The following is a 55,523-nucleotide window of genomic DNA, read 5'->3' on the forward strand; positions in this document are numbered from 1 at the left end:
ACTTCACCGCCAACGGCCGGTACAACGACGCGGTCTATTCCAGCCCGGCGATCCTCACCAACGGCGACTTCTGGCCCGGCTACTACAGCCGTACGCACGTCGGCGCGACCCGTCCGTCGTACGCCGCGGTCATGGCGGGGCTGCGGGCCGGTCGGGTCTGGGTGGACCACGGCGGCCTGATCGACGGCATCGACGTCCGCGTCGGCACGGCGACCCTCGGCGGCACGTACGCCGTGCGTACCGGCCGGGACGTCCAGGTGAAGATCAAGATCAAGCTGGCGAGCAGCTCGAACTGGGCGCAGTTCGTGCCGAAGCTGGCCCGGGTCGACCTCATCGCGGGCGAGGTCACCGGACCGTCCGTCGACAAGGACGTCTTCAACACCCCGAAGACGAAGGTCGTCAAGTCGTTCGACGTCTCGTCGTCGACCGGCACGGTCACCCTGACCTACACCTTCCCCGACGTCGAGAAGGCGTTCTACCTGCGGCTTCGTGGCACCGACGGGAAGCGTACGGCGGTCGGCCTCAACGGGACCACCGTGGACCCGGTCGGTCCGGCGATGGACGTCGTCGGGTCCGCCGACCCGTGGCAGGACCTCTGGTTCTACACGAACCCGATCTTCGTCCTCCCGCTGGGCCGATGATCTCGGGCCTCGACCTGGGGCACGCGAGCGTCGTGGAGGCCGAGCACTGGCTGCGGGAGACCGCGGCCGGGCTCGGCCTCGCCGACCTCGTCGCCTGCACCCACCTCGTCCACGGCGACCAGCCCCGCGTCGCCGTCTCGTTGTCGGCCGCCGGTTCCTGGCCGGACCCGGTCGACGCCGAGGTCGCCGCCCGGGTGGCCGCGCTGCACGAGTCCGGTCACGGCGGCCGGGCCGTCCGCTATCCCGGGGTGGACGATTTGGTGGGGACGCTGCCGGTCGCGGAGTTGCTGGCGATCAGCGCGATTCAGGAGGTACGCGTACTGGGCGCGCCGTCGCCGGAACCCGATCCGCAGACGCTGATCGACACCCGCGACTTCGTCCGCCCCCAGTACGCCGACGGCCGCCTGGTGCTGATGGCGATGCCGGCCCCGGGCGGGCGGATCGCGCCGTTCGAGGTGCCGAATCCGACGCCCTGCTGCGCGTTCCACTGATCCCCGGACGGTTGCCGAGTCGGCGTCGTGATCGAGCAGGTGCCGCGCGACGTGATCCTCGACCTGCGCTGGTCGGTGCCGGCCGCGGAGATTCCCCGGTGCAACGGCCGGACCGGAGCACGGACGTTCTAGGAGCGCCACGGCTTCGTCGCGCGGGACCGGAGTTCGTGCGGGCGTCGGGCCAGCACTACCTGTTCGTCCGCGACCTTGCGGCGGATCCGCTCAGTCGGTGAGGGTCAGCGCGGGCTGCGGGGCGCGTTCCGGCTCTCCCGGATCGCCGGCGGAGTCAGGAAGAACCGGTCATGCGGCCTGGTCGTGGATGCCGGCGAGGACGGTGTCGAGCATCCGGTCGAATTCGGCCGCCGATCCGAAGTCGGCGAACCTCGGAGCGAGTGCCGCCAGTGTCGGATGGGCGGCGGCGTCGAAGTCGGGCACCGGGCTCGGCCCGTCCGGTCCGGCGCTGGTGCGGGCGAGCAGGTGGCCGTTGAGGAAGCCGAACAGCACCGCCGGGGCGTCGGCGACGGCTTGATCGGGCAGTCCTGATCGGCGCATCGCGGCGACCAGCCGCTCCAGCGTCGTCAACGCCACCGGCGAGAGCTGGGCGCGCGTCGCCAGCAGTGGGAACACCCGCGGATGCCGGTACGCCACGTCCCGGTAGCCGTGCGCGATCCGCCGGGCGACGGCCTGCCAGTTCCCGGACGGGTCACCGGCGTCGGCGGTCGCCTCGGCGAGCACGGCTTCGGACACCGCGTCCAGCAGCGCCGCCTTGCCTTTGATGTGGTGGTAGATCGACATCGGATCGACGCCGAGGTCGTCGGCCAGCCGCCGCACGCTGAACCGGTCCAGGCCGTCCCGGTCGACCAGGGCGACGGCGGCGGCCGCGATGTGCTCGCGGTCGAGTCCCGCCGAGGTGCCGCGTGTGCGGTTGGCCACGTCTCACTCCTCCGATTGCCAAACCTACGCCGTAGAATATAGCGTGGCCGAGGAAACCTACGGCGTAGATTTGGAGGAAGTCATGCAGCACAAGCGATGGGCCGTCCGAGCCATGTACGCGGGACTGGGCCTGACCGTCCTCGCGACGGCGATCCCGTACGCCACGAAGGATCTGCTGGCCGACCACATCCGGGCCGGCTATCCGGCGTACGCCCCAGCGCAGGTGAACACGGCGGTCAGTACGTACCTGATCCTGGTGTCCGTGATCGGGGCGCTCGGCGTACTGGCCTGGATCGGGACGGCCTGGGCGGTCCGGGCGGGCAAGCGATGGGCGCGTCCCGCCGCGACGGTGGTGTTCGTGCTCGGCCTGACGATCGGGCTGACCGCGTTGCTCACAAAGGACACCTCGGGCGACACCGGGCTGCCGGCCACGCTCGGCCTGCTCGGGATGGTGCCGACGCTGGCCGGGCTCGTCGCGGTCGGTCTGCTGTGGAGCCGGAGTTCCGGCCCGACCGCGACGCTCAGCGATCCGCGGTAGCCAGCGCGAGATCGCGAACGGGCTCGACGACCGCGCGAGCGGATTCCGGCGTACGCAGTGTGCGGATGCGTCGGGCGAACATCGGCACCGCCGACGCGGCCAGCCCGGCGGCGCCGATCGCCACGCCCCAGCGTGCGCCGACCAGCTGCCCGAGCACTCCGGCGAGCGCCGACCCGACCGGCAGGACGCCGAACGTGATCAGCCGGTAGCCGCCGTTGGTCCGGGCGATTGTCCCGTGTGGAGCGACGATCTGGCGCAGGGTCACCGACAGCACGTTGGCGCTGCCGAGCCCCACGCCGGAGATGAGTTCGACGGCGGCGAGTGCTGCGGCGAACGGCGTACCCGTGCCCGGGAGGACGGCGATGAGCAGGGGAGCGCCGGTCGACAGGACGAGCGAGAGGGCGAACGCGCGGCCGTAGCCGAACCGGGCGGCCAGGCGCAGCGCCAGCATCGTGCCGGCGAACGCGCCGACCCCGGCCGCGCTGATGGCCAGCCCGTACGCGCCGGCGCTGAGCCCGCGGTCGGTCACCGCGAAGATGACGAGGTTGACCACGAGAATCTGGGCCGCGCCGTTGTAGATGGCGGCGTGCGCGGTCAGCGCCCGCAGGAACGGGTTCGCGCCCAGTTGGCGAAGGCCGTCGAAGACGCTGGTAGCGGGGGTCGGCTCGGGGTCGGGCTCGGGCTGCTTCGCGGCCGCCACCCCGTACGCGCTGGCCAGATAACTGATCGCGTCGAGGAGCATGGCGAACGGGGCGCCGACGATCTGCACGAGGAGTCCGGCCAGGCCGGGCCCGGCGACCTGGGCGGCGGTGGTCGAGCCCTGCATCGCCCGGTTCGCCTTGGGCAGGTACGCCTGCGGCACCAGCGTCGGCAGGTACGCGAAGCCGCCGATGTCGAAGACGACGCTGGCCGCCCCGACGACGAGGGCTATGCCGACGAGGAACGGCACGGACAGCCAGCCCAGGGCGTACGAGATGGGAATGAGCAGGAGCGCCGCGAACCGCACGAGGTCGGCGGTGATCATGGCGCGACGGCGCTTGCGGGTCTGGAGCCAATGCCCGGCGAGCAGGGGGAGCACGACGTTGGGCAGGTACGCGGCGGTGGCCACGGCGGAGACGCCGGCCGCGCCCGCGCCGAGGGTGAGGGCCGCGATGAGCGGCAGGGCGACGGCGGAGACGTGGCTGCCGACGACCGAGACGGTGTGCCCGGCCCAGAACCGCCGGAAGTCCGTTACTACTTGAGGGGATGCATCTGGTAACACGTTACCGATACTAGGGGGATAGCTGGTAACATGGCAAGCGTGATTCAGCCGGGCGACCGAGCGCCCGCGCCGCCGGGGTTGGCGCTGGTGCAGGACTTGATCAACACCGTGGACCTGGAGATGGACCGGGACGCGCTGCGCACCGTGGACGGACTGGCGGAGTTCTGTGCCGACCACGACGTGCCGCTGTCCGGCCTGGCCGAGTCCGACCTGCGCGCGGTGCTGGAGCTACGCGAGGCGCTGCGCGACGTCTGTCAGGCGCACGCGGGCGTGGACGTGCCGGCGGCCACCTTGTCTAGATTGGACAAACAGCTCGCCCAGGCTCACCTGGTCCTCGCGATCGACGACTCCGGCGCGGCCCTCGTACGCCCAGCCGCCGGGCTGACCGGCGCGGTCGGCCTGACCGCTCACATCGCGTCGTCCATCGCCGGCGCGGTCGCCGACGACACGTGGCGACGGCTCAAGGCGTGCGCCGCCGACACCTGCCGGTGGGCCTACTACGACCACAGCCCGGCTGGTCGCAGCCGGTGGTGCACGATGAGCATCTGCGGCGCCCGCAACAAGATGCGCCGCCTGCGGTCCCGCGCTTCCGCGCCCGCGGGATGAGTCCGCTCGGGTGCTCGGCAGCGGATTCCGACGTGACCGGCGTCAGGGCTGTTCGGCGAGCAGCCGGGTCAGCGAGAGCCGGAAGTGATGGCTGCTCGTCGCGCCCTCGACGATGACGACCCAGCTGTCCAGGCCGTGCTCGAAGATCCGGCGGCCACGGTCCGACCACGGATGCCTGGGCTTGTAGGTCCGAGCCAGCTGCAGGGCGCCGGCGACGGCCGCCTCCCGCTCGAGGCCGAGATCGAAGAGGTTGGTCAGCTTCCAGTTGGCGTACTGGCCCTTGCCGCCGGTGCTCTCCTCCAGCAGCGCGAAGTACCTGCCGACCTCCATCAGGACACCGCCTCGAGGACGGCCAGTGTGACCCGGAAGTGGTAGGCGCCCGACCCGCCGTCGACCACGACGATCCAGGTGTCCTCACCCTGCCGGAACACCTGCCGCCCCTGCTCCTGCCCCGGGTGCACCGGCCGATGCGTGGCCGCCGTCTCGGCCGCCACCTCCAGCGCGACGGCACGATCCGGACCCAGCGCCCGGGTCTTCGTCGGCCGCCACGCGGCGGAGTTGCCACCGCCCGCGAGTTCCTCGACGATCGCGTACCAGTTGCCCGGGGTCCCATGCATGCGACCGATGATCGCATCGACCCGCAAGTCAGTCGATCAGTGCCGTCGCGACGGCCCGGGCGAACGCGTCCACGTTGTCGATCATGATGTTGTGGCCGCAATCCGGAATCGGCACCACACCGATGCCCGCTGCTGTCAGCCGGTCGGCGTCCGGACGTGGTCCGTCGCTTTCCGGATACAGCAGGGTCCGCGGGATGGTCACCGACTCCAGGTGTTCCCGTGCGGTCGGATCGCCGCCGAGCAAGGCGTTCATCGCGGTCCGGTAGAGCGCACGCGGTTCGGCCAACCGCATGGTGGCGGCCCAGTGCGGGCCCACGTGCACCATCGTCTCCGTCCAGCCGTGGTCGAGGAACTCCGCCTCGGTCCGGTAGACGCCGATGCCTGAGCTGCCCGGCCGCTTGACCGTCGGCAGGCTCTCCGCCGGGTCCAAGACCGGATCGATCAGCACCAGACGGCGTACCAGCTGAGGATGGCGGGCCGCGAGCACGCAGGCGACCGCGCCGCCCAGGCTGTGCGCCACCACGTCGGCCCGGCCCGCCGCCGCCTGCTCCAGCGCGCGGGCCAGCAGGTCCGCGTGCATTTCCAAGGTGTACGCCTGATCGGCGGGCCGATCGCTGATGCCGAAGCCGAGCAGGTCGATCAGCAGCGAGCGATGACCGGCCAGGGCCGGGTGGGCGACCGCCTCGGCGTAGTAGGGCGCGGAACTGGCGCCGAGGCCGTGCAGGTAGACGCGAGTCGGCTGGACGCCGGGCAGTTCGGCCCAGCGCAGCTGGGAGCCGTCGGGAAGTACGGAAGCGCTATGCATAGCCAAGAAGATATCTCGAAGCCGAGGTATCTTGGCAAGGGGGTATGATGCTGATCATGCTCGAACTGGCGATCCTGGGTTTCCTCTACGACGAGCCGTTGCACGGGTACGACCTGCGCAAGCGGGTCGGCGCGCTGACCGGGCACGTCCGCCCGATCGCCGACGGCACCCTGTATCCGCTGCTCAAGCGGATGGAAGCGGCCGGACTCCTGAGCCGTGAGCTGCAACCCGGCTCGGTGGCGGCGCCCCGGCACATGCTCTCGCTGACCCCCGCCGGGCGAAAAGCGCTGCTCGACCGGCTCCGCGAACCGGACGAGCTGTTCATCACCGACGAGAACCGGTGGTTCACCCTGCTGGCCTTCCTGCGGTTGCTGGACGACGCGGCCGCGCAGGCGGTCGTGCTGCGGCGGCGCCTGGAGTTCCTGACGCAGCCGGCGAGCTTCCTCTGGGACGGCGAACGGCCGTTGCGCGCCGCAGACTTCGACGATCCGTTCCGGCGCGGGCTGTTCACGATCGCGACGGCCACCTCGCGGACCGAACTCACCTGGCTGCGGCAGACCCTGACCGAGCTGGAACCGGCTACCTGACGGCTCGCCTTCTTCGGGGCTGCGGGCTTGTCGGCCGGCTGGGCATTTTTCGGGGCGGCTCCGCATTTGGGGCGGCTGGTCTTATCGGGGGCGGCTCCGTTTATCGGGCGGCGGCTCCGTTTATCGGGCGGCGGTGGTGAGGTCGCGGTCGGGGAGCGGTTCGGCCGTGTCCGGCGGCCGGGGCGGATACACCCATGCGACCATCACGACCGAGATGATCATCAGGAGGAACCAGGAGCCGAGCTTGCTCGGCGAGACCAGGTGCCAACCGCCGGCCTGACTCGGGTAGGACCAGGCGTGCGACCAGGTCGCGATGTTCTCGGCCAGCCAGATGAACACGGCGACGAGCCCGAACCCGACCAGCAGCGGCATCCGCAGCCGTCGGCGGAAGATCCGGAAATACATCACGCACCGCCCGAACACGACCGCCACCACGGCGGTGATCACCCAGCGCAGATCGGCGATGTAGTGGTGGCTGAAGAAGTTGACGTAGATCGCGACCGCCACCGCGACCGTCGCCCACTGCCGCGGATAGCGTACGAACCGCAGGTCGAACAGCCGGTAGACGCGGACCAGGTAGGAGCCGACGGCGGCGTACATGAAGCCGGAGAACAACGGGACGTGGCCCAGCCGCAGCACACCCGTCTCCTCGTACGCCCACGACCCGACCGCGGTCTTGAACAGCTCCATGCCGGTTCCGACGACATGGAAGAGGATGACCACTCGCAACTCGCGCAGCGTCTCCAGGCGAGCCGCGACCATGATGATCTGGATGAGCACGGCGGCGAGAGTGAGCGCGTCGTTGCGTACCAGCGGAGCGGAGTCCGGCCACCAGAGCCGGGCTGCGAAGATCACCGCCAGCATCGCCGCGCCGAAGACGCACGCCCACGCCTGCTTCGCGGTGAACGCTGCGAACTCGACCAGCCAACTGCGCCAACCGGTACGCGGAGCGCGGTCGAGCCAGCCGTGAACCCGCCGATCGAGTGCGCTTTCGGTGCTGGTCAAGGGGCTTTCGGGCACCCGACGCAGTGTACTTGCCGGCCTCTTTCGCGGTCTGCTCGCGGCCCGTTGGTGGCTTTGGCGGCGGATCAGGGATATGCATGCGATCTTGGGCGGCTGTAGCGGGCATATCCGTGATCTGCCGCCAACGCGCGCGAAGCGCCGCAGCCGGCCGAGCGCGGCGCGAAAACGCGACGGATAGGTCGGGGAGAGCTGGGCGTCTGTAGGGGTGGAGGGAGGTCGTATGGACGAGCACGAACGGTTCGCCGAGTTCGCCCGGGTGCGTACGCCCGCGCTGATTCGAGCGGCGTACCTGCTCACCGGCGATCAGCATGCCGCCGAGGATCTGGTGCAGTCGGCACTGACCAAGACGTACGCCCACTGGCGCCGGGTCCGGCACGAGGATCCGGAGGCTTATGTGCGTACGGCGATGTATCGCGAGCAGGTCAGCTGGTGGCGGCGGCGGTCACGGCAGCGGCAGGTCGCCCCGACCTGGGCACTGCCCGAGCGGCAAGCGGACCCGGCCGATCACGCCGGGTTGCGGCTGGCGATGCGGGAGGCGTTGCTGCGGCTGCCGCAGCCGCAGCGGGCGGTCGTGGTCCTGCGCTACTACGAGGACCTCTCGGAGACCCAGGTCGCCGAGATCCTGGGCTGCTCGATCGGGACCGTCCGCAGCCGAGCGAACCGGGCGGTCCAACGGTTGCGGGAGACGCTGCCGACGGCCGAACCACTTGTGGAGGTGCGGGCATGAACCAGTTCGACGACTTCCTCCGGTCCACCCTGTCCGAGATCGCCGAGGAGGCAGTTCCAGTGAATCTCACCCAGCGGGCCGTGGTCGCGGCCCGGCGTAAGCGCGCCACCACTCTCGCGGTCGCGGGGGTCGCGGTCGCCACGATTCTCATCGGTACGCCGATAGCCGTGGCCGCCGCCGGTGGCGGGCAGACGCCCGCGACGCCGTCCCCATCGCCGTCCGCACCTGTCCCCTCGCCGTCGTCGACGCTCCCGCCGACGACCGTGCCGACTCCGTCCGGCTCGGTTCCGACGGCCGAGCCGTCGCCGTCTGAATCGGGTCCGGTGGTCGTGCCGTCGCCGTCGAAGACGAAGCCGGCCAAGCAGCCGACGCCGTCCCCCTCGGCCGAGGCGCCGACGGCCTCCCCGTCGCCGTCCCGGCCGTCGAACTACCCGAGTCCGTCCCCGACGCGGTAGCGCCACCCCGCCCGCCTCCCATGCCGTTGCGCGGGGGCGGGCGGAAACGAGTATGACGTGGCGCAGGTATCGCACGCCGGGATGCCTGCGCCACGTCACGGTCGTCAGAGGCCGGTCCGTCCCAGGTACGCCAGCAGCCGCCGATGCGGCACGGCATCCGCCGCGATCGGCTGCTCCGGACCGAACGCGCCCATCCGCCGGAACGGCTCTATGTCCATGCCCCGCATCGTGGCGAGCAGCTGCGCGCACGCGTCGTCGTCGACGAGGTCGGGACGGCCGATCACCACGGCGAGGTCGGCTCCGTGCACGAGTATCTCGGTGAGATGGATCAACGCAGCGACTGGTGCGGGCATCGGCCCGAACGACAGCTGCACCGTCCTGTTCAGAGCGTCGGGCTGACACCAAGCGGCCTGGTCGAGCGCGTACGCGAGTGCGTACGCGGTCTGATGGTTGTCGCCCAGCCAGTCGTCGTGGTGATCGCCGCCGGCTGGTACGCCGGTCAGCTCGGCGGCGAAGATCCGCATCCCGCCGACGAGGTGGTTCAGCTCGAAGCGCACGTCCCAGCCGGCGCACGGGGACGGGGCGCCGAGCTGGCCGGGGGACACGCTGCGCACGATGCCGCTGGTCATGCCGAGGGCGGCGTCGATCTGGTCGATCACGGTCACGACGACTCCTAACGCAGTTATTCGCTGCGTTAAGACGCTAGTGTCGGCAGGTCACTAACGCAAGTGTGAGCTGCGTTAAGCTGAAGCCATGGTGGACAAGCCCAAACGGCCCGGCGGGCGCAGTGCCCGCGTACGCGCGGCGGTGCATCAGGCCGTCACCGAGCTGGCGGCCGAACGTGGCTATGGCGCGTTCACCATCGGCGACGTGGCGGCTCGGGCGCAGGTCGCCGATACGAGCATCTACCGCCGATGGGGCAGCCTGGAGGCACTCAGCGCCGACGTGGCGCTCGACTGGCTCACGACGTCGTCGCCGATGCCCGACACGGGCAGCCTGCGCGACGACCTCCGGGCGTACGCGGCGGGCGTCGCGCGTGACGTCAGCGGGCCGTCGGGGCTCGCCGTACTGCGGCTCGTCATCGCGTTGGCGGCGGCCGGTGAACCGGGACTCGCCGCCCGCGACCGGTTCATCGCCGAGCGGGGCGGCCAGTTGCAGCAGCTGCTGGACCGTGCGACGGCGCGCGGCGAACCAGCACCGTCCACACTAGACATCGTGGATCACGTGCTCGCGCCGTTGTACGTACGCGTCCTCTTCGGTCTCGGCCCGCTGACGCCGGAGTACGTCGACGACCTGGTAGAGCGGCTGCTGACAGCGTGAGGTTCAGAGGCAGACGTCCACGCCGAGCGTCCCCGCGGTCACCCGCTTGCGGAACGTCTGCGAATCCTGAGCTTTCAGGTCGAAGCCGAGCACCCGCCCGCTGACGGAGCTGCCGGTGACCTGAATCCCGTCCGGGTCGCCGGCCAGCCCGCCGACGGTACGCACCGCCGCCGCCCGCCCCTCCCGATTCGCCGCCGCGGCGCGCTCGTCGGCGAACGTCATTCCCGCGTACGCCGTGGTCGCCGATGTCACCGCGATGAGCTGCGCCTGCGGGGCGGTGAACGGGCCGCTGAACAGCCCGCGTACCGCTTGCATCTGCTCGGGAGTGGCGCGGCCCTTGCTCACCAGGCGGTCGAGTTTTCTGCAGGCGGCGGAGCCGACGGACATCGCGGCGGTGAGCACGGGGCGGGCGGCGACCGCGGACAGGAGCGGCTTCAGCGCGTCCAGCCGGCCGAGCGGGTGCGGCGGGGCCGCGAGGACGGAACGGACCGTGGTCGCGTCCGGGCCCGCGACGAGCAGCCGCCGGTCGAGGTCGACCCCGATGGTCCGCGCCGGAATCGTCCACATGTGACGTTGGTCCATGGTTCCGGTGTAGACGGCGCCGTCGGCGTGATAGCCCAGCCCGGTGAGCTTGCCCGGGAGCGCGGCCAGATCGGCTTCGGCGTAGTGCAGGATCGCCGTCGTGGCCGTGCCCGGCTGCCACAGGTCCAGCTCCCAGTCGGCGTCGATCGACCGGATGCCGAGATCACGTCGCAGCGCGTCGTCGTCACGGAGCAGCGCAGCGGCGAAGGCTCCCGAGTCCTTGTGCCCCAGCGCGTCCCAGTCGGTGAACAGGGCGTTCGCGTCGGCCAGCTCGGGGACGACGTCCAGCGCGGCGGCCAGCGTCGAGTCGGGCCGGCTGCCGGCCGTCGTCGAGCCGGGGGAGCAGGCACCGGCAGCGAGTGCGATGCCGACAGCGACGGCTTGGAAGAGGCGTACGGAAGCCACGCTGGGACCCTAGTCGATGCGACAATGCCACGGTGCATCCGCTGAAGCTGGTCGAGACGACCCCCGGTAAGTACTCGCTGCTGCTCAACGCGGGATCGACCGCGGTGGACGAGCTGATCGAGGAACTCGGCCACGAACCCAACGGCTACTTCTGGGAAGGCGTCGCACAGCTCGTCGTGCGAAACGACGCGCCCGACCTGGCGGGGCGGCTCGCGTACGACCCGGAAGGCGGCATGTTCTGCGCCTACGGCACGGACCGGGCCGCGCTGGAACACCTCGGCGCGCGGATGAGCGCGCTGGCGAACGATCCCGACAGCATGCGTGAGCTGGTCGCGCGGGGCGAGGAAAGCGGGTTCGAGTTCGACGATTGAGGATAGGTTGAGGCCATGGCTATCTATCCGGATCTGGCGGGCAAGACGGTCGTGGTCACCGGCGGTTCGCGTGGCATCGGCGCGCAGACCGCGCGGGCGTTCGCCGAACAGGGCGCGCGGGTCGCGGTGATCGGCCGCGACCAGGCCGCGCTGGACGAGGTCGCGTCCACATTGCCCGCCGGGCTCGCGCTCCGCGCGGATGTCACGGACTTCGCCCAGATCGATCAGGCGATGGTACGCATAGAGCAGGAACTGGGTCCCGTCGAGGTGCTCGCGGCATTCGCGGGTGGGCAGGGCGCTCCGGCGCCGAGCTGGCAGCTGGACCCGGCCCGGTGGCGTGAGGTGCTCGAGTCCGACCTGACGTCGACGTTCCTGACGGTCCGGGCGTTCCTGCCCGGCATGGTCGACCGGGGCCGGGGCGCGATCGTCACGATGTCCTCGGCGGCGGGCCGTCAGCCGAGCCGGGCCAACGTCGCGTACGCGGCCGCCAACGCCGGGGTGGTGATGCTGACCCGGCAGCTGGCCGACGAGGTCGGGCCGCACGGCGTACGCGTGAACTGCATCGCGCCGTCGTCGATCCGCACCGAACGCGTCGAGCGGATGATGCCGCCGGAGATGGCCGAGCGCATCGCCGAGGCGCATCCGCTGCGCCGCATGGGCACCCCCGACGACGTCGCCTCGGCCGCCGTGTTCCTGGCATCGGACGCGTCCGGCTGGATCACCGGAGTGACCGTCGACGTGGCAGGCGGCAAGATCACCAACTGAGGCCGCCACGCGTCGTTCTCGGGCTGGATCAGGGTTTCAGGTCGAATCTTGGGCTGACTGCACTCCTGGCGGCTCGCCCGAGAGGCTCCCCGGCGAGATTCGACCTGAAACCCTGATCCAGTGGCACTTTCAGGCCGCCAGTTCGGTACGCGTCCAGCGGGGAGACTCGGCGTCGATCGGATGGACCGGGCCGACCAGCTCGGTGCGTACCTGGGTCTGCCGGTCGGCGCTGGTGCCCACCCACAGGTCGACCGCGCCGGGTTCGACGACGCGCCGGTAGGACCGGTCGGTGAAGGCCAGCCGGGTGGTCGGCACGACGAACCGGATCGTCTTCGACTGCCCCGGCCGCAGGTGTACGCGCTGGTAGCCGAGCAGCTGCGCGACCGGGCGGGTGACCGAGCCGGCGAGATCGCGGCCGTACAACTGAACCACGTCGTCGCCCGGGATCGATCCAGTGTTGGTCACGCGGACGACGACCGGCAGGTAGCCGTCGGTCGGCACCTGTTCCGGCGCGCTCAGCTCGTCGTATGCGTACGTCGTGTACGACAGACCGAACCCGAACGGCGCGGCCGGGGTCGACGACAGGTTGGTGACCTCGTCGCCTTCACCCAGCGCCACGTGCAGATAGGAGTAGGGCTGCGCGCCGGCCGAGCGAGGGATGCTGACCGGCAGTCGGCCGGACGGGTTGACGGTTCCGGCCAGGACCCCCGCGACCGCGGCGGAGCCTTCCTCTCCAGGGAAGAACGCCTGGACGACCGCGGCGCACCGTTGCATCGCCCAGTCCACGGCGTACGGGCGGCCGGTGATCAGCACCAGGACCGTCGGGGTGCCGGTGGCGAGCACCGCCTCGACGAGTTCCCGCTGGACGCCGGGCAACTCCAGATCGTCGCGATCGCAGCCTTCGCCGACGGTGCCACGCCCGAACAGTCCGGCGTGGTCGCCCATGACGAGCACCGCCACGTCGGCGCTGGTGGCCGCGGCGACGGCCGCCTCGAAACCGGAGCGGTCGTCATCGTCGACCGCGCAGGCGGGGGTGTAGGTCACCTGAGCGAACTCGTCGCGCAGGGCGTCGAGCACCGTCGGGGCCTCGATGCCGGGGTCGATCCCCGGGTGCTGTGGCAGCACGTGGTTGACGAACGAGTAGCAGCCGAACAACGCACCCATCCGATCGGCGTTCGGCCCCATGACCGCGAGCCGGCGTCCGGCCGGCAGCGGCAGCGTACCGTCGTTGTGCAGCAGCACCACCGACTCCTCGGCGAGCTTGCGGGCCAGCGCGCGATGCCGGGGAGAGTCGAGGTCCACACCGGTCGGCGGCTCCTCCTCGAACTTCGCGTCCAGCAGCCCCAGGTCCAGCTTCTCTTGCAGAACCCGCAGCACCGCCCGGTCGACGTACGCCTCGTCGATCCGCCCGGCGCGCACCGCTTCGGCCAGCGGTGCGGCGTACGCGTCGCCGGTGGGCAACTCGATGTCGACCCCGGCGGTCAACGCCTGGACGGCGGCCTCCCCGAGGTCGGCCGCGATGTGATGCAGCAGCTGCAGGAACGCGACGCCGAAGTAGTCGGAGACGAGGGTTCCGTCGAAGCCCCACTGCTCGCGCAGCGTACCGGTGAGCAGGGTGGGGTCGGCGGCGACCGGGACTCCGTCGATCTCGGCGTACGAGTGCATGATCGAACGGGCCTTGCCGTCGAGCACGGCCATCTCGAACGGCGGCAGCAGCACGTCGGCGACCTCGCGGGGGCCCGCGTGGACGGGGGCGAAGTTGCGCCCGGCCCGCGAGTTGGAGTAGCCGACGAAGTGTTTGAGCGTCGCGTGCACGCCCTGCGATTGCAGCCCCTGCACGTAGGAGGTGCCGACGGTGCCGACGAGGTACGGGTCCTCAGCGATGCACTCGTCGACGCGTCCCCATCGGGGATCGCGGATCACGTCGAGCACCGGCGCCAGCCCCTGATGTACGCCCAGCGCCCGCATCGACTCGCCGATGGCGGCCGCCATCTCCTCGACGAGGCCGGGATTGAAGGAGGCGCCCCAGGCGAGGGGAGTGGGGAAGGTGGCCGCCTTCCAGACCGACAGCCCGGTCAGGCACTCCTCGTGCACGATCGCCGGGATGCCGAGCCGGGTGTTGGTGACCAGGCCCCGCTGGAACTCCCACAGCCAGCGCGCCCGTTCGTCGGCGTCGACCGGCTTGGTCCCGTACGCCCGCGTGAGGTGGCCCAGCCCGTGTCGGCTGAAGTTGGCCAGGGTGGGCGGCTCGCCGAAGTCGCCTTGCAGCGGCGCGACCGCGTCGCCGTCGTCCTTCTCCCAGAAGCCGACGATCTGGGCCAGCTTCTCCTCGAGGGTCATCTGGGCGAGGAGGCTGAGGATCCGTTGCCGCGGTTGCGGGCTGGTGTCGGCCAAGGCCGGGACCTCGGTCATGATGTGCTCCTTCGTACCTTGTGGCGCAGGAACCGGGTGGTGCGGGAACGGTGCGGCACTAGCCCTTCACCGCACCCTGGAGCCCGCCGACGATCTGCCGTTCGGCGAGGCTGAAGAAGAGCAGCGCCGGCATCATCGCCAGCGACGTGAACGCGAGGATTCCGGCGGTGTCCTGGCTGTGCTCGGCCGAGAAGTTCTGTACGCCCAACGGCAGGGTGTGCAGCCCTTCGTTCTGGAGGACGAGCAGCGGCAGCAGGAAGGAGTTCCAGCTGGCCACGAAGGCGAGGACGGCGACGGTGACGAGCGCCGGCCGGGACAGCGGCAGCAGGATCCGCCAGAAGAAGCCGAGCCGGTCGGCGCCGTCGATCGAGGCGGCGTCTTCGAGTTCGGCGGGGAACGCGGCCAGGAAGGGGCGCAGGATCACGATGGTGATCGGCAGCTGGAAGGCCACCTGCGGGATGATCACACCGAGATAGGTGTTGGCCAGGTCGAGGTCGCGTAGCAGCAGGTAGAGCGGCAGAATCCCGGCCGCCGCCGGGAACAGCAGCCCGACGGTGAAGTAGGTGTAGAGCGCCTCGCGCCCGCGAAACTGGTACCGCGAGAGCACGAAGGCCGCGCAGACTCCCATCACCACCACGCCGAGGGTGGTGCCGATGGCGATGAGCGTGCTGTTGAACAGTTCCGACCAGAATTTCGACTGCGTGATGACGTTGGCGTAGGTGTGCCAGATCCACGGGTCCGGCAGCCCGGCCGGGTCGGCCGCCAATTGGCCGGTGGTGCGGAAGCCGCCGAGGATCACGTAGATCACCGGCGCGAACGACACCGCGGCGACCGCCAGAGCGAGCACGTAGGTGAGCGGATTGCCCCAGGAGAACGGCCGTCGTTGGCGCGGCTGCGGCAGGGTGGTGGCGACCATCGACCGTCTCACCCCTTCCTGGTGGTCAGGGCGCCCTCGATGTCGCGCCGGAGCACGAATCGCTGGAACACCACGGCGGCGATGAACGAGATGACGAACAGGATCACCGCGACGGCGTTGCCGTAGCCCCATTCGCGCTGGTTGAAGCCGTGATCCACCATGTAGGTCGCCATGGTGTTGGACGCGCCGAGGGAGCGGACCGCCGGTGACGACGCGACCCAGATGACGTCGAAGACCTGCAGCGAGCCGATGATCGACAGGAACATCCAGATGCGGATCGTCGAGCCGAGCATGGGCAGGGTGACGTGCCGCTGCGTCTGCCACCAGCTCGCGCCGTCGATCGCCGCCGCCTCGGTCAGCTCCGGTGGGACGTTCGCCAGCCCGGCCAGGAACAGGATGAGGGCGAATCCGGTGTACTTCCAGGTCAGGATGAACAGCATCGTCCAGATGACCACGGACGGATCAGCCAGCCATCCGGTGACGAGATCGCCGAGGCCGAGGTTCTTCAGGAGGGAGTCCGCGGTGCCGTCCCGCAGCAGGATCAGCTGCCACATGATGCCGACGGTGACTTCGGAGAGCACGTACGGGACGAAGACGAGCAGCCGGAAGACCGACCGACCGCGGAAGTTCCGGTTGAGCAGCAGCGCGATGCCCAGCGCCAGCGGCCCCTGGATCGCCAGCGACCCGACGAGGATGATGGCGTTGTTGCGCAGCGCGTCGAGGAAGATCGGATCCTTGAACGCGCCGTACTCGCCGAAGTAGTTGTCGAGCCCTTTGAACTCGGTGGGCCAGCCGTAGCCGCTCCACCGGTAGAGGCTGTAGTAGACGGCGAACGCCATCGGTGCCAGCACGAACACCGTGAAGACGATCACCGCCGGCCCGGTGAGACCGATGATCTCGTACCACTTGCGGCGGTTCCGGGCAGCGCGGCTGGTCCCATCGGGACGGGGCCTCGCCGGCCGCGCGTCAGCGCGACCGGCGAGGACCGGCGATCCGGTGGTCGTCACCGGGCTGTGGCCTTCTTCAACGCGTCGACGACACCCTGGGGCGTGCCCTTGTCCGCGAAGATGGCGATGATCGCGTCGTTCATCGCGGTGCCGGCCTTGGCGCCGAAGGCCGTGTCCAGCCAGAGTTGTACGCCCTCGGCCGACTGGGTGGCCTGCGCGATGGTCTGCATCACCGGGTCGCTCAGGCCGCTCTCGGCGCCCTTCGCGGTCGGGATGCCGGAGCCGGTGCCGGCGAAGCCCTTTTGCACATCGAGGCTCACGATGTACTTGAGGAACTCGACACACTCCGCCGGAGCCTTCTTCGAGCAGGAGAAGCCGTCGCCGCCGCCCATCATGGACTTCTGGCTGCCGCCCGCGCCGGCGACCGCCGGGAACGGGAACCAGCCGAGGAACTTCGGCTCCTTCTGGTCCGGCGTGAGGGTCTGCATGGTGCCGCCGTTCCAGTGGCCCATCAGCTCCATCGCCGCCTTGCCGTTGGCGAGCAGCCCGGCCGAGCTCGTCGCGCCGACCTGACCCGAGGTGGCCAGGAAGTCCTTCTGGAACGGCGTGGTCGCCAGGAACGTCTTCAGGTCCTCGCCGGCCTTGAGGAAGCACGGGTCGTCGAACTTGCCGTCGCTGGACGCGGCCGACAGGGCGGTCGCGGCGCACTCCCGGACGGCCAGGTTGTACCACCAGTGCGCGGCCGGCCACTTGTCACCGGCGCCGACCGCGATCGGCGTGATGTTGGCGGCCTTGAGCTTGGTGACGGCCGCGTTCAGCTCGTCCAGCGTGGTGGGCGGGGCCGAGATGCCCGCCTTGGTGAAGAGGTCCTTGTTGTACCAGAATCCCTCGATGCCGAACGAGAACGGCAGGCCGTACTGCTTGCCGTCGACCGACCAGATCTTGGTGGCCGCGCCGATGTTGCCGACTTCGGCCTTGGTCTCGGCGGTGATGTCCTTGAGATAGTCGGACTTCACCTGCTCGACCATCTCGCCGCCGCCCCAGGCCTGGAAGATCTCCGGCGGGCTGCTGCTGAGCAGCGCGGCCGGGATCCGGTTGCGCTGCAGTTCGTTGGTCTCGATCGCGGTGATCTTGATCGTTACGGTGGGGTGCAGCTTGTGGAAATCGTCGGCGACCTTCTGCCAGTACGTCTGCAACGGACCGGCTTGGTTCGCGTTGTGCCACCAGTTCAAGACCACGGGGTTCTTGTACAGCTCACCGCCGCCGGAGGGGGACTCGTCGTCGGCGCTGGAACACCCGCTGGCAGCCAGGCCCACCGTCGCGACCAGCGCGAAGATGACGCCCGAGCGGCGCTTGGTTCTCATGGGATCTCCCTAAAGGTCGTCCTGAGGCGCTCATGTGGGCAAGAGTTTTACAGTCCCGTAACGGACTGTCAATCGATGTCGATAACGTTTTCTCAACGGGCGCGGCCAACTATGATCCCTTGCGTGGAGATCCGCCAGCGCGTGAAGATGTCGGACGTCGCCCGAACGGCCGGCGTCTCGGTGGCAACCGTCTCGAAGGTCGTCAACGGACGCTGGGGCGTCTCGCAGTCGACCGTCGACCGGGTGCAGCAGGTCATCGAGATGCTGGGCTACGAGGCGAGCCTCGGTGCGCAAAGCCTGCGCAGCCATCGCACCCACGTCCTGGGCATCCTGGTGGCGGAGTTCGAACCGTTCTCCACCGAGCTGCTCAAGGGCGCGTCGGCCGCGGCCGACCAGACCGACTACGAGCTGCTGGCGTACGCCGCCGGGACGCGCGGGTCGAAGGTCGGCTGGGAACGGCGATCGCTCGCCCGGCTGTCCGGGACGCTCATCGACGGCGCCATCCTGGTCACGCCCACCGTCCTGGAAGCCAAGCAGGGCGTGCACGTCGTGGCCATCGACCCGCACACGGGGCCGTCCGGCATGCCGACGATCGACTCCGACAACTTCGCCGGAGCCCAGCTCGCGACCAACTACCTGCTCGACCTCGGCCACCGCCGGATCGGCTTCATCGGCGGCCGGCCCGATCTCGAATCCGCCCGGCTGCGGGAGGTCGGCTTCCGGCAAGCGATGGCGGCCGCCGGGGTCACTGTGGACGAGACGCTGGTCCGCGTCGGCGGCTACCGGACCGAGACGGCCGAAGGCCCCGCCCGGGAGCTGCTCAGCCAGGCGAACCGGCCGACGGCGGTGTTCGCCGCGAACGACCTGTCCGCGATCGCCACGGTGACCGCGGCCAACAGCCTCGGCCTGTCCGTCCCGGATGACCTGTCGGTCATCGGGTTCGACAACGTGCCCGAGTCCGCGATGGCCTCACCGCCGCTGACCACCATCAAGCAGCCGCTCCAGCAGATGGGGGCCGAGGCGTTGCGCCTGCTCGTGGACCTGATCGCGGGCGTCGAGCGCGACATTCACGTCCGGCTGCCCACCGAGCTGGTGGTCCGGGCGAGCTGCCGGCCGCTGGTCTGACGCGCTCGATCGCCACGAGAATCCGGCGAACGAGCGCGTGGCGGCCTGCCGCGTGGTACGCAGACCTCAGTACACGAGGAGGATGCGATGTCTGGATGGACGGCCGAAGAGCTGGACCGGATCGACCACACCGACGAGTTGGAGCTGGCGTCCCAGCGGAGGGACGGAACGCTGCGGGACCCGGTGACGATGTGGGTCGTCCGGGACGGCGACGATCTCTACGTGCGCTCGATGCACGGCCGCGCCGGGAAATGGTTCCGGGGCACGCAGGTCCGCGACGCCGGGCACATCCGCTCCGGCGGCGTCGACCGGGACGTCTCGTTCGTCGTGGACGACGGCAAGGCGCTCAACGACCGCATCGACAAGGCGTACACGTCGAAATATGGCCGGTATGGCGCGAACATCGTGGGGGGCGTGGTGAATCCGGACTCGCGGGCCGCGACCATCCGCCTGGTGCCTACGGCCTGAGCGACTCCAGCCAGCGGTTCAGCCGCGCGCCCTCGCGGGTCATGACCTCCGGGTCACGCAACGCGTTGGCCATCACGCTCATGCCCTGGTACGCCGAGACGAGGGTGAGCGCGTGGTCGGCCGCGTCGGGCACGCGCGCCTCGATGAGCTGCCTCTCGCACCAATCGAGTGACAGCCGCATCACCCGCCCGGCTTCGGCGTCGAGGTCGCCGTCGTCGCGCTTGCCGACGTCGGTGGCCAGTGAGCCGGTCGGGCAGCCGTAGCGGGCCGCGACGTCGCGCTGGCCGACCCAGGCGTCGACCAGCCCGTGGAGGCGGTCGATCGGATCGGGGCCCTGCTCCAGGACGGCGGTCAGCTCGGCGAGCGACTGCGCCTGCTCGGCCAGGGCCGCGTGGACCAGGTCGTCCTTGGTCTTGAAGTAGTAGTAGACGTTCCCCACCGGCACGTCGGCGGCCCGGGCGATGTCGGCGATCGTGGTGCGCTCGACCCCGCGCTGGTGCAGCACCTGCGCGGCAGCGGCGGACAAGCGGCGGCGTTTAGCAGACGATCGCGCCTGCGGCAGTTCTGAGTTAGCCATCTCACTTATCGTATCGCGCCGCCCGGCGGCGTTGATAGCGTCACCCTCAAGTGAGTCAGCCAACTAACTTAGGAGCACGCCATGATCGTCATCACCGGAGCCACCGGCAACGTCGGCCGCACCCTCGTCCGCCTGGTCTCCTCGTCCGGCCATGCCGTCACCGCCGTTTCGCGCGGCATCGAGCCTTCCGAAGTGCCGGCGGGCGTACGCGCGGTGGCGGCCGACCTGGCCGACCCGGCGAGCCTGCGGCCCGCCCTCGACGGCGCGGACGCACTGTTCCTCCTGGTCGCGGGGGACGATCCGGACGGCATCGTCGCCGAGGCCCGTGCGGCGGGCGTACACCGGATCGTGCTGCTCTCGTCGCAGGGCGCGGGCACCCGGCCGGACGCGTACGCCCACGCGGCGCGCTTCGAGGACGCGGTGACCGGATCGGGGCTCGACTGGACCGTCCTGCGTTCGGGCGGGCTCGCGTCCAACGCGTACGCCTGGGTGCAGCCGATCAAGACGGCCCGGGTCGCTCCCTCCCCGTTCGGCGACGTCGGCCTGCCCTTCATCGACCCGGACGACGTCGCCGCGACCGCTGCGGCCGTGCTGACCTCGGACGCACACAAAGGACAGACCTATGTGCTGACCGGACCGGCACTCACCACGCCCCGCCAACGGGCCGCTGCCATCGAGGCCGCGCTCGGCGAGCCGATCCGGTTCGTCGAACAGGCCCGCGACGAGGCGTACGCGCAGATGACGCAGTTCATGCCCGCGCCGGTGGCCGAAGGCACACTCGCCATCCTCGGTACGCCGACCGCCGAGGAGCAGCAGATCAGTCCCGACGTGGAGCGCATCCTCGGCCGCCCCGGTACGCCGTTCGCCGAATGGGCGCGCCGCAACGCACCGGCGTTCCGCTGAAGTTGCTGCGGTCCTGCCGTGATCAGGGTCATTTCCATGTCGCTATGGCGCGCTTGGCGACGCGAAAATGACCCTGATCATGAGGTTGCGCGCGGCTGCATCTGCTGGGCGGCGCGAAGGAAGCGGGTGCCCCAGTCGCGCAGATGGTCGGCGAACTCGGGCGGGCCGAGAATGTCGAAGTCCGCACCGACGTTGCCCAGTGCCTGGGTCGGCCAGTCGAGGCTGGTGGAGACCATGGTGAGGCGGCAGTGCCCGGCATTGACGGGCTCGATCGTGCCCCACTGGCCGACGATGCGGCGTACGTGGTCGGCGGAGGCGTGGACGTAGGCGGTGACGGTGTGCGGGGCCGGCGCGCCGGAGGCGGCGCGGACGAAGGCGGCTGGGTCGTCGGCGGGCAGCGGACGGGGGCGGAATCGGGCGCCGGTGCGATGAGGCTCGGCGAGCCGGTCGAGGCGGAAGCTGCGCCAGTCGTGGCGGGTCAGGTCGTAGGCGACCAGGTACCAGCGGCCGCCCAGGGCAACGACGCGATGGGGTTCGACCTCGCGGTCGGTGTCGGGCCCGCCTCGGGCGGTGTACCGGAAACGCAGTCGCTCCTCGTCCCGGCATGCCTGCGCGATGAGCGTCAGCACCTCGGCCGGCACGACCGGTCCGGACGAGCTGGGGGAGACCGTCATCGCACGCAGCGCGTTCACCCGCGTACGCAGTCGGGGCGGCAGCACTTGCACCACTTTGGTCAGCGCGCGTACGGCCGCCTCCTCGATGCCGGCGATCCCGCTCTGGGCGGCGTCGCCCATGCCGACTGCTAGGGCCACCGCTTCCTCGTCGTCGAGCAGCAGCGGCGGCAGGACCGCGCCGGGCGCGAGCTGGTAACCCCCGTCGGTGCCACGCGACGCCTGCACCGGGTAGCCGAGGTCGCGGAGCCGGTCGACGTCGCGGCGCAGGGTGCGCTCCGAGATGCCGAGGCGATCGGCCAGCTCGACGCCGGCCCAGTGGCGATGGGTCTGCAACAACGAGAGCAGGCGAAGCGTACGGGAGCTGGTGTTGGCCATGTCGCGATCTTGCCACGACTTCCGGTCAAAAACTGGCCGGAAGCCCGCTTAGGCTCGACAGCATGATCACTCGTGAGATTCAGCTGACCGCCCAGATCACCGGCTACCCCCAGCGCGGGGACTTCACGGTCGTGGAGACCGAACTCGGCGACGCCGAAGTCGTCGTGCGTACCGACTATCTCGGTCTGGCCGCTACCTACCTGGAACTCATGCGAGCCGACTGCCACCTGCCGATCCCGGGTTGGCAGCCCGGTCAGCGCGTCGGCGTGACCGCCATCGGCACCGTGCTGCGGTCGGACAGCTCGGCGCTGCAGCCCGGTGACCTGGTCCAGTCGATGAGCGGCTGGAGTACGCACTCGGCCGGCCCGGCCGCGTCCTACGTCAAGCTGGACCGGGACGCGTACGCCGAGCCGAGTTTCCACCTCGCCCAGGGCCCGACGGCCTACTACGGAATCGCGGACGTGGCCAAGGTCGGCCCGGACGACGTCGTGTTCGTCTCCGGCGCCGCCGGCGGCGTCGGCTCCCTCGCGGGCCAGATCGCGCGCAACCTCGGCGCGGCCAAGGTGATCGGGAGCGCCGGCAGCCGGTCCAAGGTCGACTATCTGGTGAGCGAGCTGGGCTTCGACGCCGCCTTCGACTACCACGAGGACCCGGTCGCGGCGCTACGGGAACTGGCTCCCGAAGGCATCACGGTCTTCTTCGACACCGTCGGCGGCGCGCTCTACGACGCGGCGTTGGAGGTCGCCCGCCCCGGTGCGCGGTTCGCGTTGTGCGGCTCGTTGTCCACGCAGCTGGGCGATGCGGCTGAGCGTTTTCCGGAGCCCGACCGCGCTGCCGCGCTGGCGAAGGAAATCGAGCTGATGCCCTTCTCCTGCTACCACACGCCGGATCAGATCGCGGCCTGGCACACCCACTTCCGCAGCTGGCTCGACCAGGGCTCCTTCACCTACCCGCAGACCACCGTGGAGGCAGACATCGACGGAGTGCCCGACGCGTTCCTGGCCCTGCTGCGCGGCGAATACCGCGGCAACGTCTCGGTACGCCTGCCATGACGCAGCTGTCCCACCGCGCTCTGAATCGGGCGTTGCTGCATCGCCAGCACCTGCTGGACCGTACCGGTCAGCCTGCGCTCGACGTGATCCGGCGACTGGTCGCGCTCCAGGCCCAGGAATCGAACTGGCCCTACGTCGGCCTGTGGAGCCGGATCGACGGGTTCGTCCCGGCCGATCTGACCACGCTGCTGGCCGACCGGCAGGTGGTCCGATCGGGCCTGTTGCGCAGCACCCAGCACCTCGCCGCAGCCGACGACTTCCGTCGGCTGCGGCCCCTCGTGCAACCGGTGCTCGACCGCACTGCCGGCTCGGCCTACTTCCGGCGTAATCGGAACGGCCTGACCACCGACGTCCTGGTGACCGACGGACATGCCCTGATAGGCACCGGGACCGTCGCGCGTCGAGAACTCGCCCGGCAGCTCGCGACCCGGCACCCCGGCTGCGACGGCCGGATCCTGGCCGGCGAATACGAGCTTCGCGTACCGCTGGTCCACGATCTGGCGACCGCGGCCTGGGGCAGCTGGGCCAGCCGGACCTCCATCGCCGTGACGGCCTTCCCAACCGGTGACGCCCTGCCGATGCCAGAGCTGATCCGGCGTTACCTGGCCGCCTTCGGCCCGGCGACCGCCGCCGACGTCCAAGCCTGGAGCGGGCTGACCCGGCTGGGCGAGGCCATCGCGGGGATGGCCGACCTGCGCCGGCACACCGGACCCGACGGTCAGACCCTGTACGACCTGGCCGACGCCGAGCTGCCGGACGCGGACACGCCTGCACCGGTGCGGCTCCTGCCCGCGTACGACAACCTGTTGCTCGGCCATGCCGACCGGACCCGGGTCATCAGCGACGCCGATCGCCGGCATGTCATGCCAGGGCAGGCCCGAGTACGCCCGACCGTCCTAGCCGACGGCTTCGTCTGCGGAACCTGGGCCTTCACCGATGGAGCCATCCGGCTCGACCTCTTCCGGCCGCTCACCGCATCCGAACGGCATGCCCTCGACGAGGAGATCGAGGGGCTGCTGTCCTTTCTGACCCGAGCCGACGCCATCGCCTGATGCGAGCCTCTCGTCCGCCGATATCGGTTGCCGGGCACTGTTTCGGGCGCCTATCTTCCGTTGTCGTGGAGGAGGCCTTCGGAAGATTCGTCAACGTCGTCGACGTCGAGGCGACCTGCTGGGCCGACCGGCCGCCGGCCGGGGAGTCGAGCGAGATCATCGAGATCGGCGTCTGCGTCGTCGATACCACGGAGTGGCGGCGTACGGAGCGCTTTCGCATTCTCGTGCGTCCCCGCCGATCCCGGGTCAGCTCGTTCTGCACCGAGCTGACCGGGCTCACCCAGTCCGAGGTGGACGGCGGCCTCGACTTCTCGGCGGCGTGCGCCCAGCTCGCCGGCGACCTGCGGGGCCGCTTCCGCACCTGGGCCAGCTGGGGCGAATACGACCGCCGTCAGTTCGAGCGTCAATGCGGTCCGGGCGGGGCCGCGTACCCGTTCGGCAGTCGCCACATCAACATCAAGCAACACTTCGCCGACGCCTTCGGGCTACGGCGCGGGATCGGCATGAGCCAGGCGCTCGCCCAGGCCGGCCTGCCGCTGGAGGGCCGCCATCACCGGGGCGACGACGACGCCTGGAACATCGGCGCGCTGGTGCTGGAGCTGGCCCGCCTCGGCCACCCGATCACCACCCCACCGGTGCCCACGTCTTGATCATGGTCAATTCTGTGTTGCCATGGCAACACAGAATTGACCATGATCATGAAAGCGTCAGACGGTCTCGTTCAGCCAGGTCGGCAGTGGTTCCCGCGCCGTCAGCCAGGCCGCCGGGACGCCGTCCACGCCGGTGTACGAGGCGACGACGCCGCCGACGATCGCGGCTGTGGTGTCGATGTCGCCGCCGACGCGTACGCAGGTGCGGATCGCCTCGGGGTAGTCGTCGAGGTGCTTGGCCGCCGCCCACATCGTGAACGGCACCGTGTCCTGCGCGGTGACAAGGCTGCCATTGCCGAGCTCGTAGGCGACCTCGTCGGGCGGCAGGTGCAGGGCGCGCCTTGCTCGCGCGATTCCTTTGCGTACGGTGCTTTCCGGGGTTCGCGCCAGCACCGCGTCCAGGAACGGGCCCGGCTTTGGGCGTACCCCTGAGATTCGACCTGCGGCCGCGAGACTCGCCGCCACCGCGACCGCGACGGCCCCGGCCACCCCCTCGGCGTGCGCGTGGGTGACTTGCGCGGACAACGCGGCCTGGGCGGCGGCGCGCTCCGGCTCACCCACGTGGTACGCACCGAGCGGCGCGACGCGCATCGCGGCCCCGTTACCGCACGAGCCTTCGCCGTTGAAGGCCGCAGCGGCGGCGTCCCGCCACGGTACGCCCTGCCGGATACCGTGCAGGATCACGAAGGCGCCGACGCCGTAGCCGCGATTCGGTTCGCAGCGTTCGGCGAAGACCTCGGCCAGCAGGTCCTGGTCGATCGACTGCTTCTCGAGCAGTAGCCAGTAGACCGAGCAGGCCATCTCGGTGTCGTCGGTCCACTCCCAGACCGGCGGCGGAACAATTCCGCTCAGTAGATCGTCGACCCGGCGGCCGACCATGAAGTATTGCGCTCCCAGCGCGTCACCGACCGACAGGCCGGCCAGACTGTCCGCGGCGTAACCCAGCCGCGTGCTCTCCTGTAGGACAACTCTCATGCTGCGGACAATCTTGGCCCGGCGAGCGCGGCCGGGCAAAGCTGAGCCGATTCCGGAATACCCTCACACCGGACAAACGCCGCGAATACCCTTGGGCAATGACGACGGGTGAGATGATCTTCGCGTACGCCGACCGCCGGGACTTCGACGACGCCGACAGGGGCCTGATCGCCGCCCTCGATCCGGCGATCGTGCGGAACGACCGTGGCGAGGTCGTGTGGGACAACGACGCGTACACGTCGTTTCTGACCGGGGACGCGGCCGAGACCGTCCATCCGAGCCTGTGGCGGCAGTCGACGTTGGTCGCCAAGCAGGGCCTGTTCGAGGTCACCGAGGGCATTTACCAGGTACGCGGCCTGGACCTGTCGAACATCTCGTTCGTCGAGGGCGAGACCGGCGTCATCGTGATCGACCCGCTGATCTCCGTGGAGACGGCCGCGGCGGCGCTGGCGTTGTACCGGGCCAACCGGGGCGAGCGGCCGGTCACCGGAGTCATCTACACGCACAGTCACGTCGACCACTTCGGCGGCGTCAAGGGCGTCGTGACCGAGGAGGACGTGGCGTCCGGGCGGGTGCCGATCATCGCGCCGGAGGGCTTCCTCGAGCATGCGATCTCCGAGAATGTGTACGCGGGCACGGCGATGGCTCGCCGGGCGGGCTACATGTACGGGGCGGCGCTCCCGCGTGGCCCGCAGGGTCAGGTCGGCGCAGGACTGGGTCAGACGACCTCGACCGGGCTGGTCACCCTGATCAAGCCGACGGTCGACATCACCGAGACCGGCCAGGCGTTGACCGTCGACGGGGTGCGGATGGTGTTCCAGCTGGCTCCGGGCACCGAGGCGCCGGCGGAGATGCACTTCCTGTTCCCGGACCGGCGGGCGTTGTGCATGGCGGAGAACGCGACGCACACGCTGCACAACCTGCTCACCTTGCGCGGCGCGGTGGTACGCGATCCGCACGCCTGGGCCCGGTATCTCACCGAGGCGATCGAGTTGTTCGCCGGGCAGGTCGACGTGGTGTTCGCCTCGCACCACTGGCCGACCTGGGGCGCGGACAACGTCGTGGAGTTCCTCAGTCTTCAGCGCGACCTGTACGCGTACCTGCACGACCAGACCGTCCGGATGATCAACAAGGGGTTGACCGGGATCGAGATCGCCGAGCTGATGCAGGCGCAGATGCCCCCGGAGCTGCAGAAGGCGTGGCACACCCACGGTTACTACGGGTCGGTCAGCCACAACGTCAAGGCGATCTATCAGCGCTACATGGGCTGGTACGACGGCAACCCGGCCCGGCTGTGGCAGCATCCGCCGCAGGAGGCCGCCAGCCGGTACGTCGACTTCATGGGCGGCGCGGACGTGGTCGTCGAGAAGGCCAGCGCCTCGGCCGACAGCGGCGACCTGCGCTGGGCGGCGCAGGTGCTCGATCACGTCGTGTTCGCCGAGCCGGACCACAAGCCCGCGCGTACGCTGCTGGCAGACGTCCTGGAGCGGCTCGGCTTCGGCGTCGAGAACGGCACCTGGCGCAACGTCTACCTGTCCGGCGCCTATGAGCTGCGGCAGGGCAACTTCGGTACGCCGACCGAGACCAACGCCCCCGATGTGCTGGCCGAACTGCCGCCGGAGATGTTCTTCGACGCCCTCGCGGTACAGGTCGACGGCCCGAAGGCGTGGGATCTCGACTTGGCCGTGGGCTGGCGGTTCCCCGACCACGGCAAGTCGTTCCGCACCACGCTTCGCAACGGTGTCTTCTCCTATGTGCAGGACGGTCAGGGCGACGTCGGCCTCACCGCGACCGTTCCCCGGTCCGCGCTGCCGTACCTCGCGCTCGGCGACCTTGCGAAGGCCAAGGCGAACGGGCTGGCGCTCGACGGCGACACCGCGGTTCTGCAGCAGCTGATGGGCGTGCTGGACCCGGGCGATCCGAACTTCAACATCATCGAGCCGTGAACCTGCGCCTGGGCCGGCCACGCTGGGCGGACGCGGCCGCGGGACTGGTGACCGGGCTGTTCAGCATCCCCGAGGGCATGGCCTACGCGTCCATCGCGGGCTTCAACCCCATCGCCGGGCTGTTCGCCGGAGTGGTGCCGGCGATCGTCGGCTCGCTGACGGCGCGCACGGTCCTCATGGTGACCACGCTGACCAGTGCGGTCGCGCTGACCGCCAACAGCGTGTTCACGAACGCGAAGCTCGACTTCACCACCGGCAACATCGCCGCGTTGGCCGTGCTGACCGGCGTGGTGATGCTGCTGCTGGGCGTACTGCGACTGGGTGTGGTTCTCAACTTCGTCTCGCACGCGGTGATGACCGGCTTCTCCATCGGCATCGCGGTGCAGATCATCGTCGGCGTCCTGAAGGACGCCACCGGCTACCAGCCCCAGGGCGGCAACAAGCTGGTCCAGTTGGGGAATTCACTCGCGCACATCGGTTCCTGGCAGGGCGCGGCCGTCGCGGTCAGCGCCGGCACCGTCGTGGTCTGGGCCGTGGCTCATGCGGTACGCCGTCTGCGGACCGTTGCCCTCCTCGCCGCGATGGTGGTGGTGAGTGCGGTGGTGGCGATTCTCGGCACCCATGTCGAGCTGGTGTCCGACATCGCGGACATCCCGTCGGCGTTGCCGAAGCTCACGCTGCCGGACTGGGGCAGCATGCCCGCGTTGGCCGGGGGATCGGTCGCGATCGCCCTGGTCGCGTTGGCTCAGGCGGCCAGCATCGGGCCGACCGTGCCGAACCCCGACCGGTCGCGTACCGACACCAACAGCGACTTCATCAGTCAGGGCCTGGCCAATGTCGCGGGTGGACTGTTCCAGTCGCTGCCGGTCGGCGGTTCGCTGTCCCGGACCGGGGTGTCGGTCTCGGCCGGTGCGCAGACCCGCTGGTCCGGGATCTTCTCCGGGGTGTGGCTGGCGTTGATCGTGCTCGCCTTCGCACCGTTGGCGGAGCACATCCCGATGCCCGTCATAGGCGGGCTCATCATGGTCGTCGGCGCGGAGATCATCTACGGCCGCCGGCGCGACGTGGCGCTGGTGTGGCGTACGTCGAAGCTGTCCACCGCCGCGATGGCCGTCACCTTCCTCGCGACCACCGGCCTGCCGTTGCAGCAGGCCATCATCCTCGGCGCGGTGCTGTCCCTGCTGCTGTACTGCGTGCAGGCCGCCCGCCAGGCCCGGCTGGTGGCCCTGGTCCGGCAGCCCGACGGGAAGTGGCAGACCGCCGAGGTGCCCGCACAGCTGCCCAGTCACGAGGTCACCGTGCTGCACTACGGCGGCGTCAGCCTCTTCGCCGAACTGCCCCGGATCGACCAGCAGTGGCCGGACGTCGCCTCCGCGCGATCCCCGGTGCTGGTCCTGTCCATGCGGGAGGTCGCGGACATCCCGTCGGCCACGATGATGACGGTGCTCGACCGGCATGCCAAGGACCTGCGCGAGGTCGGCGGACGGCTCCTGCTCGCCGGGGTCAGCCCGGTCCTGGCGCGTACGCTGCGGGAGACGCGGTTCGCCGAGACCCTCGGCCCTGACAGCATCTTCGCCGCCGACAACACCGTCTTCCACGCGCTGGAGGAAGCTGTGGACGCCGGCACCCGATGGCTGGCCACCACCCGATCGGGGTAGATCGGGCAAGAGGTATTCAAATGCGCGTACCGTGCGGTTTACGCTCGACCCACCGATCCGGTGAGGGAAGGCGGCCGTGATGGCGCGTATCGCCCGGCTAGTGAGTGCGCTGGTGCTGACGACGGCGGTCGTGGCCGCCCCGTCCGCCGCCCAGGCCGATGACCTGATCGTCTGCACCGGATCCGTGACCGTCCACTACTCGCCACCGCTCGGGCCGCTGCCCCAGCAGACCACGCAACAGGTGGCCGAGCGGCTCGGCAGCACCGGCGGCGGCGCGTGCACCGGTCCGTTCACCGGGGGCGCGGCCGACACCACCTTCGTCCAGCAGGTCGGCTGCCTGGCCCAGGGGCTCGGCGACACCCTGGTCGAGAACGTCGTGACGTATCACTGGAACGGCGGCGGCACCAGCACGATCACCTATCCGGTCACCACGGTGGTGCACGCCGCCAACCAGCTCATCGTCACCTCGACCGGCACCGTCACCGACGGGTACGCCGAAGGCGCGCTGTCGGAGCGGGTCGCGGCCTATCCCGATCTGGACGTGCTGAGCTGCCTCGGTTCCAGCGTCGCGCAGCAGACCGGCACGCTGACGGTGACCATCACCTGACCGCGTACGCGTCCTAGAGTGAGGTGATCTCCAGCGTCCCGAGGGTGCTGATCGAGCTCACCGAGCCCAGGCCGAGGGTGCACAGGGTGATGTCGGTGGCTGGTCCGGTGAAGTTGGTGACCACCGTGTCCCCGGCGAACAGGCCGGACGTCACGACTCCAGTGGCCGCGACCGTGTAGACGGCGCCGGCCACGACCCGGGTGAAGGTGCTGCTGATAGTCGTGGTCTGTCCGGTGTTCCAGGTGATCGTGTAGGTGATGGAGCCGGGTCCGAGCAGGTCGGCGCAGCTGCTGGTGGTGGCGACCGAGGCGGTACGCGTCCCGGACGTGATCGACGGATGAGACGCCGAGACGCATGGGCCGTAGAGCGCCGTGGTGGACACGGTCACGCTCTGCGGGGTCAGCGTGAGCGGCGGGTCGTACTGGTTGAGGTTGCTCGAGGGCGGCGTGCAGGTGACGTCGAGGACGCCGGCGCTGGCCGGTGCGGCCAGGAAGAAGACCGCCGCGGTGCCGGCGAGCAAGGTGGCGACAGCGGTTCTCAGTAGACGTTTCATGAGCCAAGGCCCTTTCGTCGATGTCTTCGACACTAATCTCCGTCGATGCCGACGGGTCAAGGCGTCGACGGTGGCAGGCTGTATGCCGAAATCCGGAAAGTTGCGGTCCGAATCCGTGTCGCTACCGACAGTAGCTGAAATGTCGGCAATGATCCTCAAAGGTGTATTAGGAGTATTCGGGGCACATGGGGGTTTCCGTGGCACGAGTGTCCACTGGGCTCGGTCGAGCGGCGGCGGCGTTCGCCGCGCTGACGCTGGCGATCGGCGGCGTCGTCGTCCCCGCGGCCCCGGCCTTCGCGGCGGTCATCGGGATCGACAAGTCGGCGACCGGAGTGCCCACGGACGGCGTCGAACCGGGCGGCACGTTCAATTACGTCATCCGCGTCGACTGCACATCGCTCGCGGAGGACTGCGAGAACGTCACGGTCACCGACACGCTGCCGGAACAGTTCACGGCGAACATCGTGCCCGGCACGTACAGGTGGTCGGGTGGGCCGGACACCGATCCGGCGGGCGGCACGGTGTTCCCCGGGGTTCCGCAGTACACCTACACCTACGACGCCACGACCCGCGAACTGACCGTCACCATCCCGTCCATCCCCGCGGGCAACTCGTCCTCGGTCCAGATCGGCATGACCTTGCCTGCGGACACCGAGGTTCCAGACGGGACAGTGGTACCGAACATCGCGACGGTCACCGCGGACAACGCCCCGACGGCCAGCGACGACGCCGACGTGAAGGTGCACGTGCCGGTGAACGTGGACGTGAAGGCGACCAAGGATTGGGCCGACGGATCGGCGCTGGCCCAGTCCGGCGAGGAAAGCACCGTCACCCTCGGCATCACGAACAGCTCGACCGGTGCCGCCGACGTGACCAGCATGACGCTGACCGACCAGACGAACGAGGACCCGGCCACCGACCCCTGGAACTACTTCGACCTGACCGGCTTCGGCGCGGTGACCTATCCCGACGGCGCCGACCAGGTCCAGATCCGCTACTGCACCCTCCCGTACGCCCAAGCCTGCGGCGCGTGGACCGACGGCGCCGTGCAGACCGGTTCACCCATCCAGGCCGACCCGGGCGTGGATCTGTCCACGGTGACCGGAGTCCAGTTCGTGTTCTCCAGTTCGACCGGCGACCCGATCCCGAACGTCGCCTCGGGCAGCGTCGCGTTCACCCTGAAGCTGCGCGACAACGAGCGAGTCGACGGCAGCACGATCGAGCCCACCCAGACGCAGACGATCACCGACTCGGCCACCCCGTCGGTCACCAACGCCGACGGCACCACGAACGGCGACCCGGCGAGCGACACCTACCAGATCGTGCCGAACATCGCCAAGGTCGACGTGTCCAAGAGCTGGTTCGCCGACCAGGACGGCGACTACGTGGCCGACAACCCGCCGAGCGCGCCCGCACAGCGGCGCTGGCCGGTGTCGGCGGTCGTCACCGCGACGAACACCTCGCCGTTCCCGGTCGAGACGATGACCGTCCGCGAGCCGTCCGTCTCCGACCCGCAGAGCGGGTTGAGCGTCACCAACCTGACGCAGATCCGGCTGCGGTTCCCGGACGGCGCCGTGACGGCGCACGTGACGATCACCTGCGCCGACGGGTCGACTGTCACCAAGGACCTGACCAACCCGCCCGCGACGGTCGAGCTGAACCGCCCGGCCGACTTCACCTGCCCGGCCGGCGGTCCCGACGACCCGGACATGAAGGTCTCCTCGATCGAGGCCGTGTACGCGAGCCCGCCGGGGGCCGCCGCGATCGATCCGAACGCGACCGCGGGCCTGGATTTCCACGGCACGCTCGACGACAACGCCGTGCCGGCCGACTCGCCGTTCACCAACTGTGCCGACGCCAACGCGGTCAACACCGGCAACGGGTCGACCTCGGCGACCGGGACCGCCTGCGGCGACTTGACGGTGACGACCGGCGGGCGGCCGTCCGGGCCGGGCACCAAGTCCGTGAGCCAGCAGGAGCTGCCGGAAGACACGCCGATCGACTACACGATCAACTTCCACAACGACGGCAACGACCTCAACGACTTCGTCCTGGTCGACCCGGTGGACGTCGAGAACCTCACCAACGACAGCCAGCCGTTCTCGGTGGCGAAGATCAATTCGATCACCGGGTCCTGCCCGACCGACCCGGCCGACATCGTGTTGTTGATTCCCAACGCCCCGAATTCTCCCACTCAGGTGCCCTACGCCACGGCCACTCCTGAACAGCTCGACGCGGCGCGCGGGTTCTTCGTCCGGGCCGATCCATTGCCGGCCGGAGCGGACTGCAACCTCACCATCGAGGTCGAACGCCGCGACGGCGTCGCCGACGGCGTCACCGTCAGCCAGTGCTACCTGGTGCTGGCCGGCGGCGGCCCGGCGATCAACGGCAGCGTCGAGGACTCGAGCGCCTGCGCGCCGAACGTCGTCACCTCGCCGCCGAACAGCGCGGCCAGCCTGCAGAAGTTCATCGAGCCGGGCGACCTGCCCCGGCCGACACCTGGCCTGGATCCACAGCTGGCCACGGTGAAACTGCGTATTGCCGACACCGGCAACACGCACCTGAAGTCGTTGACCATCACCGACTTCGACGACGACGGCGCCGGCTCGGACTTCTTCCGCTCGTTCGACTTCGTCGCCATGCAGGGCGTGTCGTTCCCGCCCGGGGCTGATCGCGTCCAGTTCGACGTGTGCACGACCGGCTGTGCCGACGGAACCTGGATCACCGGTACGCCCACCGCGGCGAACCCGCCCCCCTTGCCGGGCGGAGTGGCGGCCGGGGACGTCCAGGGCATCCGGGTGACCTTCACGTCCTCCGATCCGGCGCACGATGGCTTCAACCTGTTGCCCGGCACGAACTTCCCGTCGAGCGGGCCGTGCGTACAGGCGTCGGTGTGCTTCACCGTCACGCCTCGGGCGACCGATCGCGAGACCGGCGATCCGGTGCTCGGCACCTACACCGACACCGCCGACGGCAGCGGTGAGGCGCGGACCAGCCTCGGCGGACCGTTCGACATCCCGCCGGTGACCGCCGACCTGGCCGTGACCGAGGGCCGCCCGGCGATCGACGTGGACAAGGCGGTCGTCGGGTCGGCCAGCCTGGCCCCCGGTCAGACCGGTTTCCTCGATCTGACCGTCAAGAGCACCGGCACCGCCGCGCTGCCCGACCTCGAAGTGTCCGACCCCATCCCGGCCTGGCTGGAGTTCGACGACGCCGGGGTCAACGGCCAGCCGTACGCCATCCAGCAGTTCGACGTCCCCGACGGCACCCAACCGCCCGGGCCGGAGGAGTTCACCGCCGAGACCGACGACACCGGCCGGGTCACGCGCCTGGTGTGGAAGTTCCCCGGCCTGTTCGCCCCGTCGAGCGTCCTGGTCATCCGGATCGGCGTACGCATGGCGGCGGGCGCCTCCGCCGATGAGTCGGTGACCAACACGATGGGCGCCGGTTCGTCCAGCACCGACGAGTTCGATTGCAGCGACAGCCCGCCCGACGGGCAGGTCACCGGCGACCCGTTCCTGGCCGGTTCCAACTGCACCGCCAGCGCCGACCTGACGACGACGGCGGGATCCTCGTTCCGCGCCGTCAAGTGGGTCGCGGGCAACCCCGATCTCGGGCTGTACGACACCAGCACCAAGGAGTACGTCGCCCTGGACGATCCACAGTGCCCGCACCTGCTCCGGGAGGGCGTCCAGTTCACCCGCTACCCGTGCGTCGCGTTGACCTACCCGGGCGAGAACCACAACTACCTGGCCCGGCTGATCAACAACGGCACTTTTCCGGCCCGGGACTCTCGCGTGGTGGACGTGCTGCCGAAGCCGGGCGACACCGGCGTCATCGACCCCGCCGACCGCGGCACGATGTGGGACGTGGCCCCGCAGCTGGTCGCCGCGCCGAGCGTCGTCCCGGTCGGCGACGGAGACCCGATCCCCGCCACGCTCACCTACACCACGGACGACCCGGTGTGCACCGACGACCTGCACCCGCCCGCCACCTGCGCCGCCGGTGACTGGACGCCGGACTTCACGGCCGACGCGACCGGCTTCCAGATGTACGCCGAGTTCGACGATCCCGGTCTCGCTCCGGGCAAGTCGTTCGACGTCGTCTGGACGATGACCTCGCCGCCCGACCTCGCCGATCGGGTCAGCCCGTCGATCGCGTGGAACTCGTTCGGCCACACCGAACTGATCAACATCCCGGGCGGGACGCAGCAGGCCGCCCGGACGACCCAGCGTCAGAAGGCCCAGCATCAGAAGGCTCAGCATCAGAAGGCAGGCAAGCACAAGCTCGCTCGCGCCGGCGTGCGGCAGCGGGCGGGGGACAGCAACGATCAGCAGCTCGGCGCGGTCGAGCCACAGAAGGTCGGCGTCGGCCTGGTCTTCGGCAATGTGGAGATCACGAAGAAGACCGTCGTCGAACCGGGCGCGACCGGCTCGCCGGGCCCGTTCGAGCTCACCTACACCTGCACCGTCACGCCGGAGACCGGCGACCCGATCGTGATCCGGGAGGGGACGGCCGAGTTCGACACGGGCGATCCGTTCGAGCTGAAAGACGTCTCCGCCAACGCCACCTGCGTCATCTACGAGAGCGACAGCAAGGGCGCCCTGTCCGATCACGGGCAGGACAAGCCGATCACCGTCGTCGTGCCGTGGGACGCCACCGCGAATCCGATCACCGACACCGTGACGAACACGTTCCCCGCGCCGACGCCGCCGACGCCCAGCCCGAGTGACGGCACCGGCGGCGGCGGAGACGGGGGCGGCCTGGCCCAGACCGGTACGCCGTTGCTGCCGATCACGTTCGCCGGCCTGACGGCGATCCTGCTCGGACTCGTGCTGACGATCGGCGCCACCATCCGGCGACGTGCCGGTCAGTAGTCTTTGAGCGTGACGGAGGTCGCCGCCTCGTGGATGGTGTCGGCGACCCGGCCGATGATCGCCCGATGGCCGGGCAGGTGCGGCAGCACCTTCATCATCCGGGTCTGCGCCCAGACGCCGAACGCCGATCCCACGACCATGCCCCGGAGGTTCCCGGCGGCCAGCGCCTGATTCTTGACGACGAAGTCGCGCAGCTGCGCCTCATAGGCCGCGAAACCGCCGGCCGGATTCGCGGCCAGTTCACCGGCCAGGGCGTACGCCCCGACGAGGGCGAGGCTGGTGCCCTGGCCGGAGGCGGGCGATGGGCAGAAGGCCGCGTCGCCGACGAGCGCGATCCGGCCCTTCGACCACGAATCCAGCCGGACCTGCGCGAGGGTGTCGAGATAGAAGTCGGGCGCATCGGCGGCGTACCCGATCAGGCGGGGCACCTCCCAGCCCATCCCCGCCACCGAGTCGGCCAGGAACGTCCTGGGGTCGGCGTCGGATTCCGGGGCGGCGAAGAGGAACAGCGCTTTGGCCGACGGTCCGCCGGTGCTGTAGACGTTGACCGTGCGGCCGGGAGCCAGGTGCACCGCCTCCTGCCGGTCCAGGCCGAGGTGATTCGGCACGGTGTAGATGGCGATGTGATGGCCGAGGCTGTGCGGGACGGTGTCCCCGAAACACAGTCGCCGAGCGCCGGAGTGCACGCCGTCCGCGCCGACCACGAAGTCGAAAGCCCGCTCCTCGCCGGACGCGAAAGCCACGCGGACCTGGGCGTCGTCCTGTTCGGCGGCCACGACGTGGGTGCCGAACACGTGCTCCAGCCGATGCCGGGTCTGCTCGTACAGCAGCTGCGTCAGGTCGCCGCGCATGATCTCCAGGTCGCCCGAGTGCCGCCCGCCGAACAGCTCCGCGTCGAGCACCGCGACGGCTCGGCCACGTTCGTCATATTGCGTCGCGGTTCGAATCGCGGTGGCCCGGTCGCGAATCGCGTCCCGGAGTCCCATGCGCTCGACGACGTCCACGGCGGTCCCGCGGATATCGACCTTGTAGCCGCCGTCCCGGAGTGCCGGAGCCCGCTCGACGACCGTCGGCTCCCACCCGTGTCGGTGCAACCAGTACGCCGTGGCCAGACCGGCGATCCCCGCTCCACAGATCAACACCTTCATGGCGGTAACTCTGGCCGCGTGAGCGGCTTCGACGCCAGGCTTCGGCGCTTCAGCAAGCTGCATCGGCCGGGGAACTAGCTGCAGGCTGCAGGCGGTAGATTCTGGCGGGTGAGCATGCGCGGACTGGGCGTCGCCGCCGACGACGAGCTGGCCTATCGCACTCTGCTCCGTGATCCGGCCGCCGATCTGCCCCCCGAATCGGTACGCCGTCTTACGGTGCTGGGCCTGGTCACCGTGACCGCCGACGGCATACCCGCAGCGGCCGATCCGCGTACGGCGATCGAGCGGCTGATCGGTCGGCGGCTCGGCGAACTGGACGAGGAGATCGCTCAGATCCACGGCGCGCGGACGTCGGTGTCGTCCCTGCTCGCCGAGCTTCCCACGGCCGACGAGAGCGACCTGGCCGAGCAGATCGAGCGGATCGACGGCCGGCAGGCGGCCCAGCAACGCATCTGGCAGACCACTCAGGACGCCGATGAGATCCTCGCCATGCACCGGGATCGGCCCAACCTCGCCACCGGTATCCGCGAACGCACCTTGCAGGGCCTCGAACGCGGGACCGCGTACCGCACGATCGTCCATCGCGACATGATGGCCGTCCCGGAGATCGCCGAGTATCTGCTGACCATCCACCGGGCCGGCGACCGGCACCGGATCACCGGCGAGGAACTGCACCCGCTGATCGTCGTCGACCGGGCGGTGGCGTTCGTGCCGATCACGCCCGGCGAAGCGGAATCGGGTGCGCTGATGGTGCGTCAGGCAGGCATGGTCGCCATCCTCGTCGACCTGTTCGAGCACACCTGGCGCCGATCCGCCGAGCTGGAACCCGAACCGGCCGGTCCGACCGAATCCGAGCTGGCGGTGCTGCAACAGCTCGCGGTGTACGCCAAGGACGAGGCGGCCGCGCGGGCGCTGGGGATCTCGGTACGCACCTTCCGCGCCCGGGTCGCGGCGGTCATGGGCCGGCTGGGGGCGGCGAACCGCTTCCAAGCCGGTGTACGCGCGAAGCAGCGCGGCTGGATCTGAGCAGACTCCGACCGCGACGTTGCTCGACGTCGGGGACGCGATGCTCGCGGTCGGCCGTCAGGTGTTCAGCTGCCGGATCGTGTAGTTCAGTGCAGCCGCGAAGGTGACCCACGCCAGGTAGGGGACGAGAAGGAGCCCGGCGTTGCGGCGTACGCGCAGGAAGGCGACGGTCGTGACGACCAGCCAGCCCGCGATCGCGATGAGCGCGTACAGCAACGTCCATACCGGACCGAACAGCCACGACGGCGGAGCCCACGACGGCTGGTCGAGGGTGGCGTACTCGTCGGCGGTGCCGGAGACACCGAGGACTCCGACGGCCGCGGTGAGCGTCACAGCGGCGAGGAACGCGGCCAAAGCCCACCACCGGCGGGGTCCGTGGCTCCGGTCGGTGGCCGGGAGGGCCGGAGTAGGGGTCATGGCCGCGTCAGTGCCCGAAACCACGGCGTCGAAACGAAAAATCGCCTGAAATGTGGCATCTGGCGGCACTGTGCATGCCGATTCCATCGGTTGGGTATCGGCATTGTGGACCGGACCTGCCGACCGCAAAGGAGGTGAAGGCGTTGAGTGAATTGACCGCGAGATTCGACCTGCCGCTGGGCCTGCGCGCACCGGCGGCGGCCCGCACGTTGGTGCGAGACATGCTGATGGCCTGGGACCTTCCGGACATCGGCTGGCTCGACGACGCCGAACTGCTGGTCAGTGAGATCGTCAGCAACGCCGTCTGCCACGGCGGCGGTTGCATCGAGCTGAGTGTGCAGTCGCATGAGCAAGGTGTCACGATCAAGGCGGCTGACGGATCATCGGTGGTGCCCCGGCGACGGGCGGCCGGCGAGAGCGGCGGCTTCGGCCTGCAGATCATCGAAGCCGTCTCGGAAGGGTGGGGCGTGGAAGAGTACCAAGGCGGCAAGCGGGTCTGGGTGCGGCTGCGCCCCTGCCCGGCGGTCGCGGCGTTCTGAGAGCGAGGGTGTTGATGCTGACGATCACCGATCGATGGGAGGGCCCGGTCGCGTATCTCGTGCTGGCGGGCGAACTCGATCTGCTGACCGGCGTCGACCTGCTCGCGGCAACCGAGAAGGTCAGTGAGGCGACCGAGATCATCGTCGACTGTCACGAGCTGCGGTTCTGTGACTCCTCCGGGATCGGCACCCTGCTCCAGGCGCGGGAGTCGGCCCGAGCCGCAGGCGCCGACCTGCGGCTGACCGGAGTCACCGGCCTGGTGCACCGGGTCCTCCTGGTCACCGGCGTGCTGACCGAGTTGACCGGCGAGGGGCCGATCAGCGATCAGCCGCCGCGCTGATCACGTCGTCGAGGACCGCCCGGGAGTTGCGCAGCTCCACGATCAGCCGGTCGATCCGGTCGCGTTCGGCGGTCAGGTCGCCGACCAGCTGGGTGTCGGCGATCTCGGACGGCCCGCCGTCGGCGTCCCGCATACACGGCAGGAGCTGGGCGATCTTCCGGCTGTGCAGGCCGGCGGCGAACAACTCCTGGATGCGGATCACCCGGTCGACCGCGCGCTCCGGATAGTCCCGCTGGCCGCCGGGCGTACGCTCGGCGGCCAGCAGGCCCTGCTGCTCGTAGTAGCGCAGCGAGCGCTCGCTCACCCCGGTACGCCGCGCCAGCTCACCGATGCGCATGCCGAACCTCCACGAGGAAGACTTGAACTTGACACTGATGTCAAGTCTTACCGTCTTCGCATGGCAAACACAAACCTCTTCGACTACAGCCCGATCACCGAGCGTGCGCCGATCGCGTGGCCGGACGGCAAGAAGGTAGCCTTCTACGTCGGGCTCAACATCGAGCACTTCCTCATCGACCGGCCGTCGACCAGCATCTGGCCCGGCACGGCCGACCTCGTGCCGGACGCGCTGAACTACGGCTGGCGCGACTACGGCGTACGCGTCGGGGTGTGGCGCACGATCGAAAGCCTGGACCGGCACGGCATCAAAGCCAGTGCGCTGCTCAACTCCGACGTCGCCCGGCACTACCCGCAGATCGTCGAGGCCGGCAGGCAGCGCGACTGGGCCTGGCTCGCCCATGGGCGTACCAACTCGATCCTGCACACCGGGATGGACCCGGACGAGGAGAAGGCGTTCCTGACCGACGTGGTGGACACCATCGAGGCGGCGACCGGGCGCCGGCCGCGGGGATGGATGGGGCCGGGGCTCACCGAGACCTTCGAGACGCCCCGGCTGCTCGCGGAACTGGGCTTGGACTATGTCCTGGACTGGACCAACGACGACCAGCCGTACCAGCTCAACGTGCCCGGTCTGATCAGCGTCCCGTACTCGGTCGAGCTGAACGACCTCGGCCTGTTCGGCAAGGGCACCAGCGGCCCCGAGTTCGTCCGCATCGTGCGGGACCAGTACGAGCAGCTGCTGGCCGACTCCCAGGACAGCGGCCGGGTGATGGCGCTGGCACTGCACCCGTTCGTGACCGGGCAGCCGTTCCGGGCCAAGTACGTCGACGAGGCGCTGGCCTTCCTGGCCGCGCAGCCAGACGTGTGGCTGACGACCAGTGACGAGATCGCCACGCACTACACGACGCACTCCACAGAGGTCGGTTCCGAGCTGCGTGGACGAGGCTGACGGCACCGGATCCCGGCGGTCACGGGCGGGGTCGCCGGGCTCCGATGACCAGCGCGAGCACCCCGCCGACCGCGAGCACGATCACGGCGTACTTGAGTTCGGCGGCGTCGGTGAACAGCGCCTCACCCGCAGCGCTGTCCCTCGTCGCCGACAGGACGGTACCGCCCAGGTGTCCCAGGCCCTCAGTGGCGAGCAGGTAGACGCCGGACAACGCGCCCGCCACCGGAAACCACAACAATGCCGGGTTCTCCGAGCGCAGCCAGCGGACCGAGTGCATCGCGGCGAGCAGACCGGCGACCGCCGGTTGGAGCAGCAGGAACCGGCTCTCTCCGGTCGCGCCGCCGCCCAGCATCGTCAGCAGGTTCGGCTTGAGCACCGACAGGATCAGGCCGGCGAACAGCACCCAGGTCATCGCCCACAGGCTCGCGTCGAGCACCGCGCCGGGCAGCATCGCGAACGCGCCCCCGAGTACGCACGCCGCCCCCACGGTGACGCTGAGCATCATGACCGACGTGCTGTCGCCATACGCCAGGCGTACGCCGAACGCTGTCACGACACCGAAACCGGCCCCGGTGGCGAGCCCGACGAGCAGCCGCCGGACGGCGCTCGCATGACGGGACCCGGCGGCGGCCGCGATCGTCGCCGCCGTGACGAGGGCCGAGCTGATGACGTCCGGCATCGCGTCGACGGCCGCGCTGATCGGCCCGGGCGCGCCGGGCACTCCATGCAGTGACGCGTACGCCGTGAAGACCGTGATGGCCAGCCACAACAGCCCCAGGTAGACCTCGGTCCTGATCGCGCTGTCGTCGCCGGCTTCGTCAGCGGGGGCGTCGAGTTCGGTGAGTGCGTCGTCGGCCACGGCGCACTATAACGCGGTCGTTTGTGGACCGTTCTCAGGGTTAGACCTCGCTCAACGGCACCTCGTCGTCGGCGAGCATGCCCAGGCCAACCGGTTTGCGCGTACGGATCAGCCGCTGGATGTCGTCGCTGACGTCCCACACGTTGACGTTCATCCCGGCCAGCACGCGCCCGTCGCGGGTCCAGAACGCGACGAACTCTCGGCCGGCCCGGTCGCCGCGGAACACCAGGCGGTCGGCGTCGCCGGGCGCGGCGAATCCGGCGTACTCGGCGCCGAGGTCGTATTGGTCGGTGAAGAAGAACGGCAGTCGGTCGGGCGGCACGGGCAGGCCGAGCATCGCGCGGGCGGCCTCGGGTCCGCCGTCGAGCGCGTTGGCCCAATGCTCGGTGCGGATGTGCCGGCGGAACGTCGGGTGGAAGGCGCAAGCGACGTCCCCGGCGGCGAAGATGTCCGGGTCGGAGGTGCGGTGCTGGGAGTCCACGACGACGCCGTTGCCGACGTCGAGCCCGGCCCGGACCGCGAGGTCGTCGTTCGGCCGCGCGCCCACCCCGACGATCACGACGTCCGCGGGCAGATCGATGCCGTCCGCGAGGCTGACCGTGCGTACCGCGGTGTCGCCGTCGAATCGGCTGAGCTGCGCGCCGAACCGGAACGACACGCCGTGGTCGCGATGCAGGTCCGCGAAGACCTGCGCGAGATCCGGGCCCAGCACGCCCAGCAGCGGCAGGCTCGCGGTCTCCACGACCGTCACGTGGGCTCCGCGCGTGCGGGCCGCCGCGGCGATCTCCAGGCCGATCCAGCCCGCCCCCACGATCACGACGTGTACGCCGTCCCGCAGCGCGCCGGAGACGCGATCGGAGTCGGCGAGCGTACGCAGGTAGAGCACACCGTCCAGGTCGGCTCCGGGCACGGCCAGCCGCCGTGGCGAAGATCCCGTCGCCAGCAGCAGTTTGTCATAGGGGAGCACGTCGCCTGCGTCGGTCGTGATCCGGTGCGCGGTGCGGTCGATGTCGACGACCGTCGTCGCCGTGCGGATCTCGACGCTGCTCTCGGCGTACCAGTCGGGCTGGTGAACGTAGACCTGGTCCCGCGGAGTCGCGCCGAGCAGCAGGCCCTTGGACAGCGGCGGCCGTTCGTAGGGCAGTTCGGGCTCCGCGCCGATCAGCGTGATGTCGCCGTCGAAGCCTTCGTCGCGCAGGGTCTGCGCGGCCTTGGCACCCGCGAGCCCGGCGCCGATGATGACGTGTCGCATGTGGACTCCTGGTCAGCGGGGCTGGGTGAGGGCGAGGAACTCGGCGCGCGAGCGGGCGTCCTCACGCAGCGCGCCGAGCAGCGTGGAGGTGACGGTGCTGGCGCCGGTGGCCTGTACGCCGCGCAGCGTCATGCACAGGTGCTCGGCCTGGATGACGACGCCGACACCCTTGGGCGACAACTGATCCGACAGCCAATCGGCGATCTGCTTGGTGAGCCGCTCCTGCACCTGCGGGCCGTGCGCGAACAGTTCGACGACGCGGGCCAGTTTGGACAGTCCCAGGATCCGCTCGCCGGGCAGGTAGCCGACGTGCGCGACGCCGACGAACGGCAGCAGATGGTGTTCGCACACCGACCGGATCGGGATGTCGCGGGCCAGTACCAGCTCGTCGTAGCCCTCGTCGTTCGGGAACGTGGTCGGCCGGAACGGGCGGGGACTGAGCAGGTCGGCGTAGGCGCGGACCATGCGGGCCGGAGTCTCCCGCATGCTCTCCGAGCCGACGTCCAGTCCCAGCGCCGTCAGCAGGGCGGCGGCGGCCTGCTCGGCGGCGACCAGGTCACGCTCGGGCACTCGGGGCCGTACGGCGGTCAGCTGCATGATCACTCCCATGTTTTCGCCAACTGAAGTTGGTCTTATTCGCATCCTCCATCCGGGGCGGCGTTATTTCAATAGCCAATGTTGGTGATATTCTGGAGCCGTGGCGGAACACGTGTGGCAGTCGGTGTCGGCGCTGGCCGATCCGGTCCGCCGTGCCCTGTTCGACCACGTACGCCGCCAGCACCGGCCGGTCACCCGCGAGGAGGCCGCCGACGCGTGCGGCGTATCCCGTAACCTCGCCGCGTTCCACCTCGACAAACTCGCCGAGACCGGGTTGCTGCGTACGGCGTACGAGGCGCCCGCGGATCGGCCCCGAGGGCGGGGGCGGACGCCGAAGGTCTACTCGGCCGGCGACGATCTCGAAGTCGCGATCCCGCCCCGGCGCTACGAACTGATCGCCAGCGTGCTCGCGGCGGCCGTCGCCCGGGAACCCGCCCATGCCGGCGACGCCGCCCGGGAAGAGGCGTACGCCCGGGGCCGGGCGCACAGCACCCCGGTGCACGGCTTGGCCGAAGCGGTGCGGCTACTAGACGAGCTCGGCTTCGAACCGGCGATCGAGCCCGGCTCGCCTGGCGATTCCGACGTGCTCGTCTTGCGAAACTGCCCGTTCCACGCCCTCGTCGCCGAGCAGACCGAACTCGTCTGCGGGCTGAATCACGCGTACGTCGAAGGGGTGCTCTCCGGCGACCCGGCGCTCGCGGCCCGGCTGGCGCCCCGGCCCGACGCGTGCTGCGTCGAGGTCTGCCAGCGTCGGGACTAGTTCTTCGGCCGGGCGCCGAGGGTTGCGCCAGCCGAGGCGATCACCACGCACAACACCGCGAGCCACTGCGACCACAGCAGCGCCTCCTGGAGCACGACGAGGCCGATCACGGCCGCCACCGCGGGTTCCAGGCTCATCAGGATGCCGAACACGTTCGGCGGGATGCGGCGCAGCGCCTCCAGGTCGAGGGTGTACGGGATCACCGACGACAGCAGCGCCACGCCGAGTCCGGCGATCAGGATGCCGGGGTGGAGCAGCGCCGTCCCGCTGTCGGCGACGCCGACCGGCACCGCGATGCAGGCGGCGATCGCCATGCCCAGCGCCAGCCCGTTGCCTTCGGTGGTATGCCGGCCGAGCGCCGCGCCGACCAGGATGTACAGGCCCCAGAGTGCTCCGGCGGCCACGGCGAACAGCAGACCAGCGAGGTCGAGCTCGCCGCCGCCCTCCATCAGCAGGAACACCCCGCTGCCCGCGAGCGCGACCCAGACGACGTCCAGCCATCGTCTCGACCCGGCCAGCGCCACCGCCAGTGGACCGAGGAACTCGACGGTCACCGCGATTCCGAGCGGAATGCGGGCCAGCGCCAGATAGAAGCAGAGGTTCATCAGACCGAGGACGACGCCGTAGCCGAGCACGACCGTCCAGGCGCGGCGGCTCAGGCGTACCGATGGCCGCCACACCAGCAGGAGCACCGCGGCCGCGAAGAACAGCCGCAGCGCGACCGTGCCGAAGCTGCCCACGACGGGGAACAGATGTTTGGCCACGGCCGAGCCGAGCTGGACGCTGACGATGCCGAGCAGGACCAGCACCGTCGGGGGGACCGAGCTGAAGACGCGGGCGTTCAGCGACGGGCCGTGCTCGGGCGGGACGGTGCTCACTTCTGCCACGGTTTCATGATCGACGGCCGGGCGCACGCGGTCACCTGCATTTCCGCGCGGAGCGGCGGCGGGCGCTGCGACGCCCGTGGCAGCGCCGGCCGCCGTCAGGCGACGACGGTCCACCCCGGTGCGGCTGCGGTGAGGTGCGCTGAAGCGCCCTGGAACGCCCCGGCCTTCGTGACCGCCGCACCGCCGAAGCTGATCGCCTGGGGGTGGGCGATCTCCACCGCCACCGAGGCGTGCACCAGCTTCGTCCCGGCTGGCGCACCGTATGGGCCGAAGCCGAACTTGGGCGCGGTGACCAGGTGTTCGGTGCCACCGGTGATCGAAATGAGTCCATTGTCGACACCCGTACGCCCGGTGGCGGCCGGGTTGGTCATCCCGCCGTAGAACCAGCACCGGTCGAGGTGGACGCCCTGCCCGCCCGCGATGATGATCTGCGCGCCCTGGCAGTTGTCCGTCCCCGTACGTCCGGTGCAGTCGAACTTGGTGCCCAGCAGTTGCAGGTCGCCGTAGGAACCGTCGATGCGCATGCCGGTGGCGGTCTCGGTGGTGATGTACAGCTCGCCGAACCGCGATTCGCTCATGTGCGTGAAATACCAGTAGTACGCGTTCGCGGGCAGACTGGGGGAGCTGAGGTAGGAGTTGCCCTCCAGGAAGTAGTACGAGTCCGAGCCGCCGATCTTGAACTGCGTGCCGGTGCCGTTGTTGCAGTACATGCGCTCGATCGAGCACCGCAGGTGACGGGCGTGCATGACGGAGCGGAAGGACTTGAAGCCGATCTCCCGATACCGGGCGTCCTGGGTCAGCGGCCCGGCGGCGAAGTCGGTGACCTGCTGCTGGAAGTCGTTGGCGCCGGTGCCCTGGAAACAGATGCCGCGGATCGCGACGTCTCGCACTGCGGTCGCCCGCAACAGGTACGCCCCGGTCACCTTCACCAGGCAGGACTCGCCGAACTCCGTCTCGCTCCCGCCGAGCGGGCCGGACCAGCGCATGCCCGGGAAGAAGGCGTAGTCGGCGGCGAAGGTGTACGCGCGAGCGCCGAAGACCAGCGTCGGGGCGTACGTCTGCGCGGCCGCGTACGCCATCGCGGCGGCGAGCTTCTCGTCGTCGGTCGTCCCGGCGAAGCTGTCGACTTCGGCGTACCCGTTGGCGGTGCTGGCCGCGGCCGGAGCGGCGACGGCGAACGCGCCAGCGGTGGCGCCGGCCGCCGAGACACCGAGCAACTTCAGCGCGGAGCGGCGGGCGGCGCGGGATTCCTCAGGGGAAGAAGGCATGGCCGCCACGATCGCGCGGTGGACGACGGCCGTCAATCCATCCAGCGTCGTAGATCAAGGCAAACTTTCGCCGTACTCGACCGTGTTTACTTGATCCATGACGGGAACCCGATAGCGCTGGTCAGCCGCGCGTACGCAGGTCGTCGCGGTGTTCGCGCATCGAGCCGACGATGGCGGTCAGGAACCGGTGCACCCGCTGGAGGTCCTCGTCGCTGAACTCCGCCATGACGTTCTGCGTACGCCCGGCGAGCGGGCGGAAGAAGTCGCGCGCGACGGCCGCGCCGTGGTCGGCGTACCGCAGGAAGATCTTGCGCCGGTCGGCGGTGTCGCGGTCCCGGTAGACGTGACCCGCGGCCTCGAGCCGGTCGATGACCCCGGTGACCGCGCCGGACGAGAAGTTGAGTTCCTCGCGGAGTGTGCCCGGCGTGATCGGCCGCCCGGCCAGCTCCGCCTCCATGATCAGGAGCAGGGCATGCAGGTCGGCGTGGCCGAGCTGATTGTGGGCGGCGAACGCGGCACCGATGTGCTGTGAGTGCGTCGAGTAGAGGTGGAGATCGCTGATGATCTCGCCGATCAGCCTGGCCCGGGGGTCGTCGGCGCGCTGGAACACGCTGTCCGTCACGGAAGGCACTATAACCTCGCGGGGTGGGTATCTCTGATGCCGAGATAGTCGTCTGCAATGATGTTCGGGCGACGAGAAAACCCCGAGGAGTGGAACGATGCTGCGTGTGCTGACCGGGCGGCTGACCGCCTGGCTTGTCCTGGCGGTGGCGATACTGGCGGCCGGGGCCCTCATGGGGGTCGGCGGCGAGGCCACGACGACCAACGACGCCACCGCGGGGCTGCCCGATTCGGCCGAGTCGGTGCGGGTGGCGCAGCTGCAGAAGCAGTTCCCGAGCGGCCAGGTCAACCCGGCGCTGGTCGTGTACGCCCGCGACGGCGGCCCGCTGACCGGGGCGGACGAGCGGAAGATCGCGGCCGACTCCGCGGCGTACGCGAAGTTCGCCGTCGGGGGACAGGTCGCCCCGCCGGTCAAGGCGGAGAAGGAGGGCGCCGTCCTGGTGGCCGTGCCGCTGCCGGCCGACCAGCAGATCGAGGACCTGTCGGAGACGATCCGGCAGCTGCGCGCTATCGCGGCCGACGGACGCCCGGACGGGTTGACCGCCCAGGTCACCGGTGGGGCCGGCTTCACCGCCGACATCGCGGCCTCGTTCGACGGCGCGAACACGACCCTGTTGCTGGTGACCGTCGTGGTGGTCGCGGTGCTGCTGCTGATCACCTATCGCAGCCCCTGGTTGTGGCTGATCCCGCTGGCGGTGGTCGGCTCGGCCGACATGGTGACCAACGCGTTGCTGGCATTGCTGAACCGGACGTCCGGCCTGCTGCTCGACCCCTCGACGACCGGCATCGTGGACGTCATCGTGTTCGGCGCGGGCACCGACTACGCCCTGTTGCTCATCGCCCGTTATCGCGAGGAGCTGCGCCGCACCGGCGATCGCCGGGAGGCCATGCGCCGCAGCGTACGCTCGGCGGGCCCGGCGATCGCGGCCAGCGCGGTCACGGTGATCCTCGGCCTGCTCACGTTGCTCGCCGCCCCGTTGACGTTCAACCGGGCGCTGGGGGTGGCCGGGGCGATCGGCGTCGCCGTCGCGGCCCTGTTCGGACTGCTGGTGCTGCCCGCCGCGCTGGTGGTCTGCGGCCGCGGACTGTTCTGGCCCTTCGTTCCCCGCGCTGACCAGCCGGACGACACGACAGGCCGCGGGCTGTGGGCGCGCGCGGGTGCACTGGTCGCCCGGCGTCCCCGAATGATCGTCGCGCTGTCGCTGGTCTTCCTCGCCCTGCTGTCGGCCGGGCTGTCGGATCTGCGGGTCGGCCTGAGCCGGACCGAGCAGTTCCGCGTACAGGCGGAGTCGATCGACGCGCTGACGACTCTCGGTAAGCACTTCCCGTCCGGCGCGGCCGATCCGGTGATCGTGCTGGCCAAGGAAGGCCGTCAGGACGCGGTGTCGGCCGCCGTCGACGCCACAGACGGGGTGGCGAGCGTACGCCCGGCGGAGAAGGCGAACGGCTGGGTGTCGTTCGACGTCGTCCTCGACGCCGAACCCGACTCGACGGCCAGCTACGACACGGTACGCGCACTGCGTACGGCGGTGCACGGCGTCGCCGACGCGGACGCGGTGGTCGGCGGCACGGTGGCGACCAACCTGGACGAACGGGAGGCGTCGTTCACCGCGCTGAAGCGCGTGGTGCCGCTGGTGCTGGCGGTCGTCTTCGTGATCCTCCTGCTGTTGCTGCGATCCCTGGTCGCGCCGGTCGTGCTGGTGCTGACCGTGGTGGCGACCTACTTCGCGGCCCTGGGCGCGGCGAATCTGCTGTTCGTCCACGTGCTCGACTACGCCGCGCTGGACAACGAGGTGCCGTTGCTGTCGTTCCTGTTCCTTGTGGCGCTGGGCGTGGACTACAACATCTTCCTCGCCACCCGGGCGCGGGAGGAGGCCGTGCACCACGGAACCCGCGTCGGGATGCTCACCTCGCTCAGCGTCACCGGCGGCGTGATCACCAGTGCGGGCATCTTGCTCGCCGCGGTCTTCGCCGTGCTCGGCGTACTGCCGCTGGTGACGCTGACCGAACTCGGAATCATCGTCGGCATCGGCGTCCTGCTGGACACGCTGCTGGTCCGGACGCTGCTCGTCCCGGCGCTCGCGATGCTGTTCGGCGAACGGTTCTGGTGGCCCGGCCGCCCGTACCGGGGCGGGCCGCCGGTCGCCGAGCCGGGGGAGCGGTCCGAGTTGACGCCTGAGCCGTCGGCCGGGCGCTGACCGGGCGGTGGCCACGAGGGCACAGGGTTCACGCTATCTTGTATTCAGCGGGTTATGTACTATCGCTGGTGTGAAGACCCTGGACGACGCCATCCCCGTGGCCACCCGAGGACAGGTGCTGGCCCGCTTCGGCCACGCCCTGTCCGACCCGACCCGGGCCCGGCTCCTGCTGGCGCTGCGTGACGGGCCGGCGTACCCGTCGGATCTGGCCGACGAGCTCGGAGTGTCGCGGCAGAGCCTGTCCAACCACCTCGCCTGCCTGCGCGGCTGCGGCCTCGTGGTCGCCGTCGCCGAGGGCCGCCGCTCGCGCTACGAGCTGTCCGACCAGCGGCTCGCCCACGCGCTGGGCGACCTGCTCGGCCTGGTGCTCGCGGTCGACCCGACCGTCTGCCCGCAAGCCGAGCGCGACGACTGCTGCTGATGACGTCGCTGCCCGCCGCCGATCCCAGTCCGGCCGCGCGGCGCGCGACGCTGGTGCGCCGCGTCCGAATCCTGGTCGCCGCGACGATCGGCTACAACGTCATCGAGGCGATCGTGGCGGTCACCGCCGGGACGGTCGCCTCGTCGAGCGCCCTGATCGGGTTCGGCCTCGACTCGGTGATCGAGGTGTCGTCGGCCGCCGCGGTCGCCTGGCAGTTCTCGGCCGCGGACCACGAGCGCCGCGAGAAGGTCACCCTGCGGATCATCGCGGTCTCGTTCTTCGTCCTGGCCGCGTACGTGACGGCGGAGTCGCTGGTATCGCTCGTGGGCGGCGAACGCGCCGATCACTCCATGATCGGGATCGTCCTGGCGGCGGTGTCGCTCGCGGTCATGCCCGTGCTGTCGTACGCACAACGCAGCGCCGGTCGTGCGCTCGGTTCGGCGACCGCAGTGGCCGATTCGAAACAGACCCTGCTCTGCACCTATCTGTCGGCAGTGCTGCTGGTCGGCTTGGCAGCCAACGCCGTGCTCGGCTGGTGGTGGGCCGATCCGGCCGCCGCGCTGGCGATCGCGGCGATCGCGGTCCGGGAAGGCGTGCAGACCTGGCGCGGCGACACCTGCTGCCCGCCGCCGGGAGCGTTGCTGGAGTCGTCGCCGCCGCGCTGCGCGGACGGTTGCTGCGATTCGCGATGACACCGCGCGGTCCGGCGCATCAGTGAGAGTGATCCTCGGCGCTGTGCACGGGTCCGTGCGCGTCGTCGCAGTGCGGGGCGGTCGCCTGCTGCCCGATGGTCAGCAGGTCGTCGCCGACGTGATCCACCTGCAACGTGGTGTGGCTGATCTGGTGCCCGCGCAACAACGTCTCCAGCTGACCGCGTACGGCGTGACAGTCGCGGCCGGGATCGACCAGGACGTGCGCCGACAAGGCAGGCTGACCGGAGGTGATCGTCCAGACGTGCAGGTCGTGCACCTCCACGACACCCGGTACGCCGGCCAGCTGATCGCCGATGGTGTCGGGGTGCAGGTCGGCGGGCGCGGCTTCGAGCAGGACGCGGCCGGAATCGCGCAGCAGGCCGATGCCGGCCTTGAGCATCAGGGCCACCACGATGAGCGTCGCGATGCCGTCGGCGCGGTCGAACCCGGTGAACACCATGACTAGGCCGGCGATCGCCGTCGCGATGAACGCGTACAAGTCGTTGAGGATGTGCTGGAACGCACCCTGGACGTTCAGGCTGGTCCGGTTGGCCTTGCTGATCGCCCAGGCGGCCGCGATGTTGATCGCGACGCCCGTGAGCGCGGTGGCCACGACGAGCCAGCCGTGGACCTCGGGCGGGTCGATCAGTCGGCGCACCGACTCGTAGCCGAGCCACCCCGCGAGGATGACCAGCGACAGGCCGTTGGCCTGCGCGGACAGGATCTCGGCGCGCTTGAGGCCGTAGGTGTAGCGGCCTTGCGCGGGGCGCGCGGCGAGGCGGATCGCGATCAACGCCAGCACGATCGACGCGGCGTCGGTCAGCATGTGCGCGGCGTCCGAGATCAACGCCAGCGATCGGGCGATCAGACCGATGACGACTTCGACGGCCATGAAGCCGCCGATCAGCGCCAAGGCCAGGGACAGCCAGCGGCGGTCGGCGTCGGCCGAGACTCCGTGGCTGTGGTCACCATGGCCGGTCTCGCCGTGGCTGTGGTCGTTGTGGCCGTGGCCGTGCTCATCCTTGGGGGTCGACACGGTGCCGAATGGTACACGCGATCGTGAATTCAGCCAATCTTGAACATGAATGTCGTCTTCCTTCCCTGATTGGCCTGGATCACGCCGCGCCGGGTGAACCGTCCGGTGCTCCAGGTACGCCCGGTAAGCTGCCTCCGCCCTCGACCTGATCTCGATTGCGAAAGGTGCCGGGTATGCGCGAACGCCTCGTCAGCCGGTTCGGCCGGTCCCTGCTGCGGATGATGTTCGTGGTGGTGGCCGCGGCGGGACTGGTGTGGCCGGCGTCGGCGGCCCAGGCGCACGAAGTGGCCGGGGCCGGTGCCACGAACTTCCGGACCACGTTGTCGGCCCTGGCTCCGGCGGTTCCAGGCGTGAGCCTGTCGGTCGTGGAGAACGGGTCGCGGCTGGAGGCGATCAACACCACCGACCAGGACCTGATCGTCCAGGGCTACACCGGTGAGCCGTTCGCGAAGATCGGCCCCGGCGGGGTGTTCGTCAACGACAACTCGCCGGCCACCTACCTCAACACCGACCGGTACGCGACCACGGTGGTGCCCGCCGGGGTGGACGGCAAGGGCGAACCCCGCTGGCGCAAGGTCTCCGGCGAGCACGTGTACCGGTGGCACGACCATCGCATCCACTGGATGCTCAAGACGCTGCCCGCCCCGGTGGCGGCCGATCCGGGTGCCGAACACCGGGTCAGCGACTGGAAGGTCGTCCTCGACCACGGCGGCCGCACCCTGACCGCGACCGGTGCGCTGGACTGGATTCCCGGCCCCTCGCCGACTCCCTGGCTGCTGCTGGCGATCGCGATCGCCGTCGTGATCGCGGTCGGCGGACTCTTCCCGCGCCTGGGGTTCCGGCTGCTCGCTGCCGGAGCGGGGCTCATGCTGGCCGCCGACCTGCTGCACTCGGCCGGTGTCGCCGCCGTCGAGACGGGCAGCCTCGCCCAGCGCCTCGGCGCCCTGCTCGGCGCGGACGCCACCGCGCTCGTCGTCTGGCCCTTCGGCATCCTGGCCGCGTGGCGGCTGGCGTACCGGTCCCGGTTCGCCGCCGTGATCGCCGCCTGCGTCGGCGCGCTGCTCGGCTTCTCCATGGCCCTCGACGACGCCCCGGTGTGGTGGCGCTCCTCCGCGCCGACCGGCCTGAGCATGACCCTTGACCGGGCGACCGTCTCGACGGTGATCGGCGCGGCGGCCGGGCTGGTGGTCGCCGTGGCCCTGATGAGCCTGCGCTCGGTCCGGCAGCGGATCGACGCCGCCGCAGCAAGCGCCGCCGTCGGCGCGGGCTCGGCCGCAGGCGACGAGTCGGCTGTGGGCGACGGGTCGGCTGCGGGCTCGGCGCCGGCCGGTCTGGCCACTGTGGATGGTTCGAAGGACGACTCGTCGAGTCCGGTGGCGGCCCTTCCGGCGGCCCGGGCCGGCGAGGCCGCTGTCCTCGCCGCCGCCGACAGCGCGGCGACTGCCGACCGCGCTGAGGTGAGCGAGCGTGCCGATGATGCGGGCCGCGGCGATGCGCCCCACGGCGGTAGTGCCGTCGCGTCCGATGGTGGCGGTGCTGACGGGGACGGCGTGGGAGCGGGCGCGTCTGGGGTGCCCCGTCGCAGCGTCGCGGGCTACCTGGCCGTCGGCGGGGTCGGAGTCGTCGCCGGCACGGGGATCGGCATCGGCCTGCGCTCGGCCGACACCCCGGTGGTGGCGTCGGCCGCCGGTCCCGCGCTGTCCGACGTCGGCGCGGGCCGGGTGGCGTACTTCGGTTCGCGGCAGTCCGGCATCGCGGTCCCGACTCAGCCGCAGGCGCACAGCTGGGTCGCCGCGTTCGACCTGCTCGACGGCGTCGACGCCAAGGCGTTGCAGGGCTTGCTGCGGCAGTGGTCGGCGGCGGCCGCGCGAATGGCCGAGGGGCAGGGCACAGGCCAGCCCGACGACCATGTGGTGATCGGATCCGGGCCGTGCGCGCTGACCGTCACCTTCGGGTTCGGGCCGAGTCTGTTCGGCAAGGCGGGCATCCCGGCGGACGCCCGCCCGGCGGCCTTGGCCCCGCTGCCCGCGTTCACCGGGGATCGCCTCGATCCCGCCGCCAGCCACGGCGATCTCGGGGTGATCGTCGCCGCCGACGACCCGCTCGTGGTGTTCCACGCGGCCCGGGTGCTGCGGCGTATCGCCGGCCCGGTCGCGCGGCTGCGCTGGGGGCAGACCGGGTTCGCGGCGACTCCGGGTGCGACCGCTCCGGGCAGCACCGGCCGTAACCTGATGGGGCAGGTCGACGGCACGAACAATCCCAAGCCGGCCGACCCCGACTTCGCCACGAAGGTGTTCGTCTCCGGCCACGATCAGCCGGCCTGGCTCCGCAACGGCTCCTACCTCGTGGTACGCCGCATCCGGATGATCCTCGACGACTGGGACGGGTTGACCCTCGACGCGCAGCAGAAGGTCATCGGCCGCCGGAAGGACACCGGTGCACCGTTGTCCGGCGGGCAGGAGACCACCCCTGCCAACTACGGCACCACTCAGCCCGACGGCTCGCCGGCGATCCCGGTCACCGCGCACATCCGGCTGGCCGCACCGGCGTTCAACAACGGGGCGGCGATGCTGCGGCGGGGCTGGTCCTACTCCGACGGCGACGAGGCCGGGCTGCTTTTCCTGGCGTACCAGGCTGATCCGCGGCGTGGCTTCATCCCGGTCCAGCAGCGGCTGGCCGGTAACGACGCCCTGTCGAAGTTCATCCGCCATGAAGCCAGCGCGTTGTTCGCGATACCGGGCGGCGTACCGGACGGCGGATACGTCGGGCAGGACCTGTTCGCCGGGAACGCGTCATGAGCCGCCGGCCGATCGGCGTACTCGTCGCCGTCCTCACCCTGGCGAGCGCGGCCGGGTGCGCGGTGTGGGGGACCGAGGGCGGTCCCGGCGGCGCGGGCGCGGCACTGCCGACCGCCACCGCCTCGGTCGCACCGTCGCCTGCCGTCGCTGTCAAGGGTTCCGACGGCGTACAGCGCATCGAGGTCGCCATCGGTGACGACCTGCGACTGCATCCCGATGTCGTGCGGGCCACCACCGGCACGATCGAGATCACCTTCCGCAACACGGGTGTCACCCCGCACGACATCAGCGTGGACACCGTTCCCGGGGTCGACGGCGGCAACGTCAACGGCGGGCAGACCAAGACCGTCACTGTCACGGTGACGCAGCCCGGGACCTATCCGATGCCCTGCGCATACCATGTGACGTCAGGAATGCAAGGCACCTTGGAAGTCGCCACGCCGAGCTGATCCTTGTGCCGGGGCCGTAAGGTGGCTACGGTTCGGGTTGATCGCCCGTATCACGTCGAACCATCCTTATCGGAGGGATACCGGGTGCAATACCGGCCGCAGCGCCTTGACGACCGTGACGCCTACCGTGGCCGCCGTCGCGCGCCTGCACCGCCGCGCCGCCGCTACGTGGCGGTCTCGCTCACCGCTCTCGCCGGTGCGGCGATCGCCGCCACGGCCGTCGGCACCTTGTTGCCCGACAACAAAGACGATCACCTCGGCGCCGAAGGCCCGGCCTGGCCCACTCAGGCCGACCATGAGCGTACGCAGGCAGCCGAGCTGACCAGCCGGCAGAGCCGTTCCAGCGGATCGGTGACGGTCGCCGACACGGCGTCGTGGGTGCTGCCGATGCGCGACTACGAACTCGGCTCCGCCGCCGGCAATGGGGCCGATCTCGTCATCGGTGAGGGGACCCCGTTTGCGGCGGTCCACGCGGGCACCGTGCTGGTCGCGGAGTGGCGTGGCAGCTACGGAAACATGATCATGATCGATCACGGTGACGGCGTCGTCGTCCTCTACGGGCACGCCTCGCACCTGCTGGTCAAGCCGGGCGACAAGGTCGCCGCCGGTCAGACCATCGGGCTGGTCGGCAACACCGGCCGCTCCGCCGGACCACACCTGCACCTGGAGGTCCACGTCGACGGCCGCCCCGTCGGGGCGTCGGACTGGTTCAAGGATCGTGGCGTCAACCTTCAGCTGCAGATCCAGGGCCTCTGATCAGCTGACCGGACGGCTGTGGTCGGTCAGCCGGGCCCGAGCGTTCGCGTACGCGACCTCGTCGATGTCGCCGTGGGCGTAGCGGCGGTCGAGGATCTCCAGCGGGGTGTCGCGGCGGGCCGTGTTCTGCGGGAGCAGCCGGACGACCGCCCAGACCGCGAGCGCGATCAACCCGGTCCACAGCAGTGGCATCAGCATCATCCACCAGCCGCCGAATCCGTATCCGTACATCATGACGGGCCTCCCAGCCTGCACTTCCACCTTCAGCGTCCGCCGGGTCGCCGACCGGCGTCAGGGGCGAAAGGCCCGGCGCACGGGACCGGTCGGCCCCAGATGCGGCGGTTCGACGGTGTGCGTATCCTGTCGCGGTGCACCGGATGATCGAGAAGGCGCGGACGGCTCTGCCGTTGCGGCTGCTGCTGATCATCCTTCTGCTGGTCGGGCTCGCGTACGCGACGGGTCGGCATTGCGCCGACGACGGTGTCGTCGCCGATTCGACGGCGACCGTGGCCGGGCACGATCATCTGGCCGTCACGCTCGGGCAGGATCTGCACGACGACCCGCTCACCCCCGGTACGCCGGGTGAGCTGCTCGGTCTGTGCATCACGATGCTGGCCGCCCTCGCCGTGGCGATGGTCCTGCTGACCGGACCTGGCCGGCGATGGGCCGGGGTGTCGCTGCCCCGAGTGCTGCCGGCCGCCGTCGCGTCGTTCGGCCGTCCGCCGGTCCTGTCGCAGCTGGGCGTTTCGCGTACGTAGGAGAACCACACCCGTCACCGGTTGTCGTTTCTCCGAAAGGCCCTTCGTGCATACCCGTACGCCGGCCGGGCTGCTGCTCGGCGTCCTGTTCCTGCTGTCCGCGTGCGCGCCCGCGACCGGCGACGCACCGCCGTCCGCTCCGGAACCGAAGTCG

At 70.2% G+C, this 55,523-nt stretch carries 59 protein-coding genes and 1 pseudogene (2 of these 60 only partly in view); 33 read left to right on the top strand and 27 right to left on the bottom strand.

Going from position 1 to position 55,523, the window contains the following annotated elements; all coding sequences use genetic code 11:
- Positions 1-641 carry the final stretch of a PHP domain-containing protein gene (locus tag HDA40_RS38600; protein WP_253763025.1) on the top strand. It extends 1,060 nt beyond the left edge of the window, so 641 of the gene's 1,701 nt are visible here — the last part of the coding sequence; the start codon falls outside the window, past its left edge; the stop codon is at positions 639-641.
- Entirely contained in the window at positions 638-1,132 is a 495-nt protein-coding gene (locus HDA40_RS38605) for a hypothetical protein (RefSeq protein WP_253763026.1), read from the top strand. The genes HDA40_RS38600 and HDA40_RS38605 overlap by 4 nt, the downstream gene beginning before the upstream one ends.
- A 300-nt stretch (positions 1,133-1,432) precedes the next feature.
- On the opposite strand, the gene HDA40_RS38610 is transcribed toward HDA40_RS38605, so the two are convergent.
- Positions 1,433-2,065 (bottom strand): TetR/AcrR family transcriptional regulator, encoded by a 633-nt coding sequence (locus HDA40_RS38610; protein WP_253763027.1) that lies wholly within the window; start codon positions 2,063-2,065, stop codon positions 1,433-1,435.
- Between the two features lie 82 nt (positions 2,066-2,147).
- Here HDA40_RS38610 and HDA40_RS38615 point away from each other — a divergent pair, with 82 nt between their 5' ends.
- The gene (locus HDA40_RS38615) at positions 2,148-2,603 is read left to right on the top strand and encodes a hypothetical protein (protein WP_253763028.1); all 456 of its coding nucleotides are present in this window, start codon (positions 2,148-2,150) and stop codon (positions 2,601-2,603) included.
- Here HDA40_RS38615 and HDA40_RS38620 read toward each other — a convergent pair.
- Positions 2,587-3,864: an MFS transporter gene (locus tag HDA40_RS38620; RefSeq protein ID WP_253763029.1), complete on the bottom strand. Its 1,278-nt coding sequence runs from the start codon at positions 3,862-3,864 to the stop codon at positions 2,587-2,589. The genes HDA40_RS38615 and HDA40_RS38620 overlap by 17 nt on opposite strands.
- A gap of 39 nt (positions 3,865-3,903) precedes the next feature.
- On the opposite strand from HDA40_RS38620, the gene HDA40_RS38625 reads away from it, so the two are divergent.
- Entirely contained in the window at positions 3,904-4,470 is a 567-nt protein-coding gene (locus HDA40_RS38625) for a CGNR zinc finger domain-containing protein (protein WP_253763030.1), read from the top strand.
- A gap of 42 nt (positions 4,471-4,512) precedes the next feature.
- Here HDA40_RS38625 and HDA40_RS38630 read toward each other — a convergent pair whose 3' ends face one another.
- The 3 genes from HDA40_RS38630 to HDA40_RS38640 are packed head-to-tail and all read right to left on the bottom strand — an operon-like array spanning position 4,513 to position 5,892.
- Positions 4,513-4,800 carry a hypothetical protein gene (locus tag HDA40_RS38630; RefSeq protein ID WP_253763031.1) on the bottom strand — a complete coding sequence of 96 codons (288 nt, stop codon included), beginning with the start codon at positions 4,798-4,800 and terminating at the stop codon, positions 4,513-4,515.
- Positions 4,800-5,087, bottom strand: coding sequence for a hypothetical protein (locus tag HDA40_RS38635; RefSeq protein ID WP_253763032.1), 288 nt, complete (start codon positions 5,085-5,087; stop codon positions 4,800-4,802). Before HDA40_RS38635 ends, HDA40_RS38630 begins: the two co-directional genes overlap by 1 nt.
- A 28-nt stretch (positions 5,088-5,115) precedes the next feature.
- Complete coding sequence (locus HDA40_RS38640; protein ID WP_253763033.1) at positions 5,116-5,892, bottom strand: alpha/beta fold hydrolase; 777 nt, start codon at positions 5,890-5,892, stop codon at positions 5,116-5,118.
- Between the two features lie 56 nt (positions 5,893-5,948).
- On the opposite strand from HDA40_RS38640, the gene HDA40_RS38645 reads away from it, so the two are divergent.
- A complete protein-coding gene (locus tag HDA40_RS38645; protein WP_253763034.1) occupies positions 5,949-6,479 on the top strand; it encodes a PadR family transcriptional regulator in 531 nt (176 codons plus the stop codon).
- Between the two features lie 156 nt (positions 6,480-6,635).
- Here the strand turns inward: HDA40_RS38645 and HDA40_RS38650 are convergent.
- Positions 6,636-7,499 (bottom strand): annotated as a pseudogene (locus HDA40_RS38650) (DUF817 domain-containing protein); the annotation flags it as partial.
- A gap of 223 nt (positions 7,500-7,722) precedes the next feature.
- On the opposite strand from HDA40_RS38650, the gene HDA40_RS38655 reads away from it, so the two are divergent.
- On the top strand, positions 7,723-8,229 hold the full coding sequence (locus HDA40_RS38655) for a SigE family RNA polymerase sigma factor (protein ID WP_253763035.1): 507 nt from the start codon (positions 7,723-7,725) through the stop codon (positions 8,227-8,229).
- The gene (locus HDA40_RS38660; RefSeq protein WP_253763036.1) at positions 8,226-8,684 is read left to right on the top strand and encodes a hypothetical protein; all 459 of its coding nucleotides are present in this window, start codon (positions 8,226-8,228) and stop codon (positions 8,682-8,684) included. The genes HDA40_RS38655 and HDA40_RS38660 overlap by 4 nt, the downstream gene beginning before the upstream one ends.
- A 104-nt stretch (positions 8,685-8,788) precedes the next feature.
- Here the strand turns inward: HDA40_RS38660 and HDA40_RS38665 are convergent, their stop codons facing one another.
- Positions 8,789-9,349, bottom strand: coding sequence for a TIGR03086 family metal-binding protein (locus HDA40_RS38665; protein ID WP_253763037.1), 561 nt, complete (start codon positions 9,347-9,349; stop codon positions 8,789-8,791).
- Positions 9,350-9,437: 88 nt separating this feature from the next.
- Between HDA40_RS38665 and HDA40_RS38670 the strand changes: the two genes are divergently transcribed.
- Entirely contained in the window at positions 9,438-10,004 is a 567-nt protein-coding gene (locus tag HDA40_RS38670; protein WP_253763038.1) for a TetR/AcrR family transcriptional regulator, read from the top strand.
- Between the two features lie 3 nt (positions 10,005-10,007).
- On the opposite strand, the gene HDA40_RS38675 is transcribed toward HDA40_RS38670, so the two are convergent.
- Positions 10,008-10,991, bottom strand: a complete 984-nt coding sequence (locus tag HDA40_RS38675; RefSeq protein ID WP_253763039.1) for a hypothetical protein — start codon at positions 10,989-10,991, stop codon at positions 10,008-10,010.
- Between the two features lie 32 nt (positions 10,992-11,023).
- Here HDA40_RS38675 and HDA40_RS38680 point away from each other — a divergent pair, with 32 nt between their 5' ends.
- Together HDA40_RS38680 and HDA40_RS38685 are read left to right on the top strand one after the other, a co-directional pair.
- The gene (locus HDA40_RS38680; RefSeq protein ID WP_253763040.1) at positions 11,024-11,362 is read left to right on the top strand and encodes an Imm51 family immunity protein; all 339 of its coding nucleotides are present in this window, start codon (positions 11,024-11,026) and stop codon (positions 11,360-11,362) included.
- Between the two features lie 15 nt (positions 11,363-11,377).
- A complete protein-coding gene (locus HDA40_RS38685) occupies positions 11,378-12,127 on the top strand; it encodes an SDR family NAD(P)-dependent oxidoreductase (RefSeq protein ID WP_253763041.1) in 750 nt (249 codons plus the stop codon).
- 129 nt (positions 12,128-12,256) lie between these two features.
- Here the strand turns inward: HDA40_RS38685 and HDA40_RS38690 are convergent, their stop codons facing one another.
- The 4 genes from HDA40_RS38690 to HDA40_RS38705 are packed head-to-tail and all read right to left on the bottom strand — an operon-like array spanning position 12,257 to position 17,766.
- Positions 12,257-14,539 carry a beta-xylosidase/alpha-l-arabinosidase gene (locus tag HDA40_RS38690; RefSeq protein WP_253763042.1) on the bottom strand — a complete coding sequence of 761 codons (2,283 nt, stop codon included), beginning with the start codon at positions 14,537-14,539 and terminating at the stop codon, positions 12,257-12,259.
- 58 nt (positions 14,540-14,597) lie between these two features.
- On the bottom strand, positions 14,598-15,455 hold the full coding sequence (locus HDA40_RS38695) for a carbohydrate ABC transporter permease (protein WP_253763043.1): 858 nt from the start codon (positions 15,453-15,455) through the stop codon (positions 14,598-14,600).
- A gap of 8 nt (positions 15,456-15,463) precedes the next feature.
- Complete coding sequence (locus HDA40_RS38700) at positions 15,464-16,462, bottom strand: carbohydrate ABC transporter permease (RefSeq protein WP_253763044.1); 999 nt, start codon at positions 16,460-16,462, stop codon at positions 15,464-15,466.
- Entirely contained in the window at positions 16,459-17,766 is a 1,308-nt protein-coding gene (locus HDA40_RS38705; RefSeq protein ID WP_253763045.1) for an ABC transporter substrate-binding protein, read from the bottom strand. Before HDA40_RS38705 ends, HDA40_RS38700 begins: the two co-directional genes overlap by 4 nt.
- Before the next feature lie 123 nt (positions 17,767-17,889).
- On the opposite strand from HDA40_RS38705, the gene HDA40_RS38710 reads away from it, so the two are divergent.
- A complete protein-coding gene (locus tag HDA40_RS38710; protein ID WP_253763046.1) occupies positions 17,890-18,891 on the top strand; it encodes a LacI family DNA-binding transcriptional regulator in 1,002 nt (333 codons plus the stop codon).
- A gap of 87 nt (positions 18,892-18,978) precedes the next feature.
- A complete protein-coding gene (locus HDA40_RS38715) occupies positions 18,979-19,359 on the top strand; it encodes a DUF2255 family protein (protein WP_253763047.1) in 381 nt (126 codons plus the stop codon).
- Here the strand turns inward: HDA40_RS38715 and HDA40_RS38720 are convergent.
- Positions 19,349-19,936, bottom strand: coding sequence for a TetR/AcrR family transcriptional regulator (locus tag HDA40_RS38720; RefSeq protein WP_253763048.1), 588 nt, complete (start codon positions 19,934-19,936; stop codon positions 19,349-19,351). The genes HDA40_RS38715 and HDA40_RS38720 overlap by 11 nt on opposite strands.
- Positions 19,937-20,017: 81 nt before the next feature.
- On the opposite strand from HDA40_RS38720, the gene HDA40_RS38725 reads away from it, so the two are divergent.
- Complete coding sequence (locus HDA40_RS38725) at positions 20,018-20,839, top strand: NAD(P)H-binding protein (RefSeq protein WP_253763049.1); 822 nt, start codon at positions 20,018-20,020, stop codon at positions 20,837-20,839.
- A gap of 77 nt (positions 20,840-20,916) precedes the next feature.
- On the opposite strand, the gene HDA40_RS38730 is transcribed toward HDA40_RS38725, so the two are convergent.
- On the bottom strand, positions 20,917-21,888 hold the full coding sequence (locus tag HDA40_RS38730) for a helix-turn-helix transcriptional regulator (RefSeq protein WP_253763050.1): 972 nt from the start codon (positions 21,886-21,888) through the stop codon (positions 20,917-20,919).
- 62 nt (positions 21,889-21,950) lie between these two features.
- Between HDA40_RS38730 and HDA40_RS38735 the strand changes: the two genes are divergently transcribed.
- The 3 genes from HDA40_RS38735 to HDA40_RS38745 all read left to right on the top strand — a co-directional run bounded on the left by HDA40_RS38735 (position 21,951) and on the right by HDA40_RS38745 (position 24,642).
- Positions 21,951-22,940, top strand: a complete 990-nt coding sequence (locus HDA40_RS38735; protein ID WP_253763051.1) for an MDR family NADP-dependent oxidoreductase — start codon at positions 21,951-21,953, stop codon at positions 22,938-22,940.
- Positions 22,937-23,992 (top strand): winged helix DNA-binding domain-containing protein, encoded by a 1,056-nt coding sequence (locus tag HDA40_RS38740; RefSeq protein ID WP_253763052.1) that lies wholly within the window; start codon positions 22,937-22,939, stop codon positions 23,990-23,992. The genes HDA40_RS38735 and HDA40_RS38740 overlap by 4 nt, the downstream gene beginning before the upstream one ends.
- Before the next feature lie 65 nt (positions 23,993-24,057).
- Entirely contained in the window at positions 24,058-24,642 is a 585-nt protein-coding gene (locus tag HDA40_RS38745; protein ID WP_253763053.1) for a 3'-5' exonuclease, read from the top strand.
- A gap of 57 nt (positions 24,643-24,699) precedes the next feature.
- Here the strand turns inward: HDA40_RS38745 and HDA40_RS38750 are convergent, their stop codons facing one another.
- Complete coding sequence (locus HDA40_RS38750; RefSeq protein WP_253763054.1) at positions 24,700-25,617, bottom strand: ADP-ribosylglycohydrolase family protein; 918 nt, start codon at positions 25,615-25,617, stop codon at positions 24,700-24,702.
- A 98-nt stretch (positions 25,618-25,715) separates the two neighbouring features.
- Between HDA40_RS38750 and HDA40_RS38755 the strand changes: the two genes are divergently transcribed.
- From HDA40_RS38755 to HDA40_RS38765, 3 genes are all read left to right on the top strand, one after another.
- A complete protein-coding gene (locus HDA40_RS38755; protein WP_253763055.1) occupies positions 25,716-27,563 on the top strand; it encodes an alkyl/aryl-sulfatase in 1,848 nt (615 codons plus the stop codon).
- Entirely contained in the window at positions 27,560-29,221 is a 1,662-nt protein-coding gene (locus tag HDA40_RS38760) for a SulP family inorganic anion transporter (protein ID WP_253763056.1), read from the top strand. The genes HDA40_RS38755 and HDA40_RS38760 overlap by 4 nt, the downstream gene beginning before the upstream one ends.
- 79 nt (positions 29,222-29,300) lie before the next feature.
- Entirely contained in the window at positions 29,301-29,828 is a 528-nt protein-coding gene (locus HDA40_RS38765) for a hypothetical protein (RefSeq protein ID WP_253763057.1), read from the top strand.
- Positions 29,829-29,841: 13 nt separating this feature from the next.
- Here the strand turns inward: HDA40_RS38765 and HDA40_RS38770 are convergent, their stop codons facing one another.
- Positions 29,842-30,381: a hypothetical protein gene (locus tag HDA40_RS38770; RefSeq protein WP_253763058.1), complete on the bottom strand. Its 540-nt coding sequence runs from the start codon at positions 30,379-30,381 to the stop codon at positions 29,842-29,844.
- Positions 30,382-30,587: 206 nt separating this feature from the next.
- Here HDA40_RS38770 and HDA40_RS38775 point away from each other — a divergent pair, with 206 nt between their 5' ends.
- Positions 30,588-35,258 carry a hypothetical protein gene (locus HDA40_RS38775; protein ID WP_253763059.1) on the top strand — a complete coding sequence of 1,557 codons (4,671 nt, stop codon included), beginning with the start codon at positions 30,588-30,590 and terminating at the stop codon, positions 35,256-35,258.
- On the opposite strand, the gene HDA40_RS38780 is transcribed toward HDA40_RS38775, so the two are convergent.
- Positions 35,252-36,406 carry an FAD-dependent oxidoreductase gene (locus HDA40_RS38780; protein ID WP_253763060.1) on the bottom strand — a complete coding sequence of 385 codons (1,155 nt, stop codon included), beginning with the start codon at positions 36,404-36,406 and terminating at the stop codon, positions 35,252-35,254. The genes HDA40_RS38775 and HDA40_RS38780 overlap by 7 nt on opposite strands.
- Positions 36,407-36,514: 108 nt before the next feature.
- On the opposite strand from HDA40_RS38780, the gene HDA40_RS38785 reads away from it, so the two are divergent.
- Positions 36,515-37,432 (top strand): helix-turn-helix domain-containing protein, encoded by a 918-nt coding sequence (locus tag HDA40_RS38785; protein WP_253763061.1) that lies wholly within the window; start codon positions 36,515-36,517, stop codon positions 37,430-37,432.
- A 57-nt stretch (positions 37,433-37,489) separates the two neighbouring features.
- Here the strand turns inward: HDA40_RS38785 and HDA40_RS38790 are convergent, their stop codons facing one another.
- The gene (locus HDA40_RS38790; protein WP_253763062.1) at positions 37,490-37,849 is read right to left on the bottom strand and encodes a TspO/MBR family protein; all 360 of its coding nucleotides are present in this window, start codon (positions 37,847-37,849) and stop codon (positions 37,490-37,492) included.
- 143 nt (positions 37,850-37,992) lie between these two features.
- On the opposite strand from HDA40_RS38790, the gene HDA40_RS38795 reads away from it, so the two are divergent.
- Both HDA40_RS38795 and HDA40_RS38800 read left to right on the top strand, forming a co-directional pair.
- Positions 37,993-38,388, top strand: a complete 396-nt coding sequence (locus HDA40_RS38795; protein WP_253763063.1) for an ATP-binding protein — start codon at positions 37,993-37,995, stop codon at positions 38,386-38,388.
- A gap of 14 nt (positions 38,389-38,402) precedes the next feature.
- On the top strand, positions 38,403-38,729 hold the full coding sequence (locus HDA40_RS38800) for an STAS domain-containing protein (protein ID WP_253763064.1): 327 nt from the start codon (positions 38,403-38,405) through the stop codon (positions 38,727-38,729).
- Here HDA40_RS38800 and HDA40_RS38805 read toward each other — a convergent pair.
- Positions 38,707-39,066, bottom strand: coding sequence for a MerR family transcriptional regulator (locus HDA40_RS38805; protein ID WP_253763065.1), 360 nt, complete (start codon positions 39,064-39,066; stop codon positions 38,707-38,709). The genes HDA40_RS38800 and HDA40_RS38805 overlap by 23 nt on opposite strands.
- 60 nt (positions 39,067-39,126) lie before the next feature.
- Between HDA40_RS38805 and HDA40_RS38810 the strand changes: the two genes are divergently transcribed.
- A complete protein-coding gene (locus HDA40_RS38810; protein ID WP_253763066.1) occupies positions 39,127-40,017 on the top strand; it encodes a polysaccharide deacetylase family protein in 891 nt (296 codons plus the stop codon).
- A gap of 19 nt (positions 40,018-40,036) precedes the next feature.
- Here the strand turns inward: HDA40_RS38810 and HDA40_RS38815 are convergent, their stop codons facing one another.
- From HDA40_RS38815 to folE, 3 genes are read right to left on the bottom strand one after another with little or no spacing between them, the layout of a single operon-like run.
- Positions 40,037-40,876 (bottom strand): hypothetical protein, encoded by an 840-nt coding sequence (locus HDA40_RS38815; RefSeq protein ID WP_253763067.1) that lies wholly within the window; start codon positions 40,874-40,876, stop codon positions 40,037-40,039.
- Between the two features lie 40 nt (positions 40,877-40,916).
- Positions 40,917-42,128 carry an NAD(P)/FAD-dependent oxidoreductase gene (locus HDA40_RS38820; RefSeq protein ID WP_253763068.1) on the bottom strand — a complete coding sequence of 404 codons (1,212 nt, stop codon included), beginning with the start codon at positions 42,126-42,128 and terminating at the stop codon, positions 40,917-40,919.
- 12 nt (positions 42,129-42,140) lie between these two features.
- Complete coding sequence (gene folE / locus HDA40_RS38825; protein WP_253763069.1) at positions 42,141-42,725, bottom strand: GTP cyclohydrolase I FolE; 585 nt, start codon at positions 42,723-42,725, stop codon at positions 42,141-42,143.
- A gap of 100 nt (positions 42,726-42,825) precedes the next feature.
- Here folE and HDA40_RS38830 point away from each other — a divergent pair, with 100 nt between their 5' ends.
- Positions 42,826-43,485, top strand: coding sequence for a helix-turn-helix transcriptional regulator (locus HDA40_RS38830; protein WP_253763070.1), 660 nt, complete (start codon positions 42,826-42,828; stop codon positions 43,483-43,485).
- Here HDA40_RS38830 and HDA40_RS38835 read toward each other — a convergent pair.
- The 3 genes from HDA40_RS38835 to HDA40_RS38845 form a co-directional block, all read right to left on the bottom strand.
- On the bottom strand, positions 43,482-44,372 hold the full coding sequence (locus HDA40_RS38835; protein ID WP_253763071.1) for an EamA family transporter: 891 nt from the start codon (positions 44,370-44,372) through the stop codon (positions 43,482-43,484). The two genes, HDA40_RS38830 and HDA40_RS38835, sit on opposite strands and share 4 nt — an antisense overlap.
- A gap of 95 nt (positions 44,373-44,467) precedes the next feature.
- Positions 44,468-45,640 carry a hypothetical protein gene (locus HDA40_RS38840; protein WP_253763072.1) on the bottom strand — a complete coding sequence of 391 codons (1,173 nt, stop codon included), beginning with the start codon at positions 45,638-45,640 and terminating at the stop codon, positions 44,468-44,470.
- A gap of 121 nt (positions 45,641-45,761) precedes the next feature.
- Positions 45,762-46,262 (bottom strand): MarR family winged helix-turn-helix transcriptional regulator, encoded by a 501-nt coding sequence (locus tag HDA40_RS38845; protein WP_372503108.1) that lies wholly within the window; start codon positions 46,260-46,262, stop codon positions 45,762-45,764.
- 97 nt (positions 46,263-46,359) lie between these two features.
- Between HDA40_RS38845 and HDA40_RS38850 the strand changes: the two genes are divergently transcribed.
- The 3 genes from HDA40_RS38850 (at position 46,360) to HDA40_RS38860 (ending at position 49,572) form a co-directional block, all read left to right on the top strand.
- A complete protein-coding gene (locus HDA40_RS38850) occupies positions 46,360-48,459 on the top strand; it encodes an MMPL family transporter (protein WP_253763073.1) in 2,100 nt (699 codons plus the stop codon).
- 61 nt (positions 48,460-48,520) lie between these two features.
- A complete protein-coding gene (locus HDA40_RS38855) occupies positions 48,521-48,880 on the top strand; it encodes an ArsR/SmtB family transcription factor (protein ID WP_372503214.1) in 360 nt (119 codons plus the stop codon).
- Complete coding sequence (locus HDA40_RS38860; protein WP_253763074.1) at positions 48,880-49,572, top strand: cation efflux transmembrane domain-containing protein; 693 nt, start codon at positions 48,880-48,882, stop codon at positions 49,570-49,572. Before HDA40_RS38855 ends, HDA40_RS38860 begins: the two co-directional genes overlap by 1 nt.
- Positions 49,573-49,591: 19 nt before the next feature.
- Here the strand turns inward: HDA40_RS38860 and HDA40_RS38865 are convergent, their stop codons facing one another.
- On the bottom strand, positions 49,592-50,608 hold the full coding sequence (locus HDA40_RS38865; RefSeq protein WP_253763075.1) for a cation diffusion facilitator family transporter: 1,017 nt from the start codon (positions 50,606-50,608) through the stop codon (positions 49,592-49,594).
- 173 nt (positions 50,609-50,781) lie between these two features.
- Here HDA40_RS38865 and HDA40_RS38870 point away from each other — a divergent pair, with 173 nt between their 5' ends.
- The 3 genes from HDA40_RS38870 (at position 50,782) to HDA40_RS42390 (ending at position 54,611) form a co-directional block, all read left to right on the top strand.
- Complete coding sequence (locus HDA40_RS38870; protein ID WP_253763076.1) at positions 50,782-53,406, top strand: Dyp-type peroxidase; 2,625 nt, start codon at positions 50,782-50,784, stop codon at positions 53,404-53,406.
- Positions 53,403-53,855 carry a cupredoxin domain-containing protein gene (locus tag HDA40_RS38875; protein WP_253763077.1) on the top strand — a complete coding sequence of 151 codons (453 nt, stop codon included), beginning with the start codon at positions 53,403-53,405 and terminating at the stop codon, positions 53,853-53,855. The genes HDA40_RS38870 and HDA40_RS38875 overlap by 4 nt, the downstream gene beginning before the upstream one ends.
- Before the next feature lie 84 nt (positions 53,856-53,939).
- Entirely contained in the window at positions 53,940-54,611 is a 672-nt protein-coding gene (locus HDA40_RS42390; protein WP_253763078.1) for a M23 family metallopeptidase, read from the top strand.
- Here HDA40_RS42390 and HDA40_RS38885 read toward each other — a convergent pair whose 3' ends face one another.
- A complete protein-coding gene (locus HDA40_RS38885; RefSeq protein WP_253763079.1) occupies positions 54,612-54,845 on the bottom strand; it encodes an SHOCT domain-containing protein in 234 nt (77 codons plus the stop codon).
- A 134-nt stretch (positions 54,846-54,979) separates the two neighbouring features.
- Here HDA40_RS38885 and HDA40_RS38890 point away from each other — a divergent pair, with 134 nt between their 5' ends.
- Positions 54,980-55,369, top strand: coding sequence for a hypothetical protein (locus HDA40_RS38890; RefSeq protein WP_253763080.1), 390 nt, complete (start codon positions 54,980-54,982; stop codon positions 55,367-55,369).
- A gap of 46 nt (positions 55,370-55,415) precedes the next feature.
- Positions 55,416-55,523, top strand: partial view of a DUF305 domain-containing protein gene (locus tag HDA40_RS38895; protein WP_253763081.1) — the start only. Its footprint extends 417 nt past the window's final position; 108 of the gene's 525 nt are visible here — the first part of the coding sequence; its start codon is at positions 55,416-55,418; its stop codon lies off the right edge, out of view.

The sequence above is a fragment of the Hamadaea flava genome (assembly GCF_024172085.1).
Lineage (GTDB): Bacteria > Actinomycetota > Actinomycetes > Mycobacteriales > Micromonosporaceae > Hamadaea > Hamadaea flava.

Coding starts and splice junctions, on each gene's coding strand:
- HDA40_RS38800 (WP_253763064.1), top strand. CDS start 38,403: ATGCTGACGATCACCGATCGATGGGAGGGCCCGGTCGCGTATCTCGTG.
- HDA40_RS38810 (WP_253763066.1), top strand. CDS start 39,127: ATGGCAAACACAAACCTCTTCGACTACAGCCCGATCACCGAGCGTGCG.
- HDA40_RS38870 (WP_253763076.1), top strand. CDS start 50,782: ATGCGCGAACGCCTCGTCAGCCGGTTCGGCCGGTCCCTGCTGCGGATG.
- HDA40_RS38730 (WP_253763050.1), bottom strand. CDS start 21,888: ATGGCCAACACCAGCTCCCGTACGCTTCGCCTGCTCTCGTTGTTGCAG.
- HDA40_RS38820 (WP_253763068.1), bottom strand. CDS start 42,128: ATGCGACACGTCATCATCGGCGCCGGGCTCGCGGGTGCCAAGGCCGCG.
- HDA40_RS38725 (WP_253763049.1), top strand. CDS start 20,018: ATGATCGTCATCACCGGAGCCACCGGCAACGTCGGCCGCACCCTCGTC.
- HDA40_RS38770 (WP_253763058.1), bottom strand. CDS start 30,381: ATGAAACGTCTACTGAGAACCGCTGTCGCCACCTTGCTCGCCGGCACC.
- HDA40_RS38715 (WP_253763047.1), top strand. CDS start 18,979: ATGTCTGGATGGACGGCCGAAGAGCTGGACCGGATCGACCACACCGAC.
- HDA40_RS38635 (WP_253763032.1), bottom strand. CDS start 5,087: ATGCATGGGACCCCGGGCAACTGGTACGCGATCGTCGAGGAACTCGCG.
- HDA40_RS38695 (WP_253763043.1), bottom strand. CDS start 15,455: ATGGTCGCCACCACCCTGCCGCAGCCGCGCCAACGACGGCCGTTCTCC.
- HDA40_RS38660 (WP_253763036.1), top strand. CDS start 8,226: ATGAACCAGTTCGACGACTTCCTCCGGTCCACCCTGTCCGAGATCGCC.
- HDA40_RS38780 (WP_253763060.1), bottom strand. CDS start 36,406: ATGAAGGTGTTGATCTGTGGAGCGGGGATCGCCGGTCTGGCCACGGCG.
- HDA40_RS38655 (WP_253763035.1), top strand. CDS start 7,723: ATGGACGAGCACGAACGGTTCGCCGAGTTCGCCCGGGTGCGTACGCCC.
- HDA40_RS38860 (WP_253763074.1), top strand. CDS start 48,880: ATGACGTCGCTGCCCGCCGCCGATCCCAGTCCGGCCGCGCGGCGCGCG.
- HDA40_RS38605 (WP_253763026.1), top strand. CDS start 638: ATGATCTCGGGCCTCGACCTGGGGCACGCGAGCGTCGTGGAGGCCGAG.
- HDA40_RS38630 (WP_253763031.1), bottom strand. CDS start 4,800: ATGGAGGTCGGCAGGTACTTCGCGCTGCTGGAGGAGAGCACCGGCGGC.
- HDA40_RS38615 (WP_253763028.1), top strand. CDS start 2,148: ATGCAGCACAAGCGATGGGCCGTCCGAGCCATGTACGCGGGACTGGGC.
- HDA40_RS38790 (WP_253763062.1), bottom strand. CDS start 37,849: ATGACCCCTACTCCGGCCCTCCCGGCCACCGACCGGAGCCACGGACCC.
- HDA40_RS38685 (WP_253763041.1), top strand. CDS start 11,378: ATGGCTATCTATCCGGATCTGGCGGGCAAGACGGTCGTGGTCACCGGC.
- HDA40_RS38765 (WP_253763057.1), top strand. CDS start 29,301: ATGGCGCGTATCGCCCGGCTAGTGAGTGCGCTGGTGCTGACGACGGCG.
- HDA40_RS38885 (WP_253763079.1), bottom strand. CDS start 54,845: ATGATGTACGGATACGGATTCGGCGGCTGGTGGATGATGCTGATGCCA.
- folE (WP_253763069.1), bottom strand. CDS start 42,725: ATGCAGCTGACCGCCGTACGGCCCCGAGTGCCCGAGCGTGACCTGGTC.
- HDA40_RS38840 (WP_253763072.1), bottom strand. CDS start 45,640: ATGCCTTCTTCCCCTGAGGAATCCCGCGCCGCCCGCCGCTCCGCGCTG.
- HDA40_RS38645 (WP_253763034.1), top strand. CDS start 5,949: ATGCTCGAACTGGCGATCCTGGGTTTCCTCTACGACGAGCCGTTGCAC.
- HDA40_RS38850 (WP_253763073.1), top strand. CDS start 46,360: ATGCTGCGTGTGCTGACCGGGCGGCTGACCGCCTGGCTTGTCCTGGCG.
- HDA40_RS38690 (WP_253763042.1), bottom strand. CDS start 14,539: ATGACCGAGGTCCCGGCCTTGGCCGACACCAGCCCGCAACCGCGGCAA.
- HDA40_RS38640 (WP_253763033.1), bottom strand. CDS start 5,892: ATGCATAGCGCTTCCGTACTTCCCGACGGCTCCCAGCTGCGCTGGGCC.
- HDA40_RS38805 (WP_253763065.1), bottom strand. CDS start 39,066: ATGCGCATCGGTGAGCTGGCGCGGCGTACCGGGGTGAGCGAGCGCTCG.
- HDA40_RS38875 (WP_253763077.1), top strand. CDS start 53,403: ATGAGCCGCCGGCCGATCGGCGTACTCGTCGCCGTCCTCACCCTGGCG.
- HDA40_RS38755 (WP_253763055.1), top strand. CDS start 25,716: ATGACGACGGGTGAGATGATCTTCGCGTACGCCGACCGCCGGGACTTC.
- HDA40_RS38750 (WP_253763054.1), bottom strand. CDS start 25,617: ATGAGAGTTGTCCTACAGGAGAGCACGCGGCTGGGTTACGCCGCGGAC.
- HDA40_RS38670 (WP_253763038.1), top strand. CDS start 9,438: ATGGTGGACAAGCCCAAACGGCCCGGCGGGCGCAGTGCCCGCGTACGC.
- HDA40_RS38735 (WP_253763051.1), top strand. CDS start 21,951: ATGATCACTCGTGAGATTCAGCTGACCGCCCAGATCACCGGCTACCCC.
- HDA40_RS38705 (WP_253763045.1), bottom strand. CDS start 17,766: ATGAGAACCAAGCGCCGCTCGGGCGTCATCTTCGCGCTGGTCGCGACG.
- HDA40_RS38740 (WP_253763052.1), top strand. CDS start 22,937: ATGACGCAGCTGTCCCACCGCGCTCTGAATCGGGCGTTGCTGCATCGC.
- HDA40_RS38720 (WP_253763048.1), bottom strand. CDS start 19,936: ATGGCTAACTCAGAACTGCCGCAGGCGCGATCGTCTGCTAAACGCCGC.